This is a genomic window from Micromonospora sp. NPDC052213 (assembly GCF_040679695.1).
Classification (GTDB): Bacteria; Actinomycetota; Actinomycetes; order Mycobacteriales; family Micromonosporaceae; genus Micromonospora.
In genome coordinates this window covers 1-57541 of the sequence record NZ_JBFAVI010000016.1, presented here as the reverse complement: position 1 = coordinate 57541, position 57541 = coordinate 1, and the positions used below count along the sequence as shown (strand labels likewise).

The following is a 57541-nucleotide window of genomic DNA, read 5'->3' as shown; positions in this document are numbered from 1 at the left end:
GCAGTGGATCGGCAGCCGCCGCAGGTACGCCAGGTTCGAGTAGCCGGTGCCGAAGTCGTCGATCGCCAGCCGTACGCCCAGGGCGGCCAGCCGGTGCAGCGACCGCAGCGGCTCCCCCGCGGTGCCCATCACGGCGCTCTCGGTCAGCTCCAGCTGCAACAGCCCGGCCGGGAGCCCGGTGGAGGCCAGCGCGTCGGCGACGGTCTCCACGATCCGCGGGTCGTCGGCCTGGCGGGCGGCCAGGTTGACGCTGACCACCAGCCGGGCCGCGGGGAACTCGCGCCGCCACTCCTCCGCGTCCCGGCACGCCTGCCGCAGCACCCACTCGCCGAGCCGGACGATCAGGCCGGTCTCCTCCGCCAGCCCGATGAACCGGTCCGGCCCGATGAGCCCCAGCTCCGGGTGCTGCCAGCGGACCAGCGCCTCCACGGCCAGCATCGAGCCCTCCAGCAGGGACACGATCGGCTGGTAGTGGAGCACGAACTCGTCCCGGTCCAGCGCCGCCGGCAGCCCGGCGGCCAGCGCGGAGCGGGCGATGTCCCGGGCGCCGCGCTCCGGGTCGTAGACCGCCCACCGGCCGCGGCCCTCCGCCTTCGCCCAGTAGAGCGTGGTGTCGGCGGCCTTCATCAGCTCCGAGGCGCTCGTCCCGCCGACGGGACACTCGACGATGCCGACGCTCGCCGAGACGGCGAGCTGGTGCTCGCCGATCCGGACCGGAGCGGACACGGCGGCCAGCGCCGCCTCGGCGACGGCCACCGCGTCGTCGATGCCGGTGCCGTCGTCGACCAGGATGACGAACTCGTCCCCGCCCATCCGGGCGACCAGGTGGCCGCGCCCGGCGACGCACTCAGCGAGCCGCCGGGCGATCATCACGAGCAGCCGGTCACCGAGGTCGTGGCCGAGGCTGTCGTTGACCGCCTTGAAGCCGTCCAGGTCGAGGAAGCAGACCCCGACGCGGTGCTCCGCGTCGGCCGTTTCGAAGACCCGACCCAGCGTCTCGAAGAACAGGGTCCGGTTGGGCAGGCCGGTGAGCGGGTCGTGCAGCGCCTGGAAGCGCAGCCGCTGCTGGAGCTCGTACCGCTCGGTGATGTCCTCGATCATCGCGACGGTGAACCGGGGCCGGCCGTCGTCGTGCCGGATCAGCGAGACGGACAGGTCGGTCCAGACCACGCTGCCGTCCTTGCGGTGGTAGCGCTTCTCCACCCGGGCGCTGTCGTGCTTGCCCTCCACCAGCGCCTGGTAGAGCTCCCACATCCCGGCCGCGTCGTCGGCGTGGAACAGCGACGCCACGTTCATCTGCCGCAGCTCCGCGACGGAGTAGCCGAGCATGTCCGCGAACGCCTGGTTGACGTCGATGATCCGACCGTCGACGCCGGCGATGCCGATGCCCGTGGGCGCCCCGACGAAGACCGCCCGGAACCGGGCCTCGCTGTCACGCAGGGCCTGCTCGACCTCGTCCCGCGCCTGCCACGCCGAGCGGGCGATCCGCTCCTGCTGGGCGAAGGTGCGGTCGCGCAGGGCGCGGGCGAACCCGGCGGCCAGCCCGCCCTGCACGGCCGCGACCCGCTCCACCGTCTCGTCGTGGTGCGCCCGGGCGGGCAGCACCTCGGGCAGGAAGCGCTCGCCGAGGGCCCGCACCGACCAGTCGAGCACCCGCGGCTCCGTCAGGTGCTCCTCGACCAGTGCGCGCCCGACCTCCTCGGCCGGCAGGGCCGAGAAGGGTTCGGCGAGCACGGCCTGCGCCAGCCGGACGGTGTGCAGGTGCAGCAGCCGCTCGGTCTCGGCCGCGCTGAGCGGCACGAAACCGAGCCGGCGCACCGCCCGGGACCACTCGGTCGCGTACCGCAGGGCGCCCGACCGGCTGAGGTCGTCGCCGCCGGGCTCCGGGACGGCGCCCATGGGCTCAGGCGGTGGGCTGGTCGTACCGGGCGACGCCGCCGAAGGCGCCGAACCGCTCCGGCTGGTCGTCCACGTCGGACGGCGAGTCCGGACGCCAGAGCGGCATGTGCACCACGCCCGGCTCCAGGATCGTCCAGTCGCCGAAGAAGCTGGTGACCTCGGCCCGCGAGCGCAGCGTGATCTCGGTGTCGGTACGCGCCGAGAGGCGCTGCGCGTCGAGCATCTCCTGCGGCTGGTCCTCGAAGGTGGAGTGCGAGATGACCAGGAAGCTGCCCGGGGCGGCGGCGGCCCGCAGGGTGGCCAGGACGTCGCCGGGTCGGTCGGCGTCCGGGATGAAGTGCACCACCCCGGCGAGCAGGATGCCCAGCGGCCGGCTGAAGTCGAGCAGCGCCAGCTCACGGGCCTCGGTCAGGATCCGCTCCGGCTCGCGCAGGTCGGCGTGGATCACTCCGGTCAGCTCGTTGCCGGCGAGCAGCTCCCGGCTGTGCGCCACCGCGACCGGGTCGATGTCGACGTAGACCACCCGGGCCTTCGGGTTGGCCGTCTGGGCGACCTCGTGCACGTTGCCGACGGTCGGGATGCCGGAACCGATGTCGAGGAACTGGTCGATCCCGGCGTCCAGCAGCGTACGCACGGCCCGGCGCAGGAACTCGCGGCCGGCGCGCATGGTGGCCGCCAGGTTGGGGGTCATGCCGGCGATCTGCTCGGCGAGCTGCCGGTCGATCTCGAAGTTGTGCGCCCCGCCGAGGAAGTAGTCGTAGACCCGGGCCGCGCTCGGCCGGGAGAGGTCGATCTCGGCGGGAAGTCCGTCCGGCATCTGCACTGCTGCACCCCATGTCGTCGCCGCGGTGCGGGAGGGAACCGGCGTCGGGGCGCGTGAGGGACACGCGGAGCCACACCGGCCGACCCGCGGATCGAGTGGTGCCCACCACTCTAGGCCGCCCACTCCCTGCACGGGGAGGTCCCATGACCCACTTCGTCGGCCCGTCCGGTGTCCGTCACCGACCGGACACCCGGGCGCCGGCCGGGCACGCCCCGCGCCCCCTCCGGCCGGCGGGGGCGGCGGGCCCAGGACGGGCCGGCCGCCCTCCGGACGGCGACGGGTCAGCCGGCGGACTCCAGCAGCAGCGAGATGCCCTGCCCCACGCCGACACACATGGTGGCGAGCGCCCGCCGCCCGCCCCGGCGGCGCAGCTCCAGCGCGGCGGTCAGGGCCAGCCGGGCGCCGCTCGCGCCGAGCGGGTGCCCGAGTGCGATCGCCCCGCCGTTCGGGTTGACGTGCTCGGCGTCGGTGGGCAGGCCCAGCTCGCGCAGCACCGCGACGGACTGCGCGGCGAACGCCTCGTTCAGCTCGATCACGTCGACCGCGTCGAGGCCGACGCCGAGCCGGTCGAGCAGCTTCCGGGTGGCCGGCACCGGCCCGACGCCCATGGTCCGGGGCGGTACGCCGGCCGCGGCGGCCCCGGCGATCCGGGCCAGGGGGGACAGGCCGTACCGGGCCACGGCCGCCTCGGAGGCGACCAGCAGCGCCACCGCGCCGTCATTGACGCCGGAGGAGTTGCCGGCGGTCACCGTGCCGCCCTCGCGGAACGGGGTGGGCAGCGCGGCCAGCTTCTCCAGCGAGGTCTCCCGGGGGTGCTCGTCGACCTCGACGAGCTTCGTCTCGCGCCGCCCCGCCGGCACGGTCACCGGCACGATCTCCTCGGCGAACCGGCCGTCGGCCTGTGCCTTCGCGGCCCGCTGCTGCGACCGGTACGCGAACTCGTCCTGCTCGGCCCGGCCGACGCCGTACTCGGCGGCGACGTTCTCCGCGGTCTCCGGCATGGAGTCGATGCCCCAGTGCTTCTTCATCAGGGGGTTGACCAGCCGCCAGCCGATGGTGGTGTCGTAGACCTCGGCGTTGCGGGAGTACGGGGTCGTCGCCTTCGGCATCACGAACGGGGCGCGGCTCATGCTCTCCACCCCGCCGGCCACGACGAGGTCGGCCTCGCCGGCCACGATCGACCGGGCGGCGGTGGCCAGGGCGTCGAGGCCGGAACCGCAGAGCCGGTTGACCGTGCTGCCGGGCACCTCCTCGGGCAGCCCGCCGAGCAGCGCCGCCATCCGGGCCACGTTGCGGTTGTCCTCCCCGGCCTGGTTGGCGCAGCCCAGGACCACGTCGTCCACCCGCGCCCAGTCCACGGACGGGTGCCGGGCGACCAGCTCGCGGATCACGTGCGCGGCCAGGTCGTCGGGGCGGACGCCGGCGAGGGCGCCGCCGTACCGGCCGATCGGGGTGCGGACACCGGCCACCAGGTATGCCACGGTCATCAGCGCGATCCTTCGGGGGGTGGGAAGGGGCGGGGGCGGGCGCTTCCGGGTCACGGGGTCGCCCGGCCGCCAGGATATCCGCGCGCCCAGCGGATAGGTTGACGGCATGGCCCGGGCCCAGTTCAGCGCAGAGACCAGCGGCAGTGGCGCGTTCGTCCGCCAGCCCAACCGGTTCACCGGTCGGGTCACCCCCCACTCGACCTCCCCCGCCGGGGGCGGCCCCGACGACCAGGACCGCTGGCCGCTGGAGCCGGGCCGCTACCGGCTGATCTGGTGCCGGGCCTGCCCCTGGGCGCACCGGGCCCGGATCGTCCGTAACCTGCTCGGCCTCCAGGACGCGATCTCGCTCGGCACGGTCGACCCGATCCGCGACGAGCGCGGCTGGCGGTTCAGCCTCGACCCGGACGGGTTCGACCCGGTGCTCGGCATCGGCTTCCTCTCCGAGGCGTACCTGGCCACGGATCCCGACTACACCGGGCGGGTCACCGTGCCGGCCCTGGTCGACACGCGCACCGGGCGGGTGGTCACCAACGACTACCCGCAGCTCACCCTCGACTTCTCCACCGAGTGGCGCAGCCTGCACAGGCCGGGCGCGCCGGACCTCTACCCGGTGGAGCTCCGCCCGGAGATGGACGCGCTGATGGCGGAGATCCACCGGGACGTCAACAACGGCGTCTACCGGTGCGGCTTCGCCACCTCCCAGGCCGCGTACGAGGAGGCGTTCACGGCGCTGTTCGCCCGGCTCGACGCGCTGTCGGAGCGGCTGGCGGGCCGGCGTTACCTGATGGGCGACGCGATCACCGAGGCCGACGTGCGGCTGTTCACCACCCTGGTCCGCTTCGACGTGGCGTACCACGGGCACTTCAAGTGCAACCGGCAGAAGCTCACCGAGATGCCGGTGCTCTGGGCGTACGCGCGGGACCTGTTCCAGACGCCGGGCTTCGGTGAGACGGTCGACTTCGACCACATCAAGCGGCACTACTACGGCACCCACGCGGCGATCAACCCGACGGGCATCGTCCCGCTCGGCCCCGACACCTCCGGCTGGACGACGCCGCACGGGCGTGGCTGAGCCGCGCCGGGCGGACCCGACAATCGCCCCGCGCCTGGCCGAGCCGCGCCGGGCGGGCCCCACGGTCTCCCCGGCCCGGGCCGCCGCCGCGTCGGCCGCCACCGGCTGCATCGTCGCGGGCGCGACCGCCGTGACCGTCGCCGTGATCGCCGGTCCCGGCCCGGGCCTGACCGGGTACGTCAGCGAGGCGGGCGTCACCGACAGCGCGTACGCCCCGGCGTACCGGATCGGGGTCTTCGCCCTCGCCGCGGCGCTGCTGCTGCTCGCGGCGGCGTTGCCGGCGGGGCTGCGGGCCGCGGCCGCGCTGCTCGCCGCCGGGAGCGTCTGCACCCTGGTCTCGGGCGCGGTGACGTGCAGCGCGGGCTGCCCGCTGCCGCCGTTCGAGCGGGCCACGGCGGCCGACCTGGTGCACGGCGGGGCGAGCATCGTCGCGACCGCGGCGGTGGTCTTCGCGATGCTGGCGATCGCCTTCCCGCCCGGGGCCGACCGGTCGCTGCGCCGGCTGGCCGCCGGGGCGGCGGCGGTGGCGCTGCCGCTGGCCGGGTTGGTGGGGCTGGCGATGCTCGCGGTGGGCCGGGGCGCCCTGGTCGGGGTGCTGGAGCGACTGCTGCTCCTGGTGGCGCTCCTCTGGGCCGCCACCACCGCCGGCACCATCGCCCTGCGCCGGCAGGGAAGGGCACCCGGTTGACGCCTTCGGCGGAGAAAAGGGTCGTTTCCCCGCACCTGCTGTAAGGAGCGTCACCGGAGTCGATCCTTCCGATCGGCCGGCCGGAGGGATAGCCTCGGCGGGCGATGACCAACGTCTGGCACCTCACCGTGCGCCTGTATGTCGACCTCCGACTGCAGGCCAGCGGCATCTGTCCGGCGCAGCCGCTCTCCTGACGCTGCCCCGTTCGACCCTCCAGACCCTGGGACACATCCTCATGGCTTCCGCCCTGCGCAAGATCCCCTTCTCCGTGCAGATCCTGCTCGGCCTCGTCCTCGGCGTGGCGCTCGGCTTCCTCGCCCGCGCCAACGACCTGAGCTGGCTCACCAGCACCCTCGACACCGTCGGCGGCCTCTTCGTCCAGCTGCTCAAGCTGGCCGTGCCGCCGCTGGTCTTCACCGCCATCGTGGTCAGCGTCGTCAGTCTGCGGGGGGTGGCCAACGCCGCCCGGCTCGCGCTGAAGACCCTGCTCTGGTTCGGCGCCACCGCGTTGGTCGCGGTGGCCGTCGGCATCGGTCTCGGCCTGCTCACCAACCCCGGCCGCGGCGTCACCCTGGACACCGCCGGCGCCGCCGCCCCGAAGAAGACGGGCTCCTGGACCGACTTCCTCACCGGCATCGTGCCGACCAACCCGGTCGGCGCCTTCGTCGAGGGCAACGTGCTCCAGATCGTCTTCCTGGCCCTCGTCGTCGGCGCCGCGGCGCTGCTGGTCGGCGAGAAGGCCGAGCCGTTCGTGGCGCTCAACCGGGCGCTGCTGGAGATCGTCCAGAAGGCGCTCTGGTGGGTCATCCGGCTCGCCCCGATCGGCACGCTCGGCCTGATCGGCAACGCCGTCGCCTCGTACGGCTGGAACCTGCTGGCCCCGCTCGCGAAGTTCACCACCGCCGTCTACGTCGGCTGCGCGATCGTGCTGTTCGTGGTCTACCCGCTGGTGCTGCTGGCCGCCGGCCGGCTCAACCCGCTGCGCTTCTTCGCCGGCGCCTGGCCCGCGATCGAGCTGGCCTTCGTCTCCCGTTCCTCGGTGGGCACGATGCCGGTGACCCAGCGCTCGGTCGAGCGGCTCGGCGTCCCCCGCGAGTACGCCTCGTTCGCGGTGCCCTTCGGCGCGACCACGAAGATGGACGGCTGCGCGGCGATCTACCCGGCCCTCGCGGCGATCTTCGTCGCCCAGGTCTTCGGGGTGGACCTCGGCGTCACCGACTACCTGCTGATCGCCTTCGTGTCGGTGGTCGGCTCGGCCGCCACCGCCGGCCTGACCGGCGCGATCGTGATGCTCACGCTGACCCTGAGCACGCTGGGCCTGCCGCTGGCCGGCGCCGGCCTGCTGCTGGCGATCGACCCGATCCTCGACATGATCCGCACCGCCACCAACGTGGCCGGTCAGGCGCTGGTGCCGACCGTCGTCGCGGCCCGCGAGGGCACGCTGGACCGGACCGCGTACGACTCGGCCGGCCGGCGCTCGCCGCTCGACCCGGCGGACGCGGACGCCGACGCCCGGTCCCGCCGGCCGGAGGACCTCAGCCCCGTCCCGGCCTGAGGACTCCTCCCGCCCGGCGACGCGGAACGCCGCTGCGGCACGATCCCGGCGGACCACGCCCGCCACGAGCCCGGCGGACCACGCCCGCCTCGACCCCGGCGGGACGTCCGGGCGACGTCCACCACCGACGGGAGCGTCGACGCCGAGGAGGACCTCCGTGGGGAGGTCCTCCTCGGCCGGTAGAGAGGATCGCGACATGAGTGTCCTGTTCACGCCGCTGGCCCTGCGCGCGGTGACCCTGCCCAACCGGATCGCCCTGGCGCCGATGTGCCAGTACACCGCCGGCCCGGACGGCCTGCCCACCGACTGGCACCTGGTGCACCTGGGCGGCCGGGCCGTCGGCGGCGCCGGCCTGGTGCTGACCGAGGCCACCGCGGTGGTGCCGGAGGGGCGGATCAGCCCCCAGGACACCGGGCTCTGGTCCGGGGCGCACGTCGACGCCTGGCGGCCGGTGACCGCGTTCGTCGCGGCGCACGGCGCCGTGCCGGCGGTGCAGCTCGCGCACGCCGGGTTCAAGGCGTCGACGTACCGGCCGTGGGCGCCGCGCCGGGGCGGGGTGCCCGACGCCGAGGGCGGATGGACGCCGGTCGGCCCCGGGTCGACGCCGTTCGTGCCCGGCTACCGGGTGCCGACCGCCCTGGACGAAGCCGGGATCGCCGGCGTGGTCGAGGCGTTCGCGGCGGCGGCCGGGCGGGCCGTCGACGCCGGGTTCGCCGCCGTGGAGATCCACGCCGCGCACGGCTACCTGCTGCACGAGTTCCTCTCGCCCCTGACCAACCAGCGGCGGGACGGCTGGGGCGGGGACCGGGCCGGCCGGATGCGGCTGACCCTGGAGGTGGCCCGCGCGGTCCGCGCGGCGGTCGGCGAGGACGTGCCGGTGCTGACCCGGATCTCCGTCACGGACTGGGAGCCCGACGGCTGGACGGTCGAGGACAGCGTGGTGCTCGCCGGCGAGCTGGCCGGTGCCGGGGTCGACCTCGTCGACTGCTCCTCGGGCGGCGCGTCCAGCACCGCCACGATCCCCGTCGGCCCGGGCTACCAGGTGCCGCTGTCCGCCCGGGTGCGCCGCGAGGCCGGCGTCGCCACCGGCGCGGTCGGCCTGATCGTCGAGCCGGAGCAGGCCGAGGAGATCGTCGCCGCCGGCGACGCCGACCTGGTCCTGCTCGGGCGGGAACTCCTGCGCGACCCGTACTGGCCGCACCGCGCCGCCGCCAAGCTCGGCGCCACCCCCGCCTGGCCCGCCCAGTACACCCGCGCCCTCTGACCCCATCCCCACCCCCGGGGCGGGGCCGGGGGAGGGCGGGTCAGCCGGCCAGGTGGGACCAGTGCGGTTCCAGGTCGCGCCAGGGGCCCTGGGCGGCGACCGTGCCGGACAGCAGGACCACGACGTGGTCGGCCCGCACCAGGGCCGCCCGCTTCGAGGTCGAACCCACCACGGTCACCCCGTGCTCGCGCAGGGCCTGCCAGAGCGCCAGCTCCGTGGTGACGTCCAGCGCCGAGGACACGTCGTCGGCGACCAGCAGCTCGGTACGCGGCGCGAGCGCCCGGGCCAGCGCGAGGCGCTGCAACTGCCCGCCGGAGAGCCGGGTGCCCTTGTGCCCGATCAGCAGCCCGAGCCCGCCCCCGGCCGCCGCCAGGTCGTGGTCGAGCTGGGCGGTCGACACCGCCGCGGCGGCGTCCACCTGGTGGCCCAGCGTGATGTTGTCGGCCACCGTGCCGGAGAGCACCCGGGGCAACTGGCCGACGTAGCCCACCTGGTTGGGGCGCAGGAACAGCTCCGGCTCGGTGACCGGCTCGCCGTTCCAGGTCAGCAGGCCGGTGTGCGGCGCGATGCCGGCGAGCGCCCGCAGCAGCGACGACTTGCCCGAGCCGACCGGCCCGACGACCAGCACCAGCTGGCCGCGTTCCACCGTCAGGTCGACGTCGCGGACGGCCACCGTCCCGTCGGTGTGCCGGACCCCGAAGCCCGTCAGCTCCAGCCGGCGCAGCGGGCGCCGGGGCGGCACGTCCGGCGCCGGCGCGGTGCCCGCGCCGAGGTCCACGTCCGGCACCGCCGCCGAGTACGCCGCCACCCCGGTCATCGCCACCGTCCGCCGCGTCCACACCCGCGCGGAGGGGATCTGCGAGATCAGCGACGCCGTCGTCCAGGCGAACCAGCGGGCCGCCGCCAGGGTGGCGACCGCGACCAGGGTGGCGCCGGCCGACAGCTCGCCGGCCAGGAACAGCGCCCACGCGCCGATCGGCAGCAGGCCGCTGACCAGCGACGGGGTCGACCGCGACCACACCTGCACCGCGATCTCGCGGCGTTGCCGGTCGCTGCGGACCACGTCGAGGTCGGCCAGGTGGGCCAGCACCGGCCGGGTGGCCCCGGCGAGTTTCACCGTACGGGCGGCCGACAGCGAGGAGACCAGGGCGGTGGCGAACGCGGCCCGCGCGGCGACGGTGGCCCGGGCGGAGCGTTCCAGCCGCGGCCCGAACAGCGTCGCGGCCAGCCCGGAGACCACCATCGTCCCGGCGAAGAACAGCCCCGGCACGACGCTGCCGGTCACGGCCGTCATCGCGGCCAGCAGCACGAGCGAGATCCCCTGGTCGCTCACGTTGTCGGCGAGCTGCACCACCCGCTCGGTGTCGCCGCCCTGGGCCACCACCTCCGCCGGGGTGTGCCCGCTGACCCGGCGCGGCCCGGTCTGCCCGTGCACCAGCCGCAGGCTGATCCGCAGCATCTGCCGGACCCACCACTGTGGGAACCGGTAGCCGGTGAACCAGTGCACCGGCAGGGTGACCAGCAGGGCGGCGACGATCCCCACCGCCGGCAGCCAGGGGTCCCCGACGCCGTCGACCAGGTCGGCCCAGAGCCAGGGCAGCACCGGCCCGTCCATCCCGAGGACCACCAGCAGCACGAACATCGCGAGCGAGGCCAGCCCGTACCGGGCGTCGTTGACGCACAGCCGCAGGACCTCCCGCAGCCCGCGCAGGCCCCGCAGCCCCCGGGGCGGCGCCGGGGCCGTCGCCTCGGGCTCCGCCGGTGTCGTCGGCGTCGGGTCGCCGTCGGGCGCGGTCGGCCGCCCGGCCGCCGGCTCCACCGGGTCGGGGCCGGTGGGCGGCCACGGGTCCGGCGGGCCGGGCAGCAGGTCCACCCCGCCGGACCGGGCCCCGGACCCCGCGTGCGCGTACGCGGTGACGTGGCTGCTGGCGAGCAGGTCGGCGAAGCGGGCCGACTCCCGCAGCGGACCCGCCTCGACCACCGCCCCGTCGGCCATCACCACCACCTCGTCGCAGCGGCGTACGGACGAGAGGCGGTGCGCGATGACGATGCCGATCCGGTCGCGCAGCAGCCGCTCGGTGGCCTGCTGCACCCGTGCCTCGGTGACCGGGTCGAGACGGGCGGTGGCCTCGTCGAGGATCACCACGTGCGGGTCGCGCACCAGGATCCGGGCGAAGGCGACCAGTTGCTCCTGCCCGGCCGAGAGCACGTGCCCACCCTCGCCGAGCCGGGTCTCCAGGCCGTCGGGCAGCTCGGCGATCCAGCCCGCCAGGCCCAGCTCGTGCAGCGCCCGGGCGGCGGCGTCGCGCAGTTCCGGCTCGAACAGCGCGACGTTCTCGGCGAGGGTGCCGGCGAGGATCTCCGTGCGCTGGGGCACCACGGCGATCCACCGGCGCAGCTGCTCGACGTCGAGGTCGCGCACGTCGCGGCCGGCCAGGAAGACCGTCCCCGGCGGCACGTCGACGGCCCGGGTGAGGATCTTCGCCAGGGTGGACTTGCCGGAGCCGGTCCGGCCGACGAGGGCGTACGAGCGGCCACGGGCGAAGGTCAGGTGGACGTCGCGCAGCGCGGGGCCGCGCCCGCCGTCCGGCTCGGCGCTCGGGTAACGGAAGGTGAGGCCGCGCACCAGCAGGTCGCCCTCGGTCGGGGCGGCCCCGCCCACGGGCTCCTGCGGGGAGTTCGCCAGCAGTTGCACCCGGCCCCACGCGCCGAGGGCGTACTGGAGCTCGGGGACCATCCGGCTGACGTGCTCGACGGTCATGCCGAACCCGATCGCGAGCAGCCAGACGGCGGTGAGCCGGGCGCCGTCGACCCGGCCGGCGACCAGCGCCCACGCGCCGCCGAGCACCACGGCGGCGATCCCCGCCAGGGTCGCGCCGGCGGCCACCGTGGTGACCCGGGCCGACATCCGCCACACGCGGACGCCCCGGTCGAGCACCTCGGCCGCCCGCCGGGCGTAGAGGCGCAGCACGTACGGCCGGGCCAGGCTGGTCCGCACGTCGTCCTGGCCGTGGACGGCCTCCTCCATCACGGCGGCGAGGTCGGACCACGCCTCCTCCTCGGCCATCCGGGCCGGGGCGATCCGCGCGGTGGGCCGGCGCAGGCCGACCGCGAGCAGGACCGTGAGCAGCAGCATCCCGACGCCGGCCGGCCACCAGACCGCGAGGGCGACGACCGTCGAGAGCAGGCCCGTCGTCAGCGCCTGCGCGATCCGTACGCCCTGGTTGCGCACCGCGGCGGCGACCTGGTAGACGTCGCCGTCGATGCGGTCGAGCAGCTCGCCGACCGGAGTGGTCTCCAGGGTCGGCAGGTCCTGCCCGAACGCCACCCGGCACAGCCGGCGGCGCACGTCGGCGGACCAGTCGGCGGTCAGCCCGGCCATCAGCAGGCTGACCACGAGGTCGGTGAGCACGGCGGCGACCAGCGCCACCGCCAGCAGCGCGAAGAACCCGGCGGCGCGGTGCACCAGGACGGGACCGGCCAGCGCGGCGGCGGCGGCCTGACCGCCGGCGCCGCACACGATCAGGCAGGCCACGACCGCCATGCGGCGGGGCGAGGTGACCCACAGGTCCCGGAGCAGACGCATCGGAGTCCCTTCGGGAAGGCGGTGGGGAGACGTTCAGCCTGCTCGGTGGGGGTGTCCGGTTCAACGCATTTACGGCCGGCCGGGGGCGGGGGGCGGCCGGGTCAGGTCCGGGCGACCCGGCGGACGATGCCGAGCAGCGCCTCCTCGACGTCCTCGATCGGCCGGTCCGGCTGGAACACCAGCCAGTCCACCGCCACCACCAGCCCGACGCCGAACAGCGCGGACGAGGCGGTCCGCACGTCCAGGTCCGCGGGCAGGTCGCCGACGGCCACCCCGGCCCGGACCGTCTCGGCGATCACCTCGATCGCCTCGCCGCGCAGCAGCCGCAGCGTCTGCTGCCACTCCCGGTTCGTCCGCCACATCTCCGAGAGCAGGAGCTGCGCGAAGGCCCGGTACCGCCGGATGTACTCCAGTTCGGCGCGCACCAGCGCGGCCAGCGCCTCGCGCGGCGGCAGCCCGGCGACGGCGGCCCGGAACTCGGCGGTGAGCAGGCCGATCCCGTGCCGGAGCAGCTCCTCGAAGAGCACCGTCTTGGACTCGAAGTTGTAGTAGACGGTGCCCTTGGCCACCCCGGCGCGGGCCGCGATGTCGTCCACGGTGGTCGCCGAGAAGCCCTGTTCGGCGATGAGCTCCACGGCCGCCTCGAAGAGGCGCTGGCGGGTGTCCTCCCGCCGCCGCGACCGTCCGTCCGTCACTGGCCCTCCCCGTCCGCGCCTCCGACCCGCCAGCATCCTCACATGGACAGCTCGGGGTGCAGCGTGGCCGGGGTCAGGCGGCGCGCCCGGCGGGCGGTGACCACGGTGAGCGCGAGCGCCGCCGCGCCGAAGCCGGCCAGCACCAGCGCCCCCGTGCCGACCGGCCCGGCCGATCCGCCGTTGACGGTGTGCCGCAGGGCCGTGACCACGTAGGTCATCGGCAGCCAGGGGTGGATCGCCTGGAAGAAGCCCGGTGAGGTCTGCACCGGATAGGTGCCGCCGGACGAGGTGAGCTGGAGCATCAGCAGGGCCAGCGCGGCGAGCCGGCCGGCGGGCCCGAGCAGCGCCCCGAGCCACTGCACGATCGCGGTGAAGGCGAGCGCGGCCAGCGCGAGCAGGCCGAGGGTGGCCGCCGGGCGCGCCGGGTCGAGGTCGAGCGCGAGGGTCACCACCGCGAAGAGCACCCCGGCCTGGGCCAGCCCGATCGCCGCGGCGGGCAGCCAGCCCGCCAGCGCCACCCGCCAGGCGGGCGCGCCGGACATCACGTGCCGCCGGTTGACCGGCCGCAGCAGCATGTACGTGATCATCGCGCCGACCCAGAGGGCCAGCCCGAGGAAGTACGGGGCGAAGCCCACGCCGTACGCGCCGGCGGCGTTGCGGGCGGTGCGGTCCAGCGAGACCGGGTCGCCGAGGACGGCGGCGCGGGCCTCCGCGTCGGCGTACCCGGGGATCTTCTCCTCCCCCTCGGCGAGGCCGTCGGCCAGGTCGCCGGCGCCGCCGCCCAGCCGGGTCAGGCCGGCCGCGAGGTCGCCCGCGCCGCTCTCCAGCCGGGTGAGGCCGTCGGCGAGCCGCTCGCCGCCGGTGCTGAGCCGGTGCAGGCCGCCGTCGAGTTCCCGGGCGCCGGTGGCCAGCCGGAACAGCCCGCCGCGCAGCTCGCCGGCACCGGTGGCCGCCGTGCCGAGGCCGTCGCGCAGCTTGGCGCTGCCCTCGGCGAGGGCGCCCAGCCCGGTGGCCAGCTCGTTGACCTTGGCCTGGGCGGCGGCGACGTCGTCGGCCAGGTGGGGCGCCCCGGCGGCGATCTCCCGGGCGGTGGCGGCGACCCTGGTCATCCGGTTCTCCAGGGTGGTCAGGTCGGCGGCGTCCAGCGTGCCGGCCACCGCGCGGGCCGCCTCGACGGTGGCCTTCGCGGCCGTACGGGCGGCCACCACGCTGGGATCGTCGGCGAGTTCGGGGTGCGCGGCGACCAGCGCGTCGAGCCGGTCGCGGACCCGCTCGGCCTGGCTGACCGCCTCCTGTGCCCGCCGGGGCAGGGCGTCCAGCCCGTCGGCGAGCGCCTGCGCCCCCTCGGCGATCGCCGTGGCCGACTCCTCGATCCGCTTCGCGTTGTCCCTCAGCACCGGCTCGATCCGGCCGGCCGCGCCGTTGACCTTGTCCGCCACCGCGCGGGTCTGCGTCGCGGCGCGGGCGGTGCCGTCGGCGAGCTGCACCGCCCCGGTACGCAGTTCGCCGAGCCCGGCGGCGAGTTCGTCGGCGCCCTTCGCGGTCTTGTCGAGCCCCGCCGAGAGGCTGCCCGCCCCGGTCGCGGACGCGTCCAGCCCGTCCGCGATCTGGCCCGCGCCGTCCTGCGACGTGCCCAGCCCGTCGGCTACCTTGCCCGCGCCGGTGGTGGAGGAGTCGAGCCCGTCGGCGAGCGTCGCGGCTCCGTCGGCCGCCCGACCGGTCTCGGCCTTGGCGTCGGTGAAGCCCACGAGCATCTTCTCGAAGTAGTTCCCGGCGGCGCTCTGCGCGGCGGCGGCCCGGATCTCGCTGAACGCCGTGCGGGCCAGCAGCCCGGAGAGGTAGTTGGTGGCGTCGTCGTTGACCACCCGCAGCTCCCCCCGCCGGGCGGGCCGGTCGGGCTCCGGGCTGTCCGCCAGGCTGGCGGAGAAGTCCTCCGGGATCGCGAAGACCAGGTGGTAGCGGCCGCTGCGCAGGCCGGCGGCGGCGTCCCCGGCGTCGGTGACGTGCCAGCCGAAGACCCGCCGGTCGAGCAGCTCGTCGGCGAGGTCCTGCCCCGCGTGTACGACCGTGCCGTCACTCGCGGTGGCGGGGCGGTCGGCGTTGACCAGCGCCACCGGGATGCGGTCCAGCTTGGCGTACGGGTCCCAGAAGGCGTAGAGGTAGAGCGCCCCGTAGAGCAGCGGGACGACGGTGAGCACGGCGAGCGCGGCGCGGGGCAGCCGGCCCCGGGTCAGCCGGCGCAGCTCGAACCGGGCGAGTCGGAAGACGCTCATCGGGCCACCTCCACGGTCTCGGTCGGATCGGTCTCGTCGCCCGGACCGGCGGCGGCGGGCGGCCGGGCCGCCTCGGACGACCCGGCCGCCTCGGACGACCCGGCTGCCTCCTCGGACGGTCCGGCCGCCTCCTCGGTCGGCCGGGCGCTGGCCTCGGGCGCTCCGGCCGCCGCCTCGTCGGGGGGTGACGGCGCGGCCGGCGGGTCACCGAGGCGGTGCACGATCGCGGGGCTGTCCGCCTCGACCGCGCGGGCGCTGGCGACCACCGCGTAGCCCTGGTCGGCCAGGCGGGCGAGCGTCGCCCAGAGCCGGGCGCGTTCCGGGGCGTCGCAACCGGCGTCCACGTCGTCGGCGACGATCAGCCGGGGCCCGCCCAGGGTGGCCAGGACCAGGCCGAGCACCTGCCGTTCCAGCGGGGTGAGGTCGCGCCCCCGGGTGTCCGGGTCGAAGGGCGCCTCCCCGGTGAACCCGGCCCCGGCGATCGCGGCAGCGAAGGCGTCCCGCCGGTACGCCCGGCGGGCCCGCAGCGCGGCGACCGGCACCAGCCGCCGCCGGCGGCGGGGCACCGGCCCGAGCAGCAGCAGCCGCTCCCGGACATGCTCGGCGACGGTCAGCGCGGGGTCGGGCTCGTGCACGCCGGCGACCTGCCCCAGCGCGGCGGGGCCGTGCCGGGTCAGCCGTCCCTCGCTGGTCGGGAAGCGGCCCGCCAGGGCGAGCAGCAGCGAGGTGCGTCCGCTGCCGGGCGGGCCGGTCACCGCGTGCAGTTCGCCCGCGGCGGCGGTCAGGTCGACGCCCCGGAACACCCACCCCCGCCGGGTACGCAGTCCCAGCCCGCGCGCTTCGACGACCACCATCCGACCCGGCCCACCTTCTTGAACTGACTGGTCAGTGCAAAAACATGCCCAGCCTAGCCCCGACCGTCCGGTTCGGCACTTCTCGCCGGGGTGATCCGGGCCATGCCCGGGAGCGTTCAGAACAGCACGGTGGCGAGCGTGCCGACCGGGCGGAAGCCGCAGCGCTCGTAGACCCGGCGCGCCGGCAGGTTGAAGTCGTTGACATAGAGGCTCACGGTCGGGGCGACCCGCAGCAGCGCGTCGCGCACCACGGCCGCCATCGCCGCCGTCGCGATGCCCCTGCCCCGCCACTCGGGGGCCACCCAGACCCCCTGCACCTGGGCGGTCCGGCGGGTCACCACCGCCAGCTCGGCCTTGAACACCACCTGACCGTCGACGAACCGCGCGTACGCCCGCCCGGCCCGGACCAGCTCGGTGACCCGCCGCCGGTAGCCGCGCCCGCCGTCGTCGGCGAGCGGCGAGACGCCCACCTCCTCGGTGTACATGGCCACCGCCGCCGGGAAGAGCCGGTCGACCTCCCCGCCGCGCACCAGCCGCACCTCCGGGTCCGCCCGCAGCGCCGGCAGCGCGTCGGTGGCCAGCAGCGGCTGGTTGGGGCGTACGTCCCGGGCCGGCCCCCAGACGCCGGAGAGCCGGTCCCAGAGGCCGAGCACGGCGTCGGCCCGGCCCACGATCGAGGAGCAGAGCCGCTCCTCGCCGGCGAGCAGGTCGGCGTAGGCGGCGACGGCCGGCTCGGTGGCGAGGACGGGGGTGAGGTTGCCGCCCAACCAGCAGACGGACTCCAGGTGGCGGCGGGTGCCGTAGCCCAGCACCCGGCCCTCGGCGCGCCACCAGGCCAGGCCGCGCGCGGCCACCCGCTCCGCGACCTGCGCGCCCGCGAACGGGTCGAGGTCGAGCAGCCGCTCGACAGCGCGGCGCTCCGACTCCCCGAGTTGCCGTACCGGCACCGTCAGCACGGATACCAGCCTGCCAGATCCGCCCCCCGCCGCGCCGGTCGAGTGGCGAGAGGGACTACGGCACCGGGACCGGTCGCGGCGCGGGCGCGGCGCCCCGGTTGCGGGCGGCCCAGCCGACCACTCCGGGCACCAGGGCACCGAGCAGCAGGAACAGCCCACCGAGCAACAACCAGCCGGGCACGCCCCACCCGACGGCCAACGTGGTCACCACCACCGGCGCGATCATCCGGCCCAGCTCGAAACCCATGCTGTACGCCCCCTGGTACTGCCCGTGGGCGTGCTCGGGCGCGAGCCCGAAGGAGATCCCCCAGCCGGCGGCGGAGTGCCACAGCTCCCCGACGACGTGCGCGAGCGCGCCGGCGACCAGCAGCGCGACGGCGGCGACCGTCGGCAGACCGCCGCTGGCGGCGAAGAGGACGCAGGCGGCGGCGATGGCGAGCCCGGCGCGCCGCGACGCCCGGGCCGCCCCGGCGAGGCTCTCGGTGCCCCGTGCGGCGCGGACCTGGAAGAGCACCACCACCAGGGTGTTGACCAGCATCAGCCCGGAGATCACCCAGGCCGGCGCCCGGGTGTGCCCGACGATCCACAGCGGCAGGGCGATGTTGAGCAGCCCGAAGTGCATCGACATCAGGCCGTCGAGCACGGTGAACGCCAGGAACGGGCGGTCCCGCAGCGCGACCAGCCGGGGGCCCTGCGCGGGGGCGGGCGCGGGAGGGATGGCCGGCAGCCGGGTGAAGACGGCGGCGGCGAGCAGGTACGTCGTCGCGGCGGTGAGGATCAGCGCCACGTACGCCGCCCGGGTGTCGGCGGCGAGCGCGAAGCCGGCGAGCACGGCGCCCACCGAGATCCCGACGTTGGTGGTGGCGCGCAGGTAGGCGCGGGTGCGGACCCGCTGGTCGGCGGGGACGGAACCGGCGATGAGCGCGCCCCGGGCGCCCCGGTCGGCGGCGTCGGCCAGGGCGGTGGCCGCACCGACGGCCAGGAACGCGGCGAACGACTGGACGGTCACCAGGGCGGCGGTCAGCGCGCCCCCGGCGACCAGCGCGGCGACCTGGGTGCCCCGGGGCCCGAGCCGGTCGGCCAGGTAGCCGGTCGGCGCGCTGGCCAGCAGGCCGACCAGGGCCGAGACGGTCAGCCCCACGCCGACCTCGGTGGCGGTGAGGCCGACCGAGCGGGTGAGGAAGAGCGCGCTCGCCACCAGCCAGAGGCCGCGCCCGACGGTCCGCACGAGGGTGCCGAGGGTGAGGGTCCGGGCCGGGCCCGGTTCAGGAAGCAGCCGCACGCCCACACTCTAGCAAGACGTACGTACGGTTTGATAAGCGGGCGCCGGCGTACCCCGTGAAAAAGCGCACCGGCCCCGACCGCCGGGTGGCGGTGGGGCCGGTGCGCGACGGCGCAGTGGGTCAGTGCACGGAGACGGTGGCGCCCGGCAGCAGGCCGCGCAGCTCCTCCGGCAGCTCGGCGCCCATCTCGTCGGCGATGCGCAGCGCCTCCTCGATCAGCGTCTCCACGATCTGCGCCTCGGGCACGGTCTTGACGACCTTGCCCTTGACGAAGATCTGGCCCTTGCCGTTGCCGGAGGCCACGCCCAGGTCGGCCTCGCGGGCCTCGCCCGGGCCGTTCACGACGCAACCCATCACGGCGACCCGCAGCGGCACCGGCAGCCCCTCCAGGCCGGCGGTGACCTCCTCGGCGAGCTTGTAGACGTCGACCTGCGCCCGCCCGCAGGACGGGCAGGAGACGATCTCCAGGCCGCGCTCGCGCAGCCCGAGCGACTCCAGGATCGCGGCGCCGACCTTGATCTCCTCCACCGGCGGGGCCGACAGCGAGACCCGGATCGTGTCGCCGATCCCCTCGGCCAGCAGCGCGCCGAAGGCGACCGCCGACTTGATCGTGCCCTGGAACGCCGGGCCGGCCTCGGTGACGCCCAGGTGCAGCGGGTAGTCGCACTGCTCGGCGAGCTGGCGGTAGGCCCGGACCATCACCACCGGGTCGTTGTGCTTCACCGAGATCTTGATGTCGCGGAAGCCGTGCTCCTCGAACAGCGAGCACTCCCACAGCGCCGACTCGACCAGCGCCTCGGCGGTGGCCTTGCCGTACTTGGCCAGCAGCCGCTTGTCCAGCGAGCCGGCGTTCACGCCGATCCGGATCGGCACGCCCGCGTCGCCGGCCGCCTTGGCGATCTCCTTGACCTTGTCGTCGAACTGCCGGATGTTGCCCGGGTTCACCCGGACCGCCGCGCAGCCCGCGTCGATCGCCGCGAAGACGTACTTCGGCTGGAAGTGGATGTCGGCGATGACCGGGATCTGCGACTTCTTCGCGATCGCCGGCAGCGCCTCCACGTCGTCCTGGCTGGGCACCGCGACCCGGACGATCTGGCAGCCGGACGCGGTCAGCTCGGCGATCTGCTGGAGGGTGGCGTTGACGTCGGACGTGAGGGTGGTGGTCATCGACTGCACGGATACCGGCGCGCCCCCACCGACCGGCACGGAGCCGACCATGATCTGGCGGCTGGCCCGGCGCGGGGCGAGCGGCGGAGGCGGTACGGCCGGGATGCCGAGACTGACAGCGGTCACTTCAGGCACTCACCTTGAGAAGAGCGTGATCGGGTTGACGACGTCCGCGGTGATGGTCAGCAGCGTGAACGCGCCACCGATCAGGATCATCGCGTACGTGAGGGGCATGAGCTTGAGGTAGTCGACGCGGCCGGGGTCGGGGCGGCCGAACCGCGCGTAGACCCAGGAACGGGCCCGCTCGAACCAGGCGATGGCGATGTGCCCGCCGTCCAGCGGCAGCAGGGGCAGCAGGTTGAACACGCCGATGAAGAAGTTCAGCGAGACGAACAGCATGAAGAACAGCAGCCAGGCGTTGTTCTCCACCGCCTCGCCGCCGAGCCGGCTCGCGCCGACCACGCTGATCGGGGTGTCCATGTCCCGCTCGCCGCCGGTGATCGCCGTCCACAGGGCCGGGACCTTCTGCGGGATGCGCTTCATCGCCTCGAAGGTGTTGACCGCCATGTCGCCGGTGAAGTCGGCGGTCGCGCCGAACGCGCCGACCGGCCCGTACGTCACCCGGGTCGGGGTGCTGGGGACGAGGCCCACGCCGAGCGCGGCGACCGGGGCGACCTGACCCTTCGGGTCGTCCAGCGGGGGGCGCTGCGTCTGCGCGAGCACCGCGCTGGCCGTGCCCGGCTGGCCGTCCCGGACGTACGCGATCTGCGCCGTCTCGCCCGGCTTGAGGGCGCGCAGGGTGGTCAGCAGCTGGCCGTAGTCGTTGATCGGCGCGCCGTTGATCGCGGTGATCCGGTCGCCGTCGCGCAGCTGCGCCTGGGCGGCGGGGCTGGCGGGGTCGGCGGTCGTGCACGCCCGCAGGGTGTTCTCCGGCACCACGCAGTCCGACAGCTGGATGACCGCCGGCTCCTTGCGGATCTCGGCCTCGGTGCTCGGGAAGTCCGGGTTGGGCAGGCCGGCGGTGACCGCGATCACCCAGAGGGTGACCAGGGCGAGGGCGAAGTGGGTGATGGAGCCCGCGGACATCACGATCGTCCGCTTCCAGACCGGGTAGCGCCACATCGCGCGCGGCTCGTCCGCCGGGTCGACGTCGTCGTCCTGCGGGGTCATGCCGACGATCTTGCAGAAGCCGCCGAGCGGGATGCCCTTGATGCCGTACTCCGTCTCGCCCCGCTTGAACGACCAGAGCGTGGGGCCGAAGCCGACGAAGTAGCGGGTGACCTTCATGCCGAAGGCCTTGGCGGTGAGCATGTGCCCCGCCTCGTGCAGGCTCACCGAGATGAGGATCGCGAGGGCGAAGAGCACCACCCCGAGCAGGTACGCCATCAAGCTCCTTCCACCGAACCCGCGATGATGATCTCCTGCGCGTGCGCGCGGGCCCACGACTCCGCCGCGAGCACGTCCTCGACGGTACCTGGTTCGTCGAAGTCGGGAGCGTCCTCCAACACCCGCCGGAGGGTGTCGACGATGCCGAGGAAGGGCAGCCGGCCGGCCACGAACGCGGCCACGCACTCCTCGTTGGCCGCGTTGTAGATCGCCGGCCGGCAGCGCCCGGCCTCGCCGGCGGCCTTGGCCAGCGCGACCGCCGGGAACGCCTCGTCGTCCAGCGGCGCGAACTCCCAGGTGTGCGCCGTCGTCCAGTCGACCGCGGCGGCGGCGTCGGCCACCCGGTCCGGCCAGCCGATGCCGAGCGCGATCGGCAGCCGCATGTCGGGCGGGCTGGCCTGGGCGAGGGTGGACCCGTCCACGAACTCGACCATCGAGTGGATCACCGACTGCGGGTGCACCATCACGGTGATGTCGGCGTACGGCACGTCGAACAGCTCGTGCGCCTCGATCACCTCCAGCGCCTTGTTGACCATCGTGGCGGAGTTGATCGTGACGACCGGCCCCATGTTCCAGGTCGGGTGCGCCAGCGCCTGCTCGGGCGTGACCGCGGTCAGCTCGTCGCGCCGCCGGCCCCGGAACGGGCCGCCGCTGGCGGTGACGACCAGCCGGCGCACCTCGCCCCGGGCGCCGCCGCGCAGGCACTGGGCGAGGGCCGAGTGCTCCGAGTCGACGGGGACGATCTGCTCCGGCCGGGTCACCGCCGCCCTGACGAGGGAGCCGCCGGCGACGAGGGACTCCTTGTTGGCCAGCGCGAGCGTACGCCCGGCCCGCAGCGCGGCCAGGGTCGGCGCGAGCCCGAGCGAGCCGACCACCCCGTTGAGCACGACGTCGCAGGGCCACTGCGCCAGCTCGGTCATCGCGTCCGGGCCGGCCACGATCTTGGGAAGCCTGAAGTCGCCGGTGGCCCAGCCGCGCCGGCTCGCATCGGCGTAGAAGGCGAGCTGGAGGTCCTGCGCGGCGGACGCCTTCGCCACGCCCACCGCCTCGACGCCGAGTTCGAGGGCCTGGGCGGCGAGCAGCTCGACGTTGCCACCGCCGGCGCCGAGCGCGACGACCCGGAACCGGTCCGGGTTGCGCCGGACGATGTCGACGGCCTGTGTGCCGATCGAGCCGGTGGAGCCGAGCAGAACAAGATCGCGTGGGGAGGTCACCGGGTCATTCTTCCCCAGCGCCGCTGAGCGCCCGCTGGGAGCCTCAACTCTCCGCGTCGACCTGCTCCTCCGGCAGCGTTTCACCTTCCTCGGGTGCCTCCTCGTCGAGGAGGTCGGCCGGATCGACGGCGAACACGAAGGGCTCGGTCATGGTGAAGGTGCTGCCGGCCGCCGCCGCGCTCACCGGCTGGTACTCCCCCTCGACCAACTCGAACAGGGCGATGGTCGGCACCCGGTTGCGCAGGTCGACCCGGAGGAAGAAGGGAACACCGGCGGCGGCGTACTCGCGCGGCCGGTCGATCACGTCCTTGCGCCGGTTGCCAGGTGACACGATCTCGCCGAGCAGGACGGCCTGACCGATGTCGACGGCCGGCCGGCCGCCGCCGGAGGACCGGAGCACGGCGATGTCGGGGATGAAGAGGTCCTCGCCCGAGACCACGTTGATCTCGGGATAGACCCACAGGCCCGCCCTGCGGGCGGCACGGTGCAGACGGTAGGGCAGCTCACGTTCGACCGACTGGTGGTCGATTCCGGCGTGCGGGGTCACGATCACGCTTCCGCTCAGGACCTCAACCTTGGGGCCGTTGGTCTCCGGCAACAGGTCGAGGGCGAGCTGGGCGGTCCACGGCTCGTCGCGCCACCGCAGCGCGTCGAACGACGGCTCGGTGGGCTGCGACGCGGGTTCGGCTTGCTGCGGCGCCGGCTCGGGCGCGAAAGCCGCCTGGCCCATCCGTGCTCACCCCCTCAGCGGGACATTCTGCTCAGCCAGCCTAACGGCCGCAGCCCCCGCAGCATCGCATCGCACACCCGGTCCGACCCGCACAGGAGCAGGCGATCCACGTCGGGTCAACTCGATCACGGTGACGTACGACGGGACTCCGACGCCGCGCGGCACCGCCATCGGGTCAGGTCCGCCAGGATTCACAGAATCTTCCAATGCATTGACGTCTGTGATTGAATTCCGCCATGCGAAGAGGTCTCGTCTGGCTGGCCGTCGCGCTCGTCTTCGGTTCACTGCTCGTCCACCCGGGCGTGGCCACGGCCGCCACCGTCGCACCGTCGCTGGTCATCGCCAGCGACTTCCCGGACCCTGACGTCGTCAAGTTCGGCGGCACCTACTACGCGTACTCCACCAACAACGGCCACGGGAACGTTCCGGTCGCCACGGCCGCCTCGTTGACCGGGCCGTGGACCAGGCGGGCCGACGCGATGCCGGCCCTCGGCGCCTGGGCCAACGGGGGCCTGACCTGGGCACCGGACGTATCCCAGCGGGCCGACGGGCGGTACCTGCTCTACTACACCGCCCGCAGCCGGGCCACCGGCCGCCAGTGCCTCGGCGCCGCGCTGGCCACGTCGCCGCTCGGGCCGTTCACCGCCGTCGGCACCCAGCCGCTGGTCTGCAACGCCGGCGAGGGCGGCGACATCGACGCGGCGAGCTTCACCGACAGCACCGGCCTGCGCTACCTGCTCTACAAGGACGACGGCAACGCCATCGGTCAGCCGACGAGCCTGTGGCTGCAACAGGTCGCGGCCGACGGGGTGACCCTCCAGGGCGCCCGGGTCGAGTTGCTGCGCAGCGGTCGCGCCGAGGAGGCGGGCATCATCGAGGCGCCGGTGCTGACCAAGGTCGGCGCGCGGTACGTGCTGTTCTACTCGCTCGGCGGTTACGGCGGCGACGGCTACCAGACCAGCTACGCCACGTCGACCTCGCTGACCGGCCCGTACACCAAGGCATACCGCTCGCTGATGACCACGGCGTCGCTGGACCGGGCGGTGCGGGGACCGGGCGGCGCGGACGTGGTACGCGAGGCGGGCGGCGACCACATCGTGTTCCACGGCTGGATCAACAACTACTCCGCCCGGGGCATGTACGTGGCGGCGCTGGGCTGGGCCGGCGGATATCCCGTGGTGCGGGGCAGCCGCGTGCGGTACGAGGCCGAACGCGGCGTGCTCAACCGCTGCGCGGTGCGCGCCGCCCCGAACGCCTCGCAGGGGCAGGTGGTGGCGTACATCGACTACGCGGACAGTTGGGTCGACGTCACCGTCTTCGCGCCCCGGACCGGCGGGTACCGCGTCCACGTCGCCTACGCCGCCGGCTACGGCGACGCCCAGCACACGCTGACCGTCAACGGCGCGAACCCGAGGGTCGTCGCCTACCCCAACACCGGCTGGGACGTCTGGCGGCAGGTGGGCGTCGACGTCACGCTCAACGCGGGCTTCAACACGCTCCGGTTCACCCACCTCAGTCGCTGGGCGGAACTCGACTTCGTCGAAGTGGCGTAACCCCACGCGCACGAGGCACTGCCGAGCCGCCGCCCCGGTGTCGGCGGCGGTCACCCTCAGCCGTCACGGACTGCGGTGGCTCCGGCGTCGTGGCGAGGTGGACCCGTCCGGCGGGGACGGCCGCACCGGCCGGTTCCTCACCTGGGCCCGGACGCGATGACGCCGCCGGTCAGCACGAAGGTCTCCACCTCCTCGCCGCCGTACCAGTCGGTGCGGCGGCCGACGTGGGTCATGCCGAGCCGGCGGGCCACCGCCATCGACGCCTCGTTGCCGGGCGCCACGACCGCGTAGACCTCCCGGGTGCCGGCGGCGAGTTCCCGCGCCACCACCGCCCGGGCCGCCTCGGTCGCGTAGCCGTGGCCCCACGAGTCGGGGTGCAGGTGCCAGCCCACCTCGATGTCCTCGGTCGGCACGTTCTCGTCCCGCCCCGGCAGCGGCTTGAGCAGCACGGTGCCGGCCACCACGCCGGTGTCGCGGACCTCGATCGCCCAGGTGCCGTACCGGCCGCCGTGCCCCGCGTGCCGCTTGCGCCACAGCGCGAGCCGGTCGGCCGCCTGCGCCGGGGCGGTCAGGGGCAGGCCGGTCGCGTTCAGCCAGCGGGTCACCTCCGCCCGGGAGTAGAGGTCGAAGATCCGGGCCAGGTCGGCCGGGTCGGCGGTCCACTCCCGCACGACCAGGCGCTCGGTGGTGAGCACGGTCATGGCGGGTGATCCTATGAGTGACGCGGGGCGCGGCGGGGAACGAGAGCGCGATGGGTGGTGGCTGGCAGCGGGCGAGGCGGATCACCCGTGCCGCGTTCCGCCCGCTGCGCGGCCGGGACCTGTCGCTGCACGCCGCCGCCATCACCTTCTACGGGGCGATCGCCGTGGTGCCGGTGGCGCTGCTGGCGATCTGGCTGACCTCGCTGGTGGCGGGGGCCGGCCGGGTCCGCTGGCTCACGTCGCACGCCGTGGCGGCGTTGCCGGACGACATCGGCGCGCCCCACGCGGTGGCCGCGCTGGTCGAGGCCGGGGTGGGGTTGACCCCGGTGCCGGCGTTGGCGTCGCTGCTGCCGGCGTCCCTGTACGGCGAGGGGCTGCGCCGGGCCTTCGTCTCCGTGGCCGACGGGCACGCCGACGAGTCCCTGGTGGGCTGGCGCGGCCGGCTGCTGCTGCTGCCCCTGCTCGCCCCGGCTCCGGCCCTGCTGCTGTCGATCCTGGTGGCGCTGCCGACGACGACCCGGCTGGTCCGCCAGGGCGGGTTGGCCGGCGCGCTGGGCGTGGTGCTGTCGTTCCTGGCGGTCTGGCTGGTGCTCACCCCCGTGCTGCTCTGGGTGTTCCGGGTGGTCGGTCCGGCGTCGCCGGACTGCCTCTCCGCGCTGGGCGTCGGCTCGTTCACCGCGGCGAACCTGTCCGGGTTCCTGCACGGCTTCGTGCTCTTCGCCTCGCTCCCGATCGACCTGGGCGTGCCGTTCGGGGGCTTCGACGAGATCGGGGCGGGGGTGGCCGTCCTGCTCTGGCTCTATCTCTTCCACGTGATCGTGCTCGCGGGCTACTCCGCCACGCTCGCCCTCTCCCGCTGGCGGGCGGCCCGCGCCCGACCCGCCGGATGAGCGACCACGGGGTGTTCGTCCGACCCGCCGGATGCGCGACCGGGGGGTCCGCGCCGGACGCGGACCCCCCGGTGGACGGCGGCGACGGGCCGGTCAGCGGGTGGGGGCGGGGTCCTGGGGCGCCGGCTCCGGGTCTGCCGCCTCGCGGATGCCGTAGCGGCGGTAGACCCGGCCGAGCGGGCCGGGGGCCCACCAGTTCCAGCGGCCCAGCAGCCGCATGGCGGCCGGCACCAGCAGGGCCCGGACCAGCGTCGCGTCCACCACGATCGCCACGATCATGCCGATCCCGATGAGCTTGATGTACGCCATCGCGCCGCTGGCGAAGCCGGCGACCACGACGACCAGCAGCAGCGCGGCGGCGGTGATGATCCGGCCGGTGTGCTGGAGCCCGGCGGCCACCGAGGCGGCGTTGTCCCCGCTGCGGTCCCACTCCTCGCGCACCCGGGAGAGCAGGAACACCTCGTAGTCGGTCGCCAGCCCGAAGAGCACGGCGAGCATGAGGATCGGGTTGCTGGGCTCGATGAACCCGGTCGGGGTGAAGCCGAGCAGGTCGGCGAGATGCCCGTCCTGGAAGATCCAGACCACCACGCCGAACGAGGCGCCGATCGACACCAGGTTCATCAGCACCGCCTTGACCGGCAGCACCACCGAGCCGAAGGCGAGGAAGAGCAGGACCAGGGTCGCGGCTGCCATGAGCAGGGCCATCCAGGGCAGCCGGTCGCCGAGGCTGTCCAGCAGGTCCCGGTCGGCGCCGGGCCGGCCGCCGACGAGCACCTCCGCGCCGGCCGGGGCGGGCAGGTCGCGCAGCGCCCGGACCACGTCCTGGGCGACGTCGCCGGTCGGCTCGCCGGGGTAGGTCACCGTCAGCAGCGTCGACGTGCCCCGGCTGGCCGCCACCTGCACGCCGGTCACGCCGGGCACGGCGGCCACCCGGTCGGCGAAGGGCTGCGCCTGCGCCGGGGACGCCCCGGACACCAGCACGTCGATCGGCGCGACGGTGCCGCCGGGGAACTCCGCGGCGATCCGCTCGGAGACGACCCGGGGCGTGGCGTCCGCCGGCAGCACCCGCTCGTCGAAGCCGCCGAAGGTGATCCGCAGGAACGGCGCGGCGAGCAGCAGGAGCAGCAGGGTCACGCCGACCAGGTAGCGCACCGGGCGGCGCATCACGCTGCGCGCGATCCGGGCCCAGGCGCCGCCCGTCTCCCCCGCCGCCGGCCGCCCGGCCCGCGCCCGGCGCCGCCACGGCAGCGGTACGCGCAGCGCGTCGATCCGGTGGCCGAGCACCGCGAGCAGGGCCGGCAGCACGGTCAGCGCCGCCAGCATGGCGACCAGCACGGCGGCCATCCCGCCGAGCCCCATCGAGCGCAGGAACGCCTGCGGGAAGATCAGCAGGCTGGCCATGGCGAGCGCGACGGTGAGGCCGGAGACCAACACCGTCCGGCCGGCGGTGGTCATGGTGCGGCGGATCGCGGCGGGCGTGTCGTGACCGGCGGCCAACTCCTCGCGGAACCGGCTGACCACGAAGAGGGCGTAGTCGACCGCCATGCCCAGGCCGATCAGGGTGATGACGTTGATGGCGAAGATCGACACGTCGGTGACCAGGTTGACCAGCCGGACGGCGACGAACGCGCCGAGGATGGACAGCCCGCCGATCAGCAGCGGGGTGGACGCGGCCACCAGCCCGCCGAAGATCAGCACGAGCAGCACCAGCAGCACCGGCATGGAGAGGATCTCCGCCCGGGTGATGTCCTCGGTGGTCTGGCGGTTCGCCTCGTGCAGGAACGCCACCGTGCCGCCGACCTCGGTCCGTACGCCGGGCGTCGTCAGGGCCGGTCGCAGGTCCTCGTACGCGGCGGTCTTGCCGTCCTCGTCGGCAGCCCGGAGCTGGACCAGCGCGTAGGTGGCCCGCCGGTCGGTCGACAGCAGCGCGGGGGCCTGGGTGTCGTACCAGGTGGTGACGCTGGTGACCTCGGAGCGCTGGCGCAGGCCGGTGACGGTGGCCGTGACCGCGTCACGGACGGCCGGCTGGTCGACGGTCGCCCCGTCGCTGGTCCAGAGCACGACCAGGTCCGCGCCCTGCGGCCCCAGCTCGGCGGTGATCCGCTCGGCGGCGCGGCTGGACTCGCTCGCCGGGTCGTCGTATCCGCCCCCGGTCAACTGCCCGAAGACCCCGGCCCCCCAGGTCGAGCCGAGCACGACCACCACCAGGGCGGCGGCCAGCACCGCCCAACGCAGCCGCACCACCACATGTCCCCACCAGGCGAACATTCGCCTCCCCCTCCGCCGACGGCTAAGCTGTAACCATCGCTCATCCGAGTGAACGGCGTTAACTATGACAACGGCGTTCGCTTTGGTCAAGGGGGTTAGCCGCATGACCGCACCGTCCCGACGCGAACGCCTGCGCACGGCGACCCTCGCCGAGATCAAGGACGGGGCACGGCGGCTGTTGGTGACCGGCGGGGTCGAGGCGGTCTCGCTGCGGGCCATCGCCCGGGACATGGGCATGACGGCGCCAGCGATCTACCGCTACTTCCCCAGCCTGGAGGCGCTGGTCGCGGCGCTCGCCGGCGACCTCTACGACGAGCTGCGGCTGCGGCTGGAGGCGGCCCGGGACGACGCCGGGGCCGAGCCCGTCGACCAGTTGCTGGCCATGGGCCGCGCGTTCCGTTCCTGGTCGGTGGCCCACCCCGCCGAGTTCGGGCTGATGTTCGGCGCCCGGGCCCCCGGGCTGGACGCCTTCGTCGACGACTGCGTCAACCCCGACCACCCGGGCGCCCGGTTCGGCGCGGTCTTCGTGCAGCCGATCTTCGAACTCTGGCACCGCGCCCCCTTCCCCACCCCGCCCGCCGAGCTGCTCCAGGAGCGCCTGGGCGGGCGGCTGGAGCCGCTGCGGCTCAGCCACGGCGAGGTGCCGATCGAGGTCGCGTACGCGCTGCTCTCCGGCTGGACCCGGCTCTACGGGCTGGTCGCCATGGAGGTCTTCGGCCAGCTCGCCTGGGCGGTCACCGAGGCCGACGCACTGTTCGAACTGGAGCTGGCCGCGTTCACCGCCCAACTGCGCGCCGATCCGCCGTCGGCGAGCTGACACCGGCGGCGAAGGGCTGACCGGCGGGGCCGACGGGCACTAGGCTCCCCCGGCATGAGCGACGAGCTGCCGACCCGGGCCGACGTGGTGATCGTCGGGTCCGGGCACAACGGTCTGGTGTCCGCGATCCTGCTCGCCCGCGCCGGGCTCGACGTGCTGGTGCTGGAGGCCGCCGACGTGATCGGCGGGGCCACCCGGACGGAGAACCCGTTCCCGAAGGTGCCCGGGCTGCGCCACTCCACCGGCTCCTACCTGCTCGGGTTGATGCCGCCGGAGCTGCTCGCCACGCTGGACGTACGCATTCCGGTGCTGCGCCGCGACCCGCACTACTTCCTGCCCACCCCGGGCCCGAAGGGTTCCCCGTACCTGCTGTTCGGCAGCGACACCGCGGCCACCCGGGCGCAGCTCGCGGAGTTCTTCTCCCCCGCCGACATGGCCGCCGACGACGCCCTCCAGGCCGAGCTGGCCGCGCTGCGCGCCGACCTCGCGCCGGTCTGGCTGGCCGACCCGCTGCCGGTCGAGGAGACCGCCGAGCGGTACGTCCGCCCGGCGCTGCGGCAGGTCTTCGTCGACCTGGTCCGCGGCTCGGTCGCCGACCACCTCGCCCGCTTCGACTTCCGCTCCGAGCTGCTGCTCAGCATGTACGCGGTGACCGACGGCCTGTCCGGGCTGAACGCCGGCCCCGACGACCCCGGCACCGGCCACAACTTCCTCGTGCACAACATGTGCCGCCTGCCCGGCTCCGACGGCACGTGGATGATCGCCGAGGGCGGCATGGGCACGGTGTCCCGCACCTTCGCCGACGCCGCCCGGGCCGCCGGCGCGACGATCCTGACCGGCACCCCGGTCAGCGCGATCACCCTGGCCGGCGGCGCGGCCAGCGGCGTGGCCCTGGCCGACGGGCGGGAGGTGGCCGCCCGGGTGGTGCTCGGGGCGTGTGACCCGTACCGGCTGATGGACCTGCTGCCCGACGGCGCGCTCCCGGCGCCGCTGGCCGACCGGATGGCGGCGGTCCGCCGCCCCGGCACCACCCTCAAGCTCAACCTGGCGCTGACCGGCCTGCCCCGCTTCTCCTGCCTGCCGGCGGACGCGCCGAGCCCGTTCGGGTCGACCATCCACCTGCTGCCCGGCTCGACGTCGCTGATCGGCGGGGGCGGCGAGTCGCCGATGGCGGCGCTGCGCGCGATGTGGGCGGACGTCCAGGCGGGCCGGCTGCCCGAGGAGCCGACGATCGAGTGGTACCTGCACACCACCGTCGACCCGTCGCTGTCGGACGGGCGGGGGCACCACTCCTCGGCGCTCTTCGTCCAGTCGGTGCCCTACGAGCTGGCCGGCACGACCTGGGACGAGGCGCTGCCCGGGTACGTGGAGCGGCTGGTCGGGATCTGCGAGCGGTACGCCCCCGGCACGGCCGACCTGATCGCGGACGCGGTGCCGCTGCCCCCGCCCGGCATCGAGGCCCACTTCGGCATCACCGGCGGACACATCCACCACGTCGACAACACCGTCTCGTTCACCGACCGGATGCCGTACGCCACCGGCGTCGACGGCGTCTACGCCGGCAGCGCGGGCTGCCACCCCGCCGGCAGTGTCATCGGCGCCGCCGGCCACAACGCCGCCCGCCGCATCCTCACCGACCTCGGCCGCTGACCTTGCCGCCGTCCTCGGCGGGGGGCAGGTCGCCGGGGCGGCGGACGAGGGAGAGACCGAGGAGCAGCAGGTAGAGAACGAGGCTGAGGATCGGGTCGACGAAGACGAAGGCGAAGGCGATCAGATAGAGCAGTGGGCGCAGCAGCAGTCGCCGCGCGACCGCCCGGGCCAGCCGGGGATCCAGGTCGGGGTGGAGCAGCCTCCGCCGCCGCGCCCACCACCAGCTCAGGTTGAAGAAGATCGACTCGCCGAGCACGCTGCCGAAGTAGAGGGCGGCCGTCAGCCGCTGCTCGGTCGGACTGCCGCGCAGGTTGTCCGACAGCAGGTCGGCGGTGAACGGGATCGCGGCCACGAAGAGCAGCACGAGCAGGTTGAACACCAGCAGCACCTGGTCGACCCGGACCACGTACCGCCACATGTTGTGGTGGCCGAGCCAGATCTGGCCGGCGATCCCGAAGGTGATCACGTACGCCAGGTAGGACGGCCAGGCGTGGGCGAGGGCGTCGGGAAGCTCCCTCCCGCCGGCCCTCGCCGGGCCGTTCTGGAGCAGTTCGACGGCCATCACCGTCAGCACGACCGCGAAGACGCCGTCGCTGAACGTCTCCACCCGGGAGGCGTCCCGGGCCATCTCCCGGTCGCGCCGGTACCGGTACCCGCTCTTCTCCGCGCCCTCGGCCACGCCGCCCCCTCTCCGACCTGATGGTCACCCGGCGGGGGCGGCGGGCGCGGGGAAACGGCCGCTAGTGCGGTGTCCATAACCTTTGCCAGGTTCGTCGACCGTGAAATTGTCGTACGGGTGGTGTTGGCTTCGGATTGTGCCTCGTCGTCGGGATCCCGCCGCGCCGCCGGTGGTGCATCGCACCGCTCGTGTCGCACTGCGGGTGACGCCGGGACAGCGGCGGCGGTGTTTCGGGCTGCTGCGCTCGGCCGGCGATGTGTGGGCCTGCGTGCTGGAGGTCAACGCCTGGCGGCGTCGCCGCCATGACCCACCACTGACGGGCTACCAGGAGTTGTGCCGCGAGCTGTCGGCCTCGGGTCCGGGCACGTTCGCCGAGTTGGACTCGACCGGGGCGCGGTCGGTGTTGCGGCGGTTTTCCGATGCGTGGTTCGCGGCGGCGAAACGCCGTAAGGCCGGTGACGTGTCGGCACGGTTCCCGCGCCGGCGGCGGGGGTTGGTGCCGGTGCGCTGGTACCACGGCACGTTCACCCTCGACGGCCACCGCGTGCGCATCCCCACAGCGAGGGGCACCACGCCGTTGTGGATGCGTCTGGCACGTCAGGTGCCGTATCCGATCGAGCAGGTTCGCTCGATGACCCTGCTGTGCGAGGGCGGCCGGCTGTTCCTCGACGTCACCGCCGAAGTCCCGATAGCGGTGTACCCACCGGGTGAGGGACCGGATCCCGGCCGGGTGGCGGGCGTGGACGTGGGAATCATCCACCCCTACGCCGCCGCCGGCCCCGGCGGGGAGGGTCTGTTGGTGTCAGGGCGGGCGATCCGCGCCGAGCACCGCATGCACCTGGCCGACACCAAAGCCCGCCAACGTGCCGTCGCCCGCCGCGCGCCGAAACCCGGCCAGCGAGGGTCACGCCGGTGGCGCCAGTACCGGGCCCGCGCCCGCCAGGTGGAGGGCCGGCATCGGCGGCGGGTGCGGCAGGCCCAACACGAAGCCGCCCGCGCGGTGATGTCCTGGGCGGTCGATCAGCGGGTCGGGGTCCTGCACGTCGGCGACCCCCGCGGCGTCTTGGACCTGCCGGCGGGGCGGCGACACAACCTGCGGCTGCGGCAGTGGCAGATCGGCCGACTCCTCCAGATCCTGACCGACAAGGCCACCCTCGCCGGCATCACCGTCCACCTCGTCGACGAACGCGGCACATCCTCCACCTGCCCGGCCTGCCGGCGACGCGTGCCGAAGCCGCGTGGGCGGACCCTGACCTGCCCACACTGCCAGTTCTCAGGCCACCGTGACCTCGTTGCGGCGGCCAGCATCGCCACCCGCACCCCGGGCGGCGGACACACCACCCCCACAGCCGTCGTGCTGCCCTGGGTGGTCACGCACCGTCGAGCCGGCCGGCACCTCCCCGGCACCGGCCGGTCCCGACGTGACCCCCGCCGCCCACCCGGGCGACGTGAGGGTCAAGACGGCCCGCGGTGGCCCGCCCCACCACCCGGTGGGGAGTCGCTCGCCTCTACAGCGAGGATCCACAACAACCCATCGGAGACCCGGTGAACGTTAGTGGACACCGCACTAGCTGATCGCCTCACCCGCCGGGGCGGGGGTCTGCTCGTCGACGCGGTGGGCGCGGATCTTGTGCCCGACGCTGGTCAGGCACCGGCCGCTGGCCAGGTCGAACTTCCAGCCGTGCAGCTGGCAGGTGAGCTGGTCCCCGTCGACGATGCCGAACCGGGTCAGGTCCGCCTTCAGGTGGGGGCAGCGCCGCTGCACCACCCAGTCGCCGAGGGTGATGTCCTCGGCGTCGCTGGTCCGCTCGTGCTCGTCGTACCAGCCCTCGGCGTACTGGAGCCGCTCCTCGGAGAGGCACTTGAAGAACGCGTAGACGAACTCGTTGTACTGGCCGATCCGGGCGGCGGAGAAACGGCAGGAGAGGAAGAGGGAGTTGACCCAGTCCACCTCGCCGATGTGCAGCAGGTGCTCGACCAGCGCACGCTCGGTGCGGAACCGGTAGCGGACCTTCTCGTCCGCGTACGGCCGGACCTCCTTGCCCGGGAAGTCCACCACGATCGACTCAACCGTCTCCCCGCCCGAGCTGTCGGTGCCGACCAGGTCGAAGCGGACCGGCCCGCCGACCCCCTTGGCCAGGTAGATCGACTCGTCCAGCAGCGGCTCGATCCGGCGCTTCATCTCGCCGAGCACGTCGACCTCGGGGTGCCGCCAGGACGCCTTCTCCGCCTCGATGACCGGCCGCTTGCGTTCCCGCATCTCCTCCAGGTGCGCGACCTTGTTCGCGAAGAACTCCTCCACCGGCACCGGGTGGCTGGTCTCGCAGCTCTCGGTGGTGATCTCGGCGACGCTGCCCGGGAGCAGCACGACGCCGTTGGTGCCGCCGACCTTCGCGTACTCGCTGAGGAAGACCGACTGGTCGGGGAAGATGTTGCCCTCGTCGCCGTGGATGTCGTTGAACTGCCACAGCTCGTCGTCGAGGAAGCAGGGCGGGCCGGCGATCGGGAAGACGTGGTCGGCCTTCAGGTCGTCGATGTAGCGCCAGGTGCGGTCGAACTGCCGGTCCCGCTTCTGCTTGCCGAACGCGGTCTTCGCCGCCTGCGGCAGCTCGTAGACCATCGGGTACCAGATCGCGCCGGAGAACTGGAGCATGTGCGCGTGCACGTGGCCCAGCTCGGCGAAGACGCTCAGGTCGGTAGGGCGGGCGTCGTTCTGGTTGAGCAGCCGGACCCCGTCGTACTCCACCCACAGCGACGAGTCACCGATCGGGCCGTCGGTCGGGCTGGTCAGCGCCTGGATCATGATCCTCAGGCCGCCGTCCAGCTCGACGACCTGCTCGTTCGGCGCCTTCAGGAACTTCGTGAAGCCCAGCTCCCGCAGCTCGTCCTCCATCTCGGAGGTGGGGAACGCGGGCAGCAGCACGGTGGCCGCCTTCGACACGAAGTTCCTCAGGTGCGCCGCGTCGAAGTGGTCCCGGTGCAGGTGGGAGACGTAGAGGTAGTCGACGTCGCCGAGGGTCTCCCAGTCGAGCAGGGAATTGTCCGGAAAAGGGAACCACGACGCGAAATAGGCCGGGTTGACCCACGGGTCGCACAGGATGCTGCCCGCGGCCGTGTCGATCCGCATGCTGGCGTGTCCCGTACCGGTCACTCGCACCGCAGTTCCCCCTCGAAGACAAACAAAAGGTGTACGTCCGAAACGCTACCGGAGGCAGTCTGGCGAGCGACCCGCGACGCCGGTAGTGCCGTTACGCCCGGCACCGCCGGGACCTTGGACCCGCCCGGTCGCACGCGAGGGCCGTTCGGGCCGGCGCCCGGGCGTCGACGCGGATCGTGCGGTCCGCCCCATCCGGCCGGACCCAGCGCCGAGCCTGGCAAGGGGCGTGCCAGACTAACCGGAGATCCGATCGCGAGGGAAGGACCGACAGTGGCAGGAAGCGAGCCGGTAACGTCGCCAGACCAGCACAAGCCGGGGCACCGCAAGTCCGGGCGGATCGGCGCGGTGCTCACCGCGCTGGCGCTGCTGGCGATGCTCTGCGGCAACCACGAGGGCAGGGTCGAGGACATCTGGCTGATCGGCCTGGCCGTGCTGCTGCTGGTCATCGTCATCGGCGACGCCGTGCTGCGGCGCAACGGCCTGCGGTCCTGACCGTACCCCGTCAGCCGGCGTCAAGCCGGTCCACGCGCCGGAGACGACACGCACGAGGGCCCGCCCCCCGACCGGGGAGCGGGCCCTCGTCGTACGCGGGTCAGCGGCGGAACAGGATGTCCTGCACGTCCTTGAGCGCGGCGTCGACCTCGGCCTCGAAGTAGCCGCCGGGCACCAGCCCGAAGCGCAGCGTGTCCAGTTCCTTCGGGTTCACCGGCATCGGGTTGCGCCCCTGCATGCCGCCGAGCAGGGTGTCGAAGAACCGGTCGACCTGGTCCGGGTCGTACCCGCTGCCGAACCGGCGCACCTGGAAGCTGCGGCGGATCTGGTCGACGCGGTAGAGGTCGCTGCCGGGCGGGCCAGCCATCGGCGGGCCACCGACCGGCGGGCCACCGACGGGCGGGCCACCGACGGGCGGGCCACCGACCGGCGGGCCGGCCATCGGCGGCGGGCCGCCGTAGCCCTGCTGCGGGGGCGGCCCGGCCGGACCCCGGCCCCGCAGGTCGCGCAGCTCCCGCTCGGGCATCCGGATCTCGGCGGTCATGTCGGTGCGCCCGTGCCGGCCGGCCTCGAAGCCGTCGAAGCGCGGCTCGTCGCCGTAGCCACCCGGGCCGTCGCCGTAACCGCCGGGACCGTCGCCGTAACCGGGGCTGTAGCCACCCGGACCGTCGCCGTAGCCGCCCGGGCCGTCACCGTAGCCACCGGGGCCGTCACCGTAGCCACCCGGACCATCGCCATAGCCGCCGGGACCGGCCGGCAGGCCGCGCGGGGGCGGGCCGCCGTGACCCATCGGCGCGCCCGGACCCGTCGGGCCGGGGCCGCCCGGGCCGCGGTGCGGCTCGTAGCCACCCCGGGGGCCGTCGTAGCCCCCGGCGAAGGCGCCGGTCGGCTCGTCGTAGCGGCCGTAGCGGTCGGCGGAGGGGCCGGCCTGGGTGGGCATCGGCCGGGGCGGCATCGACTGCGGACCGGGAGGCATGCCGCGATCGTCGCGCATCGGCGGGCCCATCCGGTCCGGCGGGCCCATCTGGTCCGGCGGGCCGAACCGGTCCGGCGGGCCCATCCGGTCCGGCGGACCCATCTGGTCCGGCGGGCCGAACCGATCCGGCGGCCCCATCGGATCCGGCGGACCCATCCGATCCGGCGGGCCAAGCCGGTCCGGGGGGCCCATTCGATCCGGCGGACCCATCCGATCCGGCGGACCCATCCGGTCCGGCGGGCCGAGCCGGTCCGGGGGGCCCATCCGGTCCGGCGGGCCGAGCCGGTCGGCGGCCCGAGGGTCGCCGCCGCGGCCACCGACGCCGCCGCGCTCCTCCAACTCGGCCAGCTGCCGCTCGACCCGGTCCAGGTGCAGGTCGACCTGCCACTCGTCGTAGCCGTTGAAGCGGACCCGGAAGACGACGTCGTGGACCTCCTGGGAGGCCACGGGGGCGCCGACCGGCTGGCCGTCGAGCGTCGCCTCGACCCGGTCCAGGAAGGCGTCGACCTCGTCGACCTTGTATCCCCGGCGGAGCGCCTTACGCCGGAAACGCTGACCCTGACTCGCCACTATGTCTCCTGGTCTCGTTCGCTACGCCCGGTCACGCAGTCTCCCCGGTCCGGTCGGTGTCCCTGTTGTCGACGGCGGCGGCGAGCTGCCCACACGCTCCGTCGATCTCGCGACCCCGGGTGTCCCGCACCGTCGTCGACACCCCGGCCTCACGCAACCGCCGGACGAACTCCCGCTCGACCGGCTTCGGGCTGGCATCCCACCGGCTGCCAGGAGTCGGATTGAGCGGGATGAGGTTCACGTGGGCCAGCTTCCCGGCCAGCAGCCGCCCGAGCAGATCGGCTCTCCACGGCTGGTCGTTCACGTCCTTGATCATCGCGTACTCGATCGACACGCGACGTCCCGTCGTCGCCGCGTAGTCCCACGCTGCGTCCAGCACCTCGGACACCTTCCAGCGCTGGTTGACCGGCACGAGTTCGTCGCGCAGCTCATCATCGGGGGCGTGCAGCGACAACGCAAGGGTCACCGAGAGGTCTTCGCTGGCCAGCCGGCGGATGGCCGGCACGAGGCCGACCGTGGAGACGGTGATGTGGCGCTGCGACAGCCCCAGCCCCTCCGGCGCCGGGGCGACGAGCCGGCAGATCGCCGCGACCACCCGGGAGTAGTTGGCAAGCGGCTCGCCCATCCCCATGAAGACGACGTGCGACAGGCGGGGCGGTGATCCCGCCACCGCGCCGGAGGCGGCCACGCCGGCCAGGTAGACCGCCTGGTCGACGATCTCCGCGGTGGACAGGTTGCGGGTCAGCCCGGCCTGGCCGGTGGCGCAGAACGGGCAGGCCATGCCGCAGCCGGCCTGGCTGGAGATGCAGACGGTGACCCGGTCCGGGTAGCCCATCAGCACGCTCTCCACCAGCGAGCCGTCGTGCAGCCGCCAGAGCGCCTTGCGGGTCGCGCCGTCGTCGCAGGCCAGCTCGCGGACCGGGGTGAGCAGGCGCGGCAGGAGCTGGTCGGCGAGCCGGTCCCGGGCGGCGGCCGGGAGGTCCGTCATCTGCGCCGGATCGCGCACCAGGCGGCCGAAGTAGTGGGTGGAGACCTGCTTGGCGCGGAACGCCGGCTCCCCCAGCTCGGCGACCAGCGCGCGGCGGCCGGCGAGGTCGAGGTCGGCGAGGTGACGGGGAGGCATCGCGGGCCGGCGCCCGGGGGCGTCGGGGTCTGCGGGGATCAGGGGCAGGCTCGTCATGGCGGGTCCAGTCTGTCACGCCGGACGGCCGACGCACCTGTCCGGAGGTGCCGAATCGACCCCCACCGCCCGGCCGGGGCCCGCGACGGCCGGTGATTCACGCCTCACTCCAGCACCGGGACGAAGACCGCCAGCAACAGGTACGCGGTCGGCAGCGCGAAGAGGATCGAGTCGAGCCGGTCCATCAGGCCGCCGTGCCCGGGGAGCAGGTTACTCATGTCCTTGACCCCGAGGTCCCGCTTGATCATGGATTCGGCGAGGTCACCGAGGACGGCCGCACCGGAGACCGCCAGCCCGAAGAGCGCGCCCCACCACGGGGCCACGTCGAAGAGCAGCCAGATCAGCAGGGCGCTGCCCAGCGCCGCGGCGGTGACCGAGCCGGCGAAGCCCTCCCAGGACTTCTTCGGGCTCACCGAGGGAGCCATCGGGTGCTTGCCGAAGCTGACGCCGGCGGCGTAACCGCCGGTGTCGGAGAGCACCACCGCGACCAGGGTCACCAGCACCCGCAGGTGGCCGTCGTCCGGCGACGCCGCCAGCAGCGCGGCGAACCCGCCGAGGAACGGCACGTACACGGCGATCAGGGTGGCGGCGGTCAGGTCACGCTGGAAGCCGCGCGGCCCGTCGCCGAGCCGCCAGACCATCGTCCCGAGCACGGTGACCAGCAGGCCGAGGCTGAGCGCGTCGGGACCGGCGAACCAGGCCAGCCCGACGGTGAGCACCCCGCCGGCGATCAGGGGCACCAGCGGCGGGTGGGCGCCGCTGCGGCGCACCGCCCGGGCCATCTCCCAGCTGCCGACCGCGACCGCGCCGGCCACCACCACCAGGAAGGCGGGCGGGTAGAAGAACAGCGGGACCACGATCAGGGCGCCGAGGGCCACGCCGACCGCGATGGCGGCCGGCAGGTTGCGCCCGGCCCGGCTCGATGCGGGCTGCTGCGTCGGGGGCCGGTCGGCGCTGGCCCGGCGTCGGCCGCGCTGCCGCCGGCCCGGGGCCCGCGCGGGCTCCGGCTCCGGCTCGGCGTCCCGCACCGGTTCCAGTTGGGTCGTCGGGTACTCGGAGTCGTCCGGGTGGTGACCGTTCGTCCCGGCCGGGTGGTCGTACGGGGCACCGTCCGCGCTTCCCGGCTCGGAGTGGGCGTCGACCTGCGGGCGGAGGCGGGTGTGCGGCTCGGCGTACGTGTCAGGGGCGACGCCGGGCCGGCGGTGCCACTGGCCGGGCTCCGTCTCGGGCTCCGGCCAGGGCAGGGCGGGGGCGGGGCGGTCGGGGCGGTCCCAGCCGCGGGGCTCGGCGCTGCCGTAGGGGTCGAGGTGGGACATCACGCGCCGAACGGGCCCGGCACGAGATCCACCGCATGACGCACAACCACAACCATTCCCCTACCCGCGCGACTGTTCCGTCCGGTTGACCCGCCCGACGGCCGGCCGATCCCCACCGTTCACCGCAGGGTGGCCGGGAATCGTGCCGAGCCTACTGCACCCGTCGTGTCCCCACGCCGGACCGTGTCCCGCGCCCGTCCCCGGGGCGGCGGGCGCAACGACGGTGGCACCGGACCCCGCTGCCCGGTGCGGGCGCGGCGCCGGTGCCACGGTGTCGTCGTCGCCGCCGGTGGTCACCGGCGTACGGCCTCAGACCTCGAGGAGCTCGTTCTCCTTGTGCTTCACCAGCTCGTCGACGGCGGCGACGTAGCGCTGGGTCAGGTCGTCGAGCTCCTTCTCCGCGCGCCGACCGTCGTCCTCGCCGACCTCGCCGTCCTTGACGAGCCGGTCGAGCTCCTCCTTGCCCTTGCGGCGGATGTTGCGGATGGCCACCTTGGCCTCCTCACCCTTGTGCCGGGCGACCTTGATCATGTCGCGGCGGCGCTCCTCGGTCATCTGCGGGAGCAGGATGCGGAGCTGGTTGCCCTCGTTGTTCGGGTTCGCGCCGAGGTCGGAGTCGCGGATCGCCTTCTCCATGGCGTTGATCTGCGAGTTGTCGTACGGCTTGATGATCACCATGCGCGGCTCGGGCACGCCGATGGACGCCATCTGGGGCAGCGGGGTGGGGCTGCCGTAGTAGTCAATGATGATCTTGGAGAACATGGCGGCGTTGGCGCGACCGGTGCGGATCGCGCCGAACTCCTCCTTGGCGTGCTCGATGGCACGCTCCATCTTCTCCTCGGCCTCGAGGAGGGTGTCGTCGATCACCGGTCTCCTCGCCTCCTTCTTGTGCTCGTCGTGGCTTGTGGTGTCGGAGGAACCGCTGAACGCGGTCGCGAGACCCGCTCAGGCGGTGATCAGGGTGCCGATCTTTTCGCCACCCACGGCCCGGATGATGGTGTCGTCGCCCTGCGCGCCGAAGACCAGCATCGGCAGGCCGTTCTCCATGCACAGGCTGAACGCGGCGGCGTCCGCGACCCGCAGGTTGCGGCGCAGCACCTCGGAGAAGGTGATCGAGTCGAACTTGCTGGCGGTCGGGTCGACCCGCGGGTCGGCGGTGTAGACGCCGTCCACGCCGTTCTTGCTCATCAGCACCACGTCGGCGCGGATCTCCAGGGCGCGCTGGGCTGCCACCGTGTCGGTGGAGAAGTACGGCATGCCGGCGCCCGCGCCGAAGATGACCACGCGCCCCTTCTCCAGGTGCCGGATGGCGCGCAGCGGGATGTAGGGCTCGGCGACCTGGGCCATCGTGATCGCGCTCTGCACGCGCGTCTCGACGCCCTCCTTCTCCAGGAAGTCCTGCAGCGCGAGGCAGTTCATCACGGTGCCGAGCATGCCCATGTAGTCGGCACGGGCCCGGTCCATGCCGCGCTTCTGCAGCTCGGCGCCCCGGAAGAAGTTGCCGCCGCCGACCACCACCGAGACCTGCACACCGCGGCGCACCACGGTGGCGATCTGCCGGGCGACGGCCTGCACCACGTCCGGGTCCACGCCGACCGCGCCCCCGCCGAACACCTCGCCGGAGAGCTTCAGCACCACCCGTCGGGCCCGGCCGGGGGGCGGCGCCGTCGGATCGTCCGCCGCCAGACTCCGGTTACTCACAACCTGCGTCATCCGCCCCGCCCTTCCCCATGCGCACGTCCCGTACGCCGCGTACCGCAAAACTGCCGTAGCCGACCCTATGTGACAAGGAGGCCGCGGTGCCTGTCACGTACACCGGCGGCCTCCTCGTCGACGTTTACCCTTCCCGCGGACGCACGACGCGCCCCGGGGCGGCTCAGGCCTGGCCGACCTCGAACCGCACGAAACGGGTGACCTCGATGCCGGCCTCGGTCAGCATCTGCTTCACCGTCTTCTTGTTGTCGGCGACCGACGCCTGCTCGATCAGGACGTAGTCCTTGAAGAAGGCGTTCACCCGACCCTCGACGATCTTCGGCAGGGCCGCCTCGGGCTTGTTCTCCTCGCGGGCGGTCTGCTCGGCGATGCGCCGCTCGGACTCGACGACGTCGGCCGGCACCTCGTCACGGGTGAGGTACTTCGGCCGCATCGCGGCGATCTGCATGGCGACGGCACGCGCGTCGGCGTCGCCGGCCTCGTCGGTCTTGCCCGTGTACTGCACGAGCACGCCGACCGCCGGGGGCAGATCCTGGCTCTTGCGGTGCAGGTAGACCGCGGTGGTGCCGTCGAGCTTGGCGAACCGGTTGAGGACCAGCTTCTCGCCGATCTTGGCGGACTGCTCCTGGACCAGGTCGGCGACGGCCTTGCCGTCGAGCTCGGTGGCGAGCAGCTCCTCGGCGGTGCCGACGCCGCTGCGCTCGCCGTGCTCGACCAGCCGCTGGGCCAGCTCGATGAAGGCGTCGGTCTTGGCGACGAAGTCGGTCTCGCAGTTGAGCTCGAGCAGCGCCTGGCCGGAGTGGGCGATCAGACCGTTGGCGGCCGTGCGGCCGGCCCGCTTGCCGACGTCCTTGGCGCCCTTGACGCGCAGGATCTCGACGGCCTTGTCGAAGTCGCCCTCGGCCTCGGTCAGCGCCTTCTTGCAGTCCATCATGCCGGCGCCGGTCAGGTCGCGGAGCTTCTTGACGTCCGCGGCGGTGAAGTTGGACATGGCTCTCTCTTCGGTGTTGAGACTGCGGGTGGGTTGGTCCTGGTGCCGGTTACCCGGATCCGGGCGCGACGTGCCCGGCGTACCGGCCGCTCCCCGCCGTCCGAAAAAACGGACGGCGGGGAAGCGGCGGCGCGGTCACTCCGCGGCGGCGGTCGCCGGCTGCTCGGCCGGCTGCCCCTGCTGCTCGTCGGCCTTCTTCGGCTCCTCGAGCAGCTCGCGCTCCCACTCGGCCAGCGGCTCGTCGGAGGCCACACCCGGCTCCGGCTTCTCGTCGGTGCCCCGACGACGGCCGGAGCGGGCGATCAGGCCGTCGGCGACGGCGGCGGCCACGACCTTGGTCAGCAGCTCCGCCGAGCGGATCGCGTCGTCGTTGCCCGGGATCGGGAAGTCGACCTCGTCCGGGTCGCAGTTGGTGTCGAGCACCGCGATCACCGGGATGCCCAGCTTGCGGGCCTCGTCGACGGCGATGTGCTCCTTCTTGGTGTCGACCACCCAGATCGCGGCCGGGAGCTTCTGCATGTCCCGCAGACCGCCGAGGGTGCGGGTCAGCTTGTCCTTCTCGCGGGAGAGCTGCAGGGTCTCCTTCTTGGTGTACCCGGCGGCCGTGCCGCTCAGGTCACCCAGGGCCTCCAGCTCCTTCATCCGCTGCAGCCGCTTGTACACCGTCTGGAAGTTGGTCAGCATGCCGCCGAGCCAGCGGTGGTTGACGTACGGCTGGCCGACCCGGGTCGCCTGCTCGGCGATGGCCTCCTGGGCCTGCTTCTTGGTGCCGACGAAGAGGATGCTGCCACCCTCGGCGACGGTCCCGCGCACGAAGTCGTAGGCCTTCTCGATGTAGTCGAGGGTCTGGCGCAGGTCGATGATGTAGATACCGTTGCGCTCGGTGAAGATGAAGCGCTTCATCTTCGGGTTCCAGCGCCGGGTCTGGTGCCCGAAGTGGACACCGCTCTCCAGCAGCTGGCGCATGGTCACGACGGCCATGGTGGGGTACTCCTTGCGTCCCTGGTTGTCCCGCCCGGCCGGCGGCCGGGCGTCCTGGCGCCCGGTCGCCGGCCATGACGGGCCCGACCAAGATCGGGACCAGGGAGGCCGTCGCCCCACGACGACTCGTGGAGAGGGCGCGCGAGGTCGACCGCACGAGGCGGTCGCCAGTCGACCAGTGTACGCCCCTTCTCCGCCGCCGCCGCTGCGGGTGGCGGGAAGGGGTCAGAACGCCCATTTCCGGCACCGCAGGCCCACGCCGGGGGGCCGAGGTGGGCCGGGGGGGGCGGCGACCGCCGAACCCTCATCGCCAGCGCCCGCCGGGCGACCGCAGCTCGGGCCGCGTCAGGCCGTGGGGTGGGAACCCGCCGGGCTCGGCGAGACGCTCACCCGCGACGGCGTGTCCCGCAGCGCGGATCGCCGGCTCGGGCCGGCGTCAGCCGACCGCGAGGGCGGCGGCGACGAACAACACCAGACCCACGGTCAGGTAGGCCGTCGGCGGGCGCAGCCAGCCCCGGCTCCCCTCCGCCAGCGACAACCCGCCGGTACGCAGCCCGTACAGGCCGATCGCGAAGATCGGCAGGCCGCAGACCAGGAAGGTGCCCGCCACGACGTCGGCGGCCGAGACCGGGTCGCCGGTCACGCCGCCGAGCAGCACCCGCAGCGCGGGGACCTCGAACACCGCGACCAGCAGGGTGAAGAGCGCAGCCAGCGCGGGCCGGCGGGTCCGGTAGACCCCGTCGCCCGCCGGCGGGGACGGGTGCGGGCCGACCACCGGCGGATAGACCGGCACCTCCCCGGGCGGCATGTCGCCACGGGGGCCGATCGGCGGCATCGGTCCGGTCGGCATCTCCAGCGGGTTCGGCGTCCCGACCGCCGGCTGGGGCGCGACGACCGGCGACTCCGGCGGGCTCGCGGACTCGGCCCCCCGGTGGGGCTCGACGATCGGATAGCCGCCCAGCGGGGCCGGGCGGGTCGGCTCGTCGGCCCGCTCGACCGGGCCCGCACCGGCCAGCGCGTCGACGCCCGACGTCGAGACCGCGTCCCGCGACTCCCTCGCCTCCCGCGCCGCGCGTCGACCCGGCCGGTCGGCCGGCAGCTCGCCGGAGACCTCCGGGTCCGACTCGGCGCGCCGGGCGCGACTCGCCCGGTATCCCTCGGTCTCCGCCCGGTCGTCCCCGAGCGACGGCACCGCGACGAACCGTCCCAAGTCGCTCTCGGCGCCGCCGAACCGCCCGGACGCCGGCTCTACCGCCGCGAACCGGCCGGAGTCGGGCTCAACCGCCGCGAAGCGGCCCGAGTCCGGCTCAACCGCCGCGAAGCGACCCGAGTCCGGCTCGACCGCCGCGAAGCGGCCCGAGTCCGGCTCGACCGCCGCGAAGCGACCCGAGTCCGGCTCGACCGCCGCGAAGCGACCGGAATCCGGGTTGGCCACTGCGAAGCGACCCGAGTCCTCCGGGCCGCCGAAGCGGACCCGGTCGGCATCGACAGCGCCGAAGCGTCCCGAGGCGGGCTCATTCGTCGTACCGAAGCGGCCCGGCTCACCGCGCCGGCCGGTCGCGGCCTCGCCGTGCCGGCCGTCCTCTGCGACGCGGCGCTGCTCGGGGGTGCTCAGGTCGTCGTCCCGGTGCCGGGTCTCGGCCGGTCCGCGCCAGTCCGGCTCCCCGTAGCCACGGTCGCGGTCTGCGGGATACCAGCGCGACTCCTGATCTTCGGCAAAGCTCCGTCGTCCGTCCACGTCCGGCACCGTATGCGACCGGCTCCACAGGCGCCATTCGCCCCTCGGACACCCACGGCGGCCGAGCGGCCGGGCTCCGCGGGACGACGGTCCAGGGGGCAGCGCGACGGCGGTCAGGGGCGGGAATCCGCAAGCCGGTCCAGCTCCGCGGCGAGCTGCGCGCGCAGCTCGCCGTGCGCGGGCCCGAGGGCGTACGCCGGATCGCGCCACACCTGCGTCGGATAGCGGTAGACCGGTCCCTGCCGCAGCTCGGCCGGCTCCCAGTCGTACCGGGGGCGCACGTGCGCGTGCAGGAAGGCGTCGAGGTTGCCGAGGATCTCGTAGTTGATCCGCCGGAAGCCCGGGTCCCGCCGGGCGCAGACCCGGGCCACCGCCTCGCCGAGCAGGTCCATGTCCGCCAGGAACGCCAGTCGCCGCCCCCTGGGCAGGTCGGTCAACCGGTCGACCGACGGGTCGTCCGTGATCAGTACGCAGTATCCCGGGAGGTGCTGGTTGTCGCCGATCACGGCGAACCCGGCGGAGAGCCGGCGGAGGACGGTGGGATTCGCGCCACGCAGGGCCGCGCGGACCCGGTCGCTCCGCCAGTCGACGCTCATCCGTCGCACGCTAGCGGACGGCCGGGTGTCCGGGGGTTCCCCGCCGACCGCCTCGGTACCACCGCCGCTGAGGCGGCGTGGGCCGGCCCGCCCGCGGCAGCACGAACTCCTCGGACCAGCCGCGCCCACGGCGGTCCACATAGCACAGCACGAACATGATCGTCCGCTCGTCCACAGCCCGTCCGCCTGTCCACAGGTCGGCGACGCGGGGCGGCGGAGGCCGCCCGGGCCGGGCACGGTGCCGGGCATGACGAAGCGGAACCAGGCGGTCGGCGCGTACGGCGAGCGGTGCGCCGTCCGGCACCTGATCGGGGCGGGGCTGCGCCCCGTCGCCCGGAATTGGCGCTGCCCGGCCGGGGAGATCGACATCATCGCCTGGGACGGGCCGGTGCTCGCCTTCTGCGAGGTGAAAACCCGCCGCTCGGACGAGTTCGGCCCGCCGGCCGAGGCCGTCGTACCGGCCAAGGCCCGCCGGTTGCGCGGGCTCGCCGCCCGGTGGCTGGCCGACACCGGCACCACCGCGGACGAGGTGCGCTTCGACGTGATCTCGGTACGCCTCACCGGCGCCGGCGCCGCCCGGGTCGAGCACCTCAAGGGTGCGTTCTGAGATGGCCGGACGCAGCGGACGGATCTCCGATGGCCTGGGGCGGGTGGCGGCGTGAGCTACGCGAAGGTGCTCTGCGTGGGCCTGGTCGGCGTCACCGGGCACCTGGTGGAGGTCGAGGCCGACCTGGCGGCCGGTCTGCCGGCCGTCGTCATCTCGGGGCTGCCGGACACCGCCCTGCACGAGGCCCGGGACCGGGTCCGCGCGGCGGTGGTCAACTCCGGGCAGCGGTGGCCCAACCGCCGGATCACGCTCAACCTGCTGCCCGCCGACCTGCCCAAGTTCGGCTCGGCGTTCGACCTGGCGATCGCGGTGGCCCTGCTGGGCGGCTCGGGCGAACTGCCGCTGCTGCCGCTGGAGCGCGTGGCGGTCCTCGGCGAGTTGGGCCTCGACGGCACCGTCCGACCGGTGCGCGGCGTACTACCGATGGTCGCCGCGGCCGCCCGGGCCGGCGTCGAGCGGGTGATCGTCCCGGCCGACAACGCCGCCGAGGCGGCGGTCGTCCCCGGGGTCCGGGTCCGGGCGGTCGACACGCTACACCGGCTGGTCAGCTTCGTCCGTGACGGCACGCCCCTGATCGAGCCGGAGGCGGGCGGCCCGGCACCGGCCGGCGACGGGCCCGACCTGGCCGAGGTCGCCGGGCAGGGGCTGGGCCGGCGGGCGCTGGAGGTGGCCGCGGCGGGCGGGCACCACCTGGCGCTGCTCGGGCCGCCGGGCGCCGGCAAGACCATGCTCGCCGAGCGCCTCCCGTCGATCCTGCCCGAGCTGGACGACGAGGCCGCGCTGGAGGTCACCGCCCTGCACTCGATCGCCGGGCTGCTCCCGCCGGGCGGCCGGTTGCTGCGCCGCCCGCCGTTCCAGGCGCCGCACCACACGGCGACGGTGCCGTCCCTGGTCGGCGGCGGTTCGGGGCTGGCGCGTCCCGGCGCGATCTCGCTCGCCCACCGCGGGGTGCTCTTCCTCGACGAGGCGCCCGAGTTCAGCCGGGGCGCGCTGGAGGCGCTGCGCCAGCCGCTGGAGAACGGCCGGGTCCGGCTGGCCCGCAGCCGCGGCGGCGCCGAATACCCGGCCCGTACGCAACTCGTGCTGGCGGCCAACCCGTGCCCGTGCGCCAAGCCGGCCGGGGACGCCTACTGCGAGTGCCCGCCGCAGGCCCGCCGGCGCTATCTCAGCCGGCTGTCCGGTCCCCTGCTAGACCGGATCGACGTGCAGGTGAAGCTGCCACCCGTCCGGGCGGCGGAGCTGATGGAGGCCACCGTGGACAGCGAGTCGTCGGCCACCGTCGCCCGCCGGGTGGCAGCCGCCCGGGAGGCCGCGGCCGCACGCTGGGCGGTCCTCGGCCGCCGGCTCAACGCGGAGATTCCCGGGCCGTACCTGCGTCGACCGCCCTGGCGACTGCCCGGGCCCGACACCGCCGAGCTGCGGGCGCGACTGGACTCGGGGTCGCTCTCCGCCCGGGGCTTCGATCGGATCATCCGCCTGGCCTGGACGATCGCGGACCTCGACGGCCGGGACCGGCCCGACCGGGAGGACGTCCGGGAGGCCATTCAACTGCGAACGGGGGACGGCACGTGAGCACCGACGAGGAGACGCTGGCCCGGGTGGCGCTGACCTGGCTCGCCGAGCCGGGCACCCGGTCGGTGCACCGGCTGGTCGACCGGCTCGGCCCGGCGGCCACACTCGACCTGCTGCTCGACGGGGGCGCGCCGGACGAGGCGTTGCGGGCGACGGTGGCGGCGCGCACCGCCGCCGGAGACGCCCGGGCGGTCGCGGCCGAGGCGCTGGCCCGCGGGGAGCGGCTCGGGGCCCGGATCGTGGTCCCCGGCGACGACGAGTGGCCCGACCGGGTCGACCAGTTGCGCGGGCTGCGGCTGCCCGGCGCGTACCGCCGGGTGGACACCGAGACCGCGCCGCCGCTCTGCTTCTGGGTACGCGGCTCGTGGCCGCTCGCGGAGGCGCTCGACCGCTCCGTCGCGGTCGTCGGCGCCCGGGCCGCCACCGGGTACGGCACGCACGTCGCCACCGAACTCGGCTACGGGCTCGCCGACCGGGACTGGACCGTCGTCTCCGGTGGCGCCTTCGGCATCGACGCGGCGGCCCACCGGGGCGCGCTCAACGCCGGGGGCATCACGGTGGCCGTGCTCGCCTGCGGCGTGGACCGTCCCTACCCGATGGGCAACGCGGCACTGTTCGACCGGATCGCCGATACCGGGCTGCTGGTCAGCGAGTGGATCCCGGGGGCCGACCCGCTGCGTCCCCGGTTCCTCATCCGCAACCGGGTGATCGCGGCGGGGACCCTCGGCACCGTGCTGGTGGAGGCGGCGGCGCGCAGCGGCGCCACCCAGACCACGCACCGGGCACTCGCGCTGGCGAAACCGGGGATGGTGGTGCCGGGCCCGGTCACGTCGGCGATGTCGGTGGGCACGCACGAACTGCTGCGCGAGCACCCGAAGGCCCGGCTGGTCACCGGGGTCGCCCAGGTGCTGGAGGAGGTCGGGCGGATCGGCGAGCTGGCGCCGGTGCCGCGCGGCCCGCAGCGGCCGGTCGACCAGCTCGACGACGACGCCCGGTCGATCGTCGAGGCGCTGCCCCGCCGGGGCGCCGTGGGGGTGGACGTCCTCGCCGCGCGGGCCGGCGTCGCCGTCCGCACCGCCCTGCGGAAACTGTCGATGCTGGAGGAGTTGGCCCTGGTGGTCCACCGCGCGGACGGATACGCCCTCGCGCCGCCGGCCGGCGCGGGTCGGGCCGGCCGGGGGCGGCGCGGTCACGACCAGCCGCCGCACGCAGGCGGGCGGACGGGCGAGGAGGCCCGACGCTGAACGGGCCGACAGCCCGGTCAGTCCCCCTCGAAGCGGATCTCCATGTCGCGGTCCGGCCGGCAGTGCCGCGCCAACAGGTCCAGGCGGCGCACGTGCGTCACCTCGGGCGTCGTCCGGGCCACCTCGGCGAGGCGATCCAGCTCGGCAAGAAGCTGTGGCGTCTGGTCGGCGGGGACCACCAGCTGACCGACGGGGTCCACCCGGTCCAGCAACGGGGTACGCCCGGTGCCGCGGGCCCGCTCGACGAGATCCAGCAGCACGTCGTCGGGATCGGGCAGCACCTCGGCCGGCACGAGGCGGCGCCGGCCCGAGCCCGCCCCGACCACCCGGTAGAGGACGACGTCGACCCCCATGCCCGGTCCCCCTTCGTCGAGCACCGTCCGTCGCGTCGCGACGACGACCTGCGCTCACCCGTTGGTACGACAAGTCTGCGCGCACCGGCCGCGGTAATCCATCACCCCGCCCGCACAGGCGGGAGAGCTTCTGCCCGTGGGGCCCGCGCCGGCACCCGCCGGCCTCGGACCCGTCCCGCCCCGTCATCCCGACCTCGGAGCCGTCCCGCCCCGGTCGAACCGGCCGGTCGCGCACCCGCCCCGCGGCCTGGCGCCCCGCCGGGATCGGGTGGACCGGGCGCGTGGTCGCCGGGTCCCGCCGACCGTAGGCTGGCGCTGTGCCAGAGGATCCACCACCGCCGGCCTGCACGAGGGTCGGGCCCCACCGACCGCGCCGCCCACGATGCCGGCGGCCGGCCACGGGGAGCGGAACTGCTTGCCGGGGGTGCCGACGGTGGCGGCGAAGCGGGGCGTCGCGGTGAGCCGGGAGCCGGCCGGCACCCGGGCGACGCACGAGGCGCTCCCGTCGGCGATGCGCGAGGCGGTGGACGACTTCGCCGGGCACCTGGCCGGGGTGCGCAACCGGTCCACGCACACGGTCCGGGCGTACGTCGGCGACGTGGTGTCGCTGCTGGACCACGCGCGCCGGATGGGCTGCGCCGAACTGGCCGAACTCGACCTGACGGTGCTGCGCAGCTGGCTGGCGAAGCAGCGGACGATGGGCGCCGCGCGGACGTCGCTCGCCCGCCGGGCGGCCTCGGCGCGGGCGTTCAGCGCCTGGGCGCACCGGTCCGGGCTCCTCCTCACCGACGTGGCGGGTGCGCTGGCCAGCCCCCGCGCCCACCGGGACCTGCCGACCGTGCTCCGCGCCGACCAAGCCGCCGCGCTGGTCGAGGCGCCCGGCCGGTCCACCCCGGGCGCGCCGACGCCGCCGGACACCGTCGCCGGGTCACGGCCCCGAGTCCTCGCGCCGGGCGGACGCCTCACCGCTCCGGACAGTGCTTCCGGTCCGACGGAGACGGACACGGCGGACGGAGACCCGGCGGCGCACACGGCGGACGGGGACCCGGGGGCGCACACGGTGGACGGGAACGCGGCGGCGCACACGGCGGACGGCACCGCCAGGGCCGGCGCCGCGAGCGGGGCCACGGCGGACGGTACCGCCGAGGCCGTGGTGCTGCGGGACAGGGCGCTGCTGGAGCTGCTCTACGGCACGGGCGTACGGATCAGCGAGGCGTGCGGCCTCGACATCGCCGACGTCGACCACGCGCGGCGGGTCGTGCGGGTGTTCGGCAAGGGCGGCCGGGAGCGCGCGGTCCCGTACGGGGTGCCGGCGCAGCGGGCGCTCGACGAGTGGCTGCGGCACGGCCGCCCCGCGCTGGCCGGGCCGCACTCCCGGGAGGCGCTGCTGCTCGGCGCCCGCGGCGGGCGGCTCAACCCGACGACGGCCCGACGGATCGTCAGCGGGTACGCCGAGGCCGCCGGGCTGCCCCCGGTCAGCCCGCACGGGCTGCGGCACTCGGCGGCGACCCACCTGCTGGAGGGCGGTGCCGACCTGCGGGCGGTGCAGGAGCTGCTGGGGCACTCGTCCCTCGCGAGCACGCAGATCTACACCCACGTGTCGGTGGAGCGGCTCCGCGCGGCCTACCGCCAGGCCCATCCCCGCGCCTGAGCGGTGGGAGGGAGCCGGACGGCCATGCCCGACGTCGCGGCGATGGCCCGGCCGCTGGGGCCGCCGGGATGCTGGCCGGTGTGGTCGCCTGGCAGCTGCGGTCGCCGGCGTCGACCGTTAGGAACGGCGCGGCGACGAGCCCGGGCCGTCCGGGGCAGAGCCGCGGAGCAGCACGTGCGGCGGTCGGCCCAGGTCCAGACACATCCGCACGTCGTCGTAGCGCTCGTCGCCCACCTCGATGACGTTCGGCAGCCGGCCCCATTCGCGGAACCCCAGCCGCTCGTAGAGCTCGATGGCTCCGTGGTTGTTGCCGCGTACGCCCAGCGCGAGGGTCTCGATACCGGCCTTGCGGGCGTCGTCGATGAGCGCCCCGGTGACCAGCCTGCCGATGCCTCGGCCGCGGGCGGCCGGGTGCGCGGTGATCTTCTCCAGGTCGGCGTAGTGGGCGAAGATCGGCTTCGGGCCGCGCCGCCACAGCCCGGTGCCCACGACCCGGGAGTCGAGCACGGCGAGGACCAGCGCGGCGTCGCCGGCCCCGACCAGGCTCAGCACCCCGTCCAGCCAGGCGTCGGTCTCGGCGCGGCCGGGCGGGACCGCGTACCCGATCGCGCCACCGTGCTCGGCAACCGCGTGCAGCACCCGGTGCACGTCGGCGCGGAGCTGTTCGTCGGCGGCGGTCGGCCAGCGCAGTTCCACGAGGGTCTCCACGATCCGCCATTCTGCGGGATCGAGCGGGGTCGACCGGCACGGACACCCGGCGGAACGCCGGCCGGAGATCCACCGGCCGCTACGATCACCGGGTGAGCGTCCCGCAGCCGCCAGAGCCGATCGCGGCAGCCCGCCTGCTCTTCTCACTCGACCCGGCGGTCAGCCACCTCAACCACGGCTCGTTCGGCGCGGTCCCGGTCCCGGCGCAGCGGGCCCAGCAGCGGCTGCGCGACGAGATGGAGGCCAACCCGCTGCGCTTCTTCACGCAGGGGCTGGTCGACCGGATCACGCACACCCGCCGCCACTTGGCCGGATTCCTGGGCGCCGACCCGGACGGCACCGCCCTGGTGCCGAACGCCACCACCGGCGTGGCGGTGGTGCTCCAGTCGCTCGGCCTGCGCCCCGGCGACGAGGTGCTCACCACCGACCACGGCTACGGCGCGGTCGGCCTCTCCATCGCCCGCGAGTGCCGCCGTACGGGGGCGGTCACCCGGGCGCTGCGGGTGCCGCTGGCCGCCACCGACGAGGAGGTCGTCGAGATCGTCCGCGCGGGGCTGCGCCCCGGCCGGACCCGGCTGCTCGTGGTGGACCAGCTCACCTCGGCCACCGCCCGGCTCTTCCCCGTCGCCGCGATCGTCGGGGTGGCCCGGGAGCACGGGATACCGGTCCTGGTCGACGCCGCGCACGCCCCGGGCATGCTGCCGACCCCGGTCGGTGGCATCGGCGCCGACTTCTGGGTGGGCAACCTGCACAAGTGGGCGTACGCGCCGCGCGGCAGCGCCGTGCTGGTGGTCGCGCCACCGTGGCGGGAGCGCATCGAGCCGCTGGTCGTCTCGTGGGAGCAGGAGTCGGGGTTCCCCGGTCGGGTCGAGTGGGCGGCGACGCAGGACTACACCGGCTGGCTGGCCGCGCCGGTGGGCCTGTTCACGCTGCGCAGCCTCGGCGTCGACCGGGTACGGGCGCACAACGCCGCACTGGTGGCGTACGGCCAGCGGGTGGTCGGGGACGCGCTGGGGGTGGCCCCCGCCGACCTGCCGAACCCCGGCGGGCCCGGGGTCGCCATGCGGATCGTCCCGCTGCCGGCGGGCCTGGGCGCCACGTTCGACGCGGCGCGGGCGCTGCGGGAACGCATCGCCGAGCGGCTCGCCACGGAGGTGGCCGTCATGGCCTGGAACGGGCGGGGCTGGCTGCGGCTGTGCGCGCAGGTCTACAACACCGCCGACGAGTACGAGCGCCTCTCGGTGCGGCTCCCCCCGCTGCTCGCCCAGCGCTGAGCCGCCGCCTCACCGCCGCCCGCCATTGCCTCTCCCGGCCGCCCGGCACACCCACGCCTGCCCGACACCCGCCTGCCCTGGCCCACCCGCACGCCCGACCCGCCCGCACGCCCGGCACGCCCGGCGCCGCCTTTTCCCGGCACGCCCGACACGCCCGCCGCCCGGCGACGGGCCGGTGCCGGCGCCGTCGAGCGGCAGCAGCCGCACCGGGCCGAGGCCGAGCAGCGCCAGCGGGTCGAGGTACTCCGCGCCGCGCCGCAGCCCCCAGTGCAGGCAGGCCGGGGCGGGGCAGCCGGGATGGCCGGCGAGCAGCGCGCCCAGCGGCTCCCCGGCGGCGAGCCGGTCGCCGGGGCGGACCGCCGGCGACACCGGCTCATAGGTGGTCCGTAGTCCGTCGGCGTGCCCGACGCTGACGACCGGGCGGCCGGCGACCATGCCGGCGAAGAGGACCGTGCCGGCACCGGCCGCCCGCACGGTGGCGCCCGGCGCGGCGGCCAGGTCGACGCCCCGGTGGCCGGGCAGCCACGGCTGCGGCGGCGGGTCGAACCGGCGGACCGGGCGGGGCGCACCGTCGAGCGGCCACCGGAATCGCGCCGCCCCGGGTGTCGGGGCCTCGGGCAACGGCGGAAGGTCGGGTGCCACGGCCGCCGCCGCCCCGACCGGCGCCGGAACCGGCCCCGTGCCGGGCACGGCGGCCGGCCCGAGGGACAGCAGTGCGGCGCAGAGCGCGGCGACGCCGGTACGGGTTGCTGGTCGCATGGGCGCAGCCTGCTCGGCGAGGGTCCCGCCCCGCCACCCCGGTCACCCGCCCCTGTGGACGACGGGTCTCCTGTGGACAGCAACCGGAACCTGACGTGATCTGCTATGTGCGGACTCGACCGGCGCGCTCCTCCCCGTCCCCAGCGCCACGAGGCGTCCCCCGACCGGCGGGGCCGACGCCTACGCTGGGCCGGTGACGCGGGACTGGTACGCCTGGCACGCCGACTACGAGGACCCGGGGTCGGCGCTGTCCCGCCGGCTCGCCGAGGTGCGGCTGCGGGTCGGGGAGGCGCTCGACGCGGCCCCGCCCGGCCCGCTGCGGGCGGTCAGCCTCTGCGCCGGGCAGGGACGCGACCTGATTCCCGTGCTGGCGGCCCACCCCCGCCGCGACGACGTGACTGCCCGGTTGGTGGAGATGGATCCCCGCAACGCGGCGGTGGCCCGGTCGGCCGCCCGCGCGGCGGGTCTGTCGTCGGTGGAGGTGGTGGTCGGCGACGCGGCGCGCACCGACGTGTACGCGGATCTCGCCCCGGCCGACCTGGTGCTGGTCTGCGGGGTGTTCGGCAACGTCGGCGAGGCGGACGTCCGCGCCACGGTGCGGCACTGCGCGGCGCTCTGCGCGACCGGCGGCACCGTGTTCTGGACCCGGCACCGGCGCAGCCCCGACCTCGTGCCGACCATTTGCGGGTGGTTCGCGCAGGAGGGCTTCGTGCCGGTGGCGGTGAGCAGCCCGGCGGACGGCGTGGGCGTGGGCGTGCACCGGTTCCTGGGCGAGCCCCGTCCACTCCCGGCCGGGGTGACGATGTTCGCGTTCGTCGACTGAGACCGGGCACACTGGACGATCAGGTCGGGGGCGAGTTCGAGGGCCGCGTGGCGGGTGGGAGCACCGACGGGGCCGGGCGCGCCCGGTGGTCGGGCCACCGGGCGGGACGTGGGCGGTGGGTCAGCCGCCGAAGCCGGAGTCGGCGGGGAGGGAGATGTCGGGCTTCTCCAGCTCCTCGACGTTGACGTCCTTGAAGGTCATCACCCGGACGTTCTTCACGAACCGGGCGGGACGGTACATGTCCCACACCCAGGCGTCGTGCATCTCGACCTCGAAGTAGACCTCACCGTCGGAGTTGCGCACGTGCAGGTCCACCTGGTTGGCCAGGTAGAACCGGCGCTCGGTCTCCACCACGTAGGAGAACTGGCGGACAATGTCGCGGTACTCCCGGTAGAGCTGAAGCTCCATCTCGGTCTCGTACTTCTCGAGATCTTCCGCGCTCATCGCACTCCGCCTTCCATGACCACATCTTCCCCCACCGACGCCGGAGGCCGAGGCTGCTCGCCCAACGCCACGCCGACGGTACCCCCTGCCGGCCCGGAGCGCTCCATCGGCTCGTCCGGCCTTGCGCTCACCGGGCGACGTGCCCTGGGTGGGGCGCCGTCCCGACCGGACACCACCGCCACGTTGACGTACGAGAACCGGTGCTCCCGGCACGGCCCCCGCTCCCGCAGCGCCGCGCTGTGCTCCGGCGTGATGTAGCCCTTGTGCTCGGCGAACCCGTAGCCGGGGAACGTCCCGTCCAGCTCGACCATGATCCGGTCCCGGGTCACCTTGGCGAGCACGCTGGCCGCCGCCACGCAGGCGGCCACCCGGTCGCCCTTCCACACCGCCAGCCCCGGCACGTCGAGGCCGTCCACCCCGAAGCCGTCGGTCAGCACGTACTCGGGGCGGGCGGCCAGCGAGGCGAGGGCGCGGCGCATCGCGGCCAGGTTGCACACGTGCAGGCCCCGCTCGTCGACCTCCTCCGCCGGGATGACCACCACGGAGTACGCCAGGGCGCGGGCGACGACCTCGTCGTAGACCCGCTCCCGGCTGGCCGGGGTGAGCAGCTTCGAGTCGGCCAGCCCGTCGATCTCGCCCCGGCGCCCCTCGGGCAGGATCGCGGCGGCGGCGACCAACGGGCCGGCGCAGGCGCCGCGGCCTGCCTCGTCGGCCCCGGCGACGTGCCGGAAGCCGCGCCGCTGCAACGCCCGCTCCAGCGCGTAGAGCCCGCCCTCGCGGCGTACCACCGTGCGCGGCGGCGTCAGCACGGCACACCTCCGTCGGCCGCCGGCGCCTCGGCCAGCGCCCGGCTCAGCACCGCCGGCAGGTCCGGCGGGTAGTAGCGCTCGTCGGTGGCGGCCAGTTCGGCCAGCGGCCACCACCGGTGGGCGGCGACGCTGGCCCGCTCGATCTCGCTGAAGCCGGCGGTGTCGACCTCGTGATCCGCCACCCGCACCAGGAAGAACTCCTGCTCCTGCCGGTACCACACGCCGTCGAACGGGAACTCCGTGACGTCGCGGTGCACCGGCGCGCCGAACGCCGGGGCCGGCAGCCGTAGCCCGGTCTCCTCGGCCAACTCCCGCGCGGCGCCCTCGGCGTACGTCTCGCCGGGGTCCAGGCCGCCACCGGGGGTGAACCACCAGCGGCCGTGCTCGGGACGGGCCGGGTCGGAGCCGCTGAAGAGCAGCACCCGACCCGCCGCGTCGACGAGCAGGACGCGGGCCGCGCGCCGCGGGGTGTAGTCGGTCACCGCACCAGCCTGCCAGACGCCGCCGACAACGCCCACGCCCGGCGGCCCCTACGGCTCGGGGATGCCCTCGAACTCCTTCGGGACACTCAGCCAGGTGGCCCGGTTGACCGGCCAGAAGACGGTGAACGCCCGCCCGACGACCTCGTCCTCGGGGATGGTGGCTGTCGTGATGTCCTGCCCGGACTGCTGCCAGTGCTCCAGCGAGTCGCCCGACGCCTCGCGGTGGTCGCCCATCACCCAGAGCCGTCCCTCCGGGACGGTGATGTCGAACTCCTCGGCGGTCTTGTCCCCCGGATAGATGTACGGCTCGTCCAGCGGCTTGCCGTTGATCACCAGCCGCTCCTGCGGGTCGCAGCAGACCACGTGGTCGCCGCCGACGCCGATGACCCGCTTGATGAAGTCCTCGCCGTCGGGGTTGCTGCTCCACTCCAGGGGGGCCTTGAAGACGATCACCTCGCCCCGGCGCGGCGACCGGAAGTCGTAGACCAGCTTGTTGACCAGCACCCGATCGTCGATCTGGAGGGTGTTCTCCATGGACGGGGAGGGGATGAAGAAGGTCTGCAGCACGAAGGCTCGCACCAGCACCGCGACCAGGATCGCCACGCCCAGGAGGATGGGCAGCTCCTTCCAGAAGGAACTGCGGGGCTTGTCGGTCTGCTCGTCAATCACGGATGGAGCCTACGTTGCCCGGCTGGGCGCCACCGTCCGGAACGCGCGAGAACGGCCAGCACGGCCACGAACGGGGCGAGCGGCACCACCCCGCCGCCCGGCGTGGGACGCACCGGGGGCGGAGCCCCGGTGGAGACGGCGGGCGGATCGGCGACGTCGTCGAAGGTGGCCGGCACCGACAGCGTGCTCCACCGCGACGACGGCCAGACCACCGCGAAGGCGCGGCCCACCACGTTGTCGATCGGCACCGGCCCCTGGCAGCGGGCGTCCTGGGAGACCAGCCGGTGGTCGCCCATCACGAAGATCTGCCCGGGCGGGACCAGGACCTCCTCGAAGCGCCGGGACCGGCACTCGCGGGGGTTCGGCGGGATGTCGAGCGGCGAGTCCCGGATGACGTACGACGACTCGTCGAGCGGCGTGCCGTTGACCAGCACCCGACCCTGGGCGTCGCAGCACTTGACCCGGTCACCGGGCAGCGCGATGACCCGCTTGATGAAGTCCTTCTCGCCGGGGCGGCTGACGCCGACCAGGTCGCCGACCGTCCGGCCGAGCTTGCCCACGAACCCGGGCTCCGGCTGCTCGTCGACCTGTGGGGCCCACCGGTCGGTGCCCCGGAAGACGACCACCTCGCCCCGCACCGGGTCGCGTACGTCGTAGACGACCTTGTTGACCAGGACCCGGTCGCCGACGAGGAGCGTGTCCTCCATCGAGCCGGAGGGGATGAAGAACGCCTGGAGCAGGAAGGTGCGGATCAGCACCGCGAGGCAGAACGCGACGACCAGCAGCAGCGGCAGCTCCTGCCAGAGCGGCATCTGACGGCGGGGACGTCGCGCCCGGCGGCGCCACGGGTCGACGCCGCCGTCCTCGTCCAGCGTCTGCACCACGCCACTCCCCGGTCAGCCGATATGACAACTACCGCCCGGGAGCCTCGTCGAGGCCCCCCGGG

The 57541-nt window shown here is 74.6% G+C and carries 50 protein-coding genes (1 of these 50 cut by a window edge); 16 read left to right on the top strand and 34 right to left on the bottom strand.

Annotated features, from left to right (window positions below):
• From AB0L34_RS06960 to pcaF, 3 genes are all read right to left on the bottom strand, one after another.
• Positions 1-1899 carry the 5' portion of an EAL domain-containing protein gene (locus AB0L34_RS06960; RefSeq protein ID WP_363702566.1) on the bottom strand. Its footprint begins 276 nt before the window's first position, so only the first 1899 of its 2175 coding nucleotides appear in the window; it begins with the start codon at positions 1897-1899; its stop codon lies off the left edge, out of view.
• A 4-nt stretch (positions 1900-1903) separates the two neighbouring features.
• Positions 1904-2722: an SAM-dependent methyltransferase gene (locus AB0L34_RS06955; RefSeq protein WP_350704956.1), complete on the bottom strand. Its 819-nt coding sequence runs from the start codon at positions 2720-2722 to the stop codon at positions 1904-1906.
• Between the two features lie 281 nt (positions 2723-3003).
• On the bottom strand, positions 3004-4209 hold the full coding sequence (gene pcaF, locus AB0L34_RS06950; protein WP_363702564.1) for a 3-oxoadipyl-CoA thiolase: 1206 nt from the start codon (positions 4207-4209) through the stop codon (positions 3004-3006).
• Between the two features lie 106 nt (positions 4210-4315).
• On the opposite strand from pcaF, the gene AB0L34_RS06945 reads away from it, so the two are divergent.
• The 4 genes from AB0L34_RS06945 (at position 4316) to AB0L34_RS06930 (ending at position 8788) form a co-directional block, all read left to right on the top strand.
• Positions 4316-5281 carry a glutathione S-transferase C-terminal domain-containing protein gene (locus AB0L34_RS06945; RefSeq protein ID WP_363702562.1) on the top strand — a complete coding sequence of 322 codons (966 nt, stop codon included), beginning with the start codon at positions 4316-4318 and terminating at the stop codon, positions 5279-5281.
• Entirely contained in the window at positions 5274-5969 is a 696-nt protein-coding gene (locus tag AB0L34_RS06940; protein WP_363702560.1) for a DUF998 domain-containing protein, read from the top strand. Before AB0L34_RS06945 ends, AB0L34_RS06940 begins: the two co-directional genes overlap by 8 nt.
• 247 nt (positions 5970-6216) lie before the next feature.
• Positions 6217-7524, top strand: coding sequence for a dicarboxylate/amino acid:cation symporter (locus AB0L34_RS06935; RefSeq protein WP_363702594.1), 1308 nt, complete (start codon positions 6217-6219; stop codon positions 7522-7524).
• 196 nt (positions 7525-7720) lie between these two features.
• Complete coding sequence (locus AB0L34_RS06930; protein ID WP_363702558.1) at positions 7721-8788, top strand: NADH:flavin oxidoreductase/NADH oxidase; 1068 nt, start codon at positions 7721-7723, stop codon at positions 8786-8788.
• 40 nt (positions 8789-8828) lie between these two features.
• On the opposite strand, the gene AB0L34_RS06925 is transcribed toward AB0L34_RS06930, so the two are convergent.
• The 10 genes from AB0L34_RS06925 to AB0L34_RS06880 form a co-directional block, all read right to left on the bottom strand.
• Complete coding sequence (locus AB0L34_RS06925) at positions 8829-12374, bottom strand: ABC transporter ATP-binding protein (RefSeq protein WP_363702556.1); 3546 nt, start codon at positions 12372-12374, stop codon at positions 8829-8831.
• A 101-nt stretch (positions 12375-12475) separates the two neighbouring features.
• On the bottom strand, positions 12476-13069 hold the full coding sequence (locus AB0L34_RS06920) for a TetR family transcriptional regulator (protein WP_350704944.1): 594 nt from the start codon (positions 13067-13069) through the stop codon (positions 12476-12478).
• A gap of 38 nt (positions 13070-13107) precedes the next feature.
• A complete protein-coding gene (locus tag AB0L34_RS06915) occupies positions 13108-15342 on the bottom strand; it encodes a YhgE/Pip domain-containing protein (RefSeq protein WP_363702554.1) in 2235 nt (744 codons plus the stop codon).
• Positions 15339-16196, bottom strand: a complete 858-nt coding sequence (locus AB0L34_RS06910) for an ABC transporter ATP-binding protein (RefSeq protein WP_363702552.1) — start codon at positions 16194-16196, stop codon at positions 15339-15341. Before AB0L34_RS06910 ends, AB0L34_RS06915 begins: the two co-directional genes overlap by 4 nt.
• A 116-nt stretch (positions 16197-16312) precedes the next feature.
• Complete coding sequence (locus AB0L34_RS06905) at positions 16313-17152, bottom strand: GNAT family N-acetyltransferase (protein ID WP_363702550.1); 840 nt, start codon at positions 17150-17152, stop codon at positions 16313-16315.
• A gap of 55 nt (positions 17153-17207) precedes the next feature.
• Entirely contained in the window at positions 17208-18434 is a 1227-nt protein-coding gene (locus AB0L34_RS06900; protein WP_363702548.1) for an MFS transporter, read from the bottom strand.
• A gap of 121 nt (positions 18435-18555) precedes the next feature.
• Positions 18556-19728, bottom strand: a complete 1173-nt coding sequence (gene ispG, locus AB0L34_RS06895; RefSeq protein ID WP_350704934.1) for a flavodoxin-dependent (E)-4-hydroxy-3-methylbut-2-enyl-diphosphate synthase — start codon at positions 19726-19728, stop codon at positions 18556-18558.
• A gap of 9 nt (positions 19729-19737) precedes the next feature.
• Entirely contained in the window at positions 19738-20988 is a 1251-nt protein-coding gene (locus AB0L34_RS06890; RefSeq protein ID WP_363702546.1) for a site-2 protease family protein, read from the bottom strand.
• Positions 20988-22202: a 1-deoxy-D-xylulose-5-phosphate reductoisomerase gene (dxr, locus tag AB0L34_RS06885; RefSeq protein WP_363702544.1), complete on the bottom strand. Its 1215-nt coding sequence runs from the start codon at positions 22200-22202 to the stop codon at positions 20988-20990. Before dxr ends, AB0L34_RS06890 begins: the two co-directional genes overlap by 1 nt.
• A 43-nt stretch (positions 22203-22245) precedes the next feature.
• Entirely contained in the window at positions 22246-22932 is a 687-nt protein-coding gene (locus AB0L34_RS06880) for a Uma2 family endonuclease (protein WP_363702542.1), read from the bottom strand.
• Positions 22933-23168: 236 nt separating this feature from the next.
• Here AB0L34_RS06880 and AB0L34_RS06875 point away from each other — a divergent pair, with 236 nt between their 5' ends.
• Positions 23169-24485, top strand: a complete 1317-nt coding sequence (locus AB0L34_RS06875) for a family 43 glycosylhydrolase (protein WP_363702540.1) — start codon at positions 23169-23171, stop codon at positions 24483-24485.
• 137 nt (positions 24486-24622) lie between these two features.
• Here the strand turns inward: AB0L34_RS06875 and AB0L34_RS06870 are convergent, their stop codons facing one another.
• Entirely contained in the window at positions 24623-25186 is a 564-nt protein-coding gene (locus AB0L34_RS06870; protein WP_363702538.1) for a GNAT family N-acetyltransferase, read from the bottom strand.
• A gap of 50 nt (positions 25187-25236) precedes the next feature.
• Here AB0L34_RS06870 and AB0L34_RS06865 point away from each other — a divergent pair, with 50 nt between their 5' ends.
• Positions 25237-26076 (top strand): YhjD/YihY/BrkB family envelope integrity protein, encoded by an 840-nt coding sequence (locus AB0L34_RS06865; RefSeq protein ID WP_363702536.1) that lies wholly within the window; start codon positions 25237-25239, stop codon positions 26074-26076.
• 93 nt (positions 26077-26169) lie between these two features.
• Here AB0L34_RS06865 and AB0L34_RS06860 read toward each other — a convergent pair whose 3' ends face one another.
• On the bottom strand, positions 26170-28344 hold the full coding sequence (locus tag AB0L34_RS06860) for an MMPL family transporter (RefSeq protein ID WP_363702534.1): 2175 nt from the start codon (positions 28342-28344) through the stop codon (positions 26170-26172).
• 103 nt (positions 28345-28447) lie between these two features.
• Here AB0L34_RS06860 and AB0L34_RS06855 point away from each other — a divergent pair, with 103 nt between their 5' ends.
• Both AB0L34_RS06855 and AB0L34_RS06850 read left to right on the top strand, forming a co-directional pair.
• The gene (locus tag AB0L34_RS06855; protein WP_363702532.1) at positions 28448-29161 is read left to right on the top strand and encodes a TetR/AcrR family transcriptional regulator; all 714 of its coding nucleotides are present in this window, start codon (positions 28448-28450) and stop codon (positions 29159-29161) included.
• 54 nt (positions 29162-29215) lie between these two features.
• Entirely contained in the window at positions 29216-30811 is a 1596-nt protein-coding gene (locus AB0L34_RS06850) for an NAD(P)/FAD-dependent oxidoreductase (RefSeq protein ID WP_357453319.1), read from the top strand.
• Here the strand turns inward: AB0L34_RS06850 and AB0L34_RS06845 are convergent.
• Positions 30792-31439, bottom strand: coding sequence for a TMEM175 family protein (locus tag AB0L34_RS06845; RefSeq protein ID WP_363702592.1), 648 nt, complete (start codon positions 31437-31439; stop codon positions 30792-30794). The two genes, AB0L34_RS06850 and AB0L34_RS06845, sit on opposite strands and share 20 nt — an antisense overlap.
• A 151-nt stretch (positions 31440-31590) precedes the next feature.
• Here AB0L34_RS06845 and AB0L34_RS06840 point away from each other — a divergent pair, with 151 nt between their 5' ends.
• On the top strand, positions 31591-33039 hold the full coding sequence (locus tag AB0L34_RS06840; RefSeq protein ID WP_363702530.1) for a transposase: 1449 nt from the start codon (positions 31591-31593) through the stop codon (positions 33037-33039).
• 18 nt (positions 33040-33057) lie between these two features.
• On the opposite strand, the gene AB0L34_RS06835 is transcribed toward AB0L34_RS06840, so the two are convergent.
• Positions 33058-34647 (bottom strand): Rieske 2Fe-2S domain-containing protein, encoded by a 1590-nt coding sequence (locus AB0L34_RS06835; protein ID WP_363702528.1) that lies wholly within the window; start codon positions 34645-34647, stop codon positions 33058-33060.
• 270 nt (positions 34648-34917) lie between these two features.
• Here AB0L34_RS06835 and AB0L34_RS06830 point away from each other — a divergent pair, with 270 nt between their 5' ends.
• Positions 34918-35139, top strand: a complete 222-nt coding sequence (locus AB0L34_RS06830; RefSeq protein WP_357453325.1) for a DUF2631 domain-containing protein — start codon at positions 34918-34920, stop codon at positions 35137-35139.
• 100 nt (positions 35140-35239) lie between these two features.
• On the opposite strand, the gene AB0L34_RS06825 is transcribed toward AB0L34_RS06830, so the two are convergent.
• The 9 genes from AB0L34_RS06825 to AB0L34_RS06785 all read right to left on the bottom strand — a co-directional run bounded on the left by AB0L34_RS06825 (position 35240) and on the right by AB0L34_RS06785 (position 45200).
• On the bottom strand, positions 35240-36685 hold the full coding sequence (locus AB0L34_RS06825; RefSeq protein WP_363702526.1) for a DivIVA domain-containing protein: 1446 nt from the start codon (positions 36683-36685) through the stop codon (positions 35240-35242).
• Between the two features lie 31 nt (positions 36686-36716).
• Entirely contained in the window at positions 36717-37865 is a 1149-nt protein-coding gene (gene rlmN / locus AB0L34_RS06820; protein ID WP_363702524.1) for a 23S rRNA (adenine(2503)-C(2))-methyltransferase RlmN, read from the bottom strand.
• Between the two features lie 104 nt (positions 37866-37969).
• Complete coding sequence (locus tag AB0L34_RS06815) at positions 37970-39181, bottom strand: phosphatidate cytidylyltransferase (RefSeq protein WP_363702590.1); 1212 nt, start codon at positions 39179-39181, stop codon at positions 37970-37972.
• A 309-nt stretch (positions 39182-39490) separates the two neighbouring features.
• Positions 39491-40048 (bottom strand): ribosome recycling factor, encoded by a 558-nt coding sequence (gene frr, locus AB0L34_RS06810; protein ID WP_091096739.1) that lies wholly within the window; start codon positions 40046-40048, stop codon positions 39491-39493.
• A gap of 78 nt (positions 40049-40126) precedes the next feature.
• Complete coding sequence (gene pyrH / locus AB0L34_RS06805; RefSeq protein ID WP_357453337.1) at positions 40127-40894, bottom strand: UMP kinase; 768 nt, start codon at positions 40892-40894, stop codon at positions 40127-40129.
• Positions 40895-41057: 163 nt separating this feature from the next.
• The gene (tsf, locus tag AB0L34_RS06800) at positions 41058-41885 is read right to left on the bottom strand and encodes a translation elongation factor Ts (protein WP_357453340.1); all 828 of its coding nucleotides are present in this window, start codon (positions 41883-41885) and stop codon (positions 41058-41060) included.
• 135 nt (positions 41886-42020) lie between these two features.
• The gene (rpsB, locus tag AB0L34_RS06795) at positions 42021-42866 is read right to left on the bottom strand and encodes a 30S ribosomal protein S2 (RefSeq protein ID WP_350704894.1); all 846 of its coding nucleotides are present in this window, start codon (positions 42864-42866) and stop codon (positions 42021-42023) included.
• Between the two features lie 436 nt (positions 42867-43302).
• A complete protein-coding gene (locus tag AB0L34_RS06790; RefSeq protein WP_363702521.1) occupies positions 43303-44604 on the bottom strand; it encodes a hypothetical protein in 1302 nt (433 codons plus the stop codon).
• A 113-nt stretch (positions 44605-44717) separates the two neighbouring features.
• Positions 44718-45200, bottom strand: a complete 483-nt coding sequence (locus tag AB0L34_RS06785) for a diadenosine tetraphosphate hydrolase (RefSeq protein ID WP_363702519.1) — start codon at positions 45198-45200, stop codon at positions 44718-44720.
• Positions 45201-45447: 247 nt separating this feature from the next.
• Between AB0L34_RS06785 and AB0L34_RS06780 the strand changes: the two genes are divergently transcribed.
• Genes AB0L34_RS06780 through AB0L34_RS06770 form a run of 3 tightly spaced genes read left to right on the top strand, consistent with a single transcriptional unit; the run spans position 45448 to position 48623 of the window.
• A complete protein-coding gene (locus tag AB0L34_RS06780) occupies positions 45448-45807 on the top strand; it encodes a YraN family protein (protein ID WP_350704888.1) in 360 nt (119 codons plus the stop codon).
• A gap of 51 nt (positions 45808-45858) precedes the next feature.
• Positions 45859-47379, top strand: a complete 1521-nt coding sequence (locus AB0L34_RS06775; RefSeq protein WP_363702516.1) for a YifB family Mg chelatase-like AAA ATPase — start codon at positions 45859-45861, stop codon at positions 47377-47379.
• Entirely contained in the window at positions 47376-48623 is a 1248-nt protein-coding gene (locus AB0L34_RS06770; protein WP_363702514.1) for a DNA-processing protein DprA, read from the top strand. Before AB0L34_RS06775 ends, AB0L34_RS06770 begins: the two co-directional genes overlap by 4 nt.
• 17 nt (positions 48624-48640) lie before the next feature.
• Here the strand turns inward: AB0L34_RS06770 and AB0L34_RS06765 are convergent, their stop codons facing one another.
• Positions 48641-48976 carry a hypothetical protein gene (locus AB0L34_RS06765; protein WP_363702512.1) on the bottom strand — a complete coding sequence of 112 codons (336 nt, stop codon included), beginning with the start codon at positions 48974-48976 and terminating at the stop codon, positions 48641-48643.
• A gap of 511 nt (positions 48977-49487) precedes the next feature.
• On the opposite strand from AB0L34_RS06765, the gene AB0L34_RS06760 reads away from it, so the two are divergent.
• Entirely contained in the window at positions 49488-50627 is a 1140-nt protein-coding gene (locus tag AB0L34_RS06760) for a tyrosine recombinase XerC (protein ID WP_363702588.1), read from the top strand.
• Between the two features lie 117 nt (positions 50628-50744).
• Here the strand turns inward: AB0L34_RS06760 and AB0L34_RS06755 are convergent, their stop codons facing one another.
• Positions 50745-51335 carry a GNAT family N-acetyltransferase gene (locus AB0L34_RS06755; protein ID WP_357453355.1) on the bottom strand — a complete coding sequence of 197 codons (591 nt, stop codon included), beginning with the start codon at positions 51333-51335 and terminating at the stop codon, positions 50745-50747.
• Between the two features lie 92 nt (positions 51336-51427).
• Between AB0L34_RS06755 and AB0L34_RS06750 the strand changes: the two genes are divergently transcribed.
• A complete protein-coding gene (locus tag AB0L34_RS06750; protein WP_363702510.1) occupies positions 51428-52609 on the top strand; it encodes an aminotransferase class V-fold PLP-dependent enzyme in 1182 nt (393 codons plus the stop codon).
• Positions 52610-52618: 9 nt separating this feature from the next.
• Here AB0L34_RS06750 and AB0L34_RS06745 read toward each other — a convergent pair whose 3' ends face one another.
• Positions 52619-53368 (bottom strand): M23 family metallopeptidase, encoded by a 750-nt coding sequence (locus tag AB0L34_RS06745; RefSeq protein WP_363702508.1) that lies wholly within the window; start codon positions 53366-53368, stop codon positions 52619-52621.
• 193 nt (positions 53369-53561) lie between these two features.
• On the opposite strand from AB0L34_RS06745, the gene AB0L34_RS06740 reads away from it, so the two are divergent.
• Entirely contained in the window at positions 53562-54191 is a 630-nt protein-coding gene (locus AB0L34_RS06740; RefSeq protein WP_357453361.1) for a class I SAM-dependent methyltransferase, read from the top strand.
• Positions 54192-54311: 120 nt separating this feature from the next.
• Here AB0L34_RS06740 and AB0L34_RS06735 read toward each other — a convergent pair whose 3' ends face one another.
• The 5 genes from AB0L34_RS06735 to lepB (AB0L34_RS06715) are packed head-to-tail and all read right to left on the bottom strand — an operon-like array spanning position 54312 to position 57479.
• Positions 54312-54635 carry a DUF2469 domain-containing protein gene (locus AB0L34_RS06735; protein ID WP_007075222.1) on the bottom strand — a complete coding sequence of 108 codons (324 nt, stop codon included), beginning with the start codon at positions 54633-54635 and terminating at the stop codon, positions 54312-54314.
• On the bottom strand, positions 54632-55444 hold the full coding sequence (locus AB0L34_RS06730) for a ribonuclease HII (RefSeq protein WP_363702506.1): 813 nt from the start codon (positions 55442-55444) through the stop codon (positions 54632-54634). The genes AB0L34_RS06735 and AB0L34_RS06730 overlap by 4 nt, the downstream gene beginning before the upstream one ends.
• A complete protein-coding gene (locus tag AB0L34_RS06725) occupies positions 55438-55926 on the bottom strand; it encodes an NUDIX domain-containing protein (protein WP_350704872.1) in 489 nt (162 codons plus the stop codon). The genes AB0L34_RS06730 and AB0L34_RS06725 overlap by 7 nt, the downstream gene beginning before the upstream one ends.
• A 48-nt stretch (positions 55927-55974) precedes the next feature.
• Positions 55975-56595 (bottom strand): signal peptidase I, encoded by a 621-nt coding sequence (lepB, locus tag AB0L34_RS06720; RefSeq protein ID WP_363702504.1) that lies wholly within the window; start codon positions 56593-56595, stop codon positions 55975-55977.
• Positions 56592-57479, bottom strand: a complete 888-nt coding sequence (gene lepB, locus AB0L34_RS06715) for a signal peptidase I (protein ID WP_363702502.1) — start codon at positions 57477-57479, stop codon at positions 56592-56594. The genes lepB (AB0L34_RS06720) and lepB (AB0L34_RS06715) overlap by 4 nt, the downstream gene beginning before the upstream one ends.
• Positions 57480-57541 lie beyond the last annotated feature (62 nt).

Excerpts from the sequence above, each read along its gene's own strand:
- pcaF (WP_363702564.1), bottom strand. The coding sequence starts at position 4,209 with ATGACCGTGGCATACCTGGTGGCCGGTGTCCGCACCCCGATCGGCCGG.
- AB0L34_RS06945 (WP_363702562.1), top strand. The coding sequence starts at position 4,316 with ATGGCCCGGGCCCAGTTCAGCGCAGAGACCAGCGGCAGTGGCGCGTTC.
- AB0L34_RS06930 (WP_363702558.1), top strand. The coding sequence starts at position 7,721 with ATGAGTGTCCTGTTCACGCCGCTGGCCCTGCGCGCGGTGACCCTGCCC.
- AB0L34_RS06925 (WP_363702556.1), bottom strand. The coding sequence starts at position 12,374 with ATGCGTCTGCTCCGGGACCTGTGGGTCACCTCGCCCCGCCGCATGGCG.
- AB0L34_RS06915 (WP_363702554.1), bottom strand. The coding sequence starts at position 15,342 with ATGAGCGTCTTCCGACTCGCCCGGTTCGAGCTGCGCCGGCTGACCCGG.
- AB0L34_RS06910 (WP_363702552.1), bottom strand. The coding sequence starts at position 16,196 with ATGGTGGTCGTCGAAGCGCGCGGGCTGGGACTGCGTACCCGGCGGGGG.
- AB0L34_RS06890 (WP_363702546.1), bottom strand. The coding sequence starts at position 20,988 with ATGGCGTACCTGCTCGGGGTGGTGCTCTTCGCCCTCGCGATCCTCATC.
- AB0L34_RS06880 (WP_363702542.1), bottom strand. The coding sequence starts at position 22,932 with ATGGGCCAGGCGGCTTTCGCGCCCGAGCCGGCGCCGCAGCAAGCCGAA.
- AB0L34_RS06875 (WP_363702540.1), top strand. The coding sequence starts at position 23,169 with ATGCGAAGAGGTCTCGTCTGGCTGGCCGTCGCGCTCGTCTTCGGTTCA.
- AB0L34_RS06870 (WP_363702538.1), bottom strand. The coding sequence starts at position 25,186 with ATGACCGTGCTCACCACCGAGCGCCTGGTCGTGCGGGAGTGGACCGCC.
- AB0L34_RS06865 (WP_363702536.1), top strand. The coding sequence starts at position 25,237 with ATGGGTGGTGGCTGGCAGCGGGCGAGGCGGATCACCCGTGCCGCGTTC.
- AB0L34_RS06860 (WP_363702534.1), bottom strand. The coding sequence starts at position 28,344 with ATGTTCGCCTGGTGGGGACATGTGGTGGTGCGGCTGCGTTGGGCGGTG.
- AB0L34_RS06855 (WP_363702532.1), top strand. The coding sequence starts at position 28,448 with ATGACCGCACCGTCCCGACGCGAACGCCTGCGCACGGCGACCCTCGCC.
- AB0L34_RS06850 (WP_357453319.1), top strand. The coding sequence starts at position 29,216 with ATGAGCGACGAGCTGCCGACCCGGGCCGACGTGGTGATCGTCGGGTCC.
- AB0L34_RS06845 (WP_363702592.1), bottom strand. The coding sequence starts at position 31,439 with ATGGCCCGGGACGCCTCCCGGGTGGAGACGTTCAGCGACGGCGTCTTC.
- rlmN (WP_363702524.1), bottom strand. The coding sequence starts at position 37,865 with ATGACGAGCCTGCCCCTGATCCCCGCAGACCCCGACGCCCCCGGGCGC.
- AB0L34_RS06815 (WP_363702590.1), bottom strand. The coding sequence starts at position 39,181 with ATGTCCCACCTCGACCCCTACGGCAGCGCCGAGCCCCGCGGCTGGGAC.
- pyrH (WP_357453337.1), bottom strand. The coding sequence starts at position 40,894 with ATGACGCAGGTTGTGAGTAACCGGAGTCTGGCGGCGGACGATCCGACG.
- tsf (WP_357453340.1), bottom strand. The coding sequence starts at position 41,885 with ATGTCCAACTTCACCGCCGCGGACGTCAAGAAGCTCCGCGACCTGACC.
- rpsB (WP_350704894.1), bottom strand. The coding sequence starts at position 42,866 with ATGGCCGTCGTGACCATGCGCCAGCTGCTGGAGAGCGGTGTCCACTTC.
- AB0L34_RS06785 (WP_363702519.1), bottom strand. The coding sequence starts at position 45,200 with ATGAGCGTCGACTGGCGGAGCGACCGGGTCCGCGCGGCCCTGCGTGGC.
- AB0L34_RS06780 (WP_350704888.1), top strand. The coding sequence starts at position 45,448 with ATGACGAAGCGGAACCAGGCGGTCGGCGCGTACGGCGAGCGGTGCGCC.
- AB0L34_RS06765 (WP_363702512.1), bottom strand. The coding sequence starts at position 48,976 with ATGGGGGTCGACGTCGTCCTCTACCGGGTGGTCGGGGCGGGCTCGGGC.
- AB0L34_RS06760 (WP_363702588.1), top strand. The coding sequence starts at position 49,488 with ATGCGCGAGGCGGTGGACGACTTCGCCGGGCACCTGGCCGGGGTGCGC.
- AB0L34_RS06745 (WP_363702508.1), bottom strand. The coding sequence starts at position 53,368 with ATGCGACCAGCAACCCGTACCGGCGTCGCCGCGCTCTGCGCCGCACTG.
- AB0L34_RS06735 (WP_007075222.1), bottom strand. The coding sequence starts at position 54,635 with ATGAGCGCGGAAGATCTCGAGAAGTACGAGACCGAGATGGAGCTTCAG.